This window comes from Paraburkholderia sp. AV2 (assembly GCF_054968425.1).
Genome location: NZ_JBANLK010000008.1, coordinates 1 through 57,328, shown reverse-complemented (window position 1 = coordinate 57,328; position 57,328 = coordinate 1). Strand labels below are relative to the sequence as shown.

The window sequence follows — 57,328 nt, the reverse complement described above, 5'->3', positions numbered from 1 at the left end:
CGAAGAACGGCGCGATCGCGAAGAGGCGCGCCACGCCCTGGCCGTAGAACTTGCGGTCGAACAGCACAGCCATCAGCACGCCGCCCACCACCGTGATCACCAGCACCGCGACGATCAATTCGAGCGTATGAGCGATGGACGGCAGGAACGACGGATCGGTCGCGAGAAACTTGTAGTTGTCGAGGCCCGCGAAGCCCTTGAGATCGGGATTGAGCAGGTTGTAACGCGTGAACGAGTACCAGATGGTCATCGCGAGCGGAATCGTCATCCAGAGCAGCAGCACGGCAATGGAGGGCGATACGAGCCAGCGCGAGGCAGACTTGCGCGACTCGGTCTGCTGGGGCTGGGGACTACGGGCTCGATGGAGGACTGGCATGGGGAGATGGAGATGACGCATGATCGTGACCACCCTTTCTGCTTTGCGCGCCGCGCGGGGAGCGCGGCGCCGCTTCTTGACGCGGGCCGCGCCGCCCGGGTGAGCGGGGCGGGCGGCGCGGCATGCGCGTCGGGATTACATGACTTCAGCTTACGTCTGCTTGTTTCCGCTTATTTCTGATACCCGGCCTGCATGACGGCGCGGTCGGCCGCCGCGTTGCCGGCTGCGAGCGCCTGATCGACGCTCATCTGTCCCGCAAGCGCGCCGGAAATGCTCTGGCCCACCACGGTGCCGAACGACTGGAACTCAGGAATCCCGACGAACTGGACACCCGTGTACGGCACCGGCTTGGCCGTCGGATGGTTCGGGTCGGCCGTCGTGATCGCCTTCAGCACGAACTCGGAGAATGGCGCCGCCGCCTTGTACTCGGGACGCTGATAGGTCGAGGTCCGCGTGCCCGACGGCACCGAGGCCCAGCCTTCGTCCTTCGCGACCATGTCGATGTACTCCTTCGAGGTCGCCCATTCGATGAACTTCTTCGCGGAGTCCTGCGACTTCGACGACTTCGGCACCGCGAGCGCCCACGACCACAGCCAGTGCGAGCCGTTCGGCGTGACTTCGGTCGGCGCGGCCGCGAAGCCGATCTTGTCGGCCACCTGCGACTGCGACTTGTTATAGAGGATGCCCGCGGCCACCGTGGCGTCGATCCACATCGCGCACTTGCCCGAGGACATCAGCGTCAGGTTCTCGTTGAAGCCGTTCGAGCTCGCTCCCGGAGGGCCGTCGTTCTTCAGCAGGTCCACATAGAAGCTCACGGCCTTCTTCCATTCGGGCGTGGTGAGCTGCGCATGCCACTTCTCGTCGAACCAGCGGCCGCCGAACGTATTGACCACCGTGGTCACATACGCCATGTTCTCGCCCCAGCCCGCCTTGCCGCGCAGGCAGATGCCGTAGGTGCCGCTCGCCTTGTCGGTGAGCTTGTCGGCAAACTGCTTGATCTGGTCGTAGGTCGGTTGCTCGGGCATCGTGAGGCCCTTCGCCGCGAACAGGTCCTTGCGGTAATACGTCATCGAGCTTTCGACGTAGAACGGCAGCGCATAAAGCGTGCCGTTGTACGAGAGGCCGTCGCGCGCGGTCTTCACGACGTCGTCGAGATCGTAGCTCGCCGGCAGGTTCGTCATCGGCACGATCCAGCCGCGCTTACCCCACTGCGGCGCCTCGTAGGTGCCGATCATCATCACGTCGAACTGGCCGCTATTGGTCGTGATGTCCGTGGTGGCGCGCTGGCGCAGCACGTTCTCTTCCAGGATCACCCAGTTCAGCTTGATGCCCGGATTGGCCTTTTCGAAGGCCGGCGAGAGCTTCTTCAGCTCGATCATGTCCGGGTTGTTCAACATCGCGATCGTCACGGTCTGCGCGTGGACGGCGCTTGCGCCCGCGGCGGCGATAGCGCCCGCGCCGAACATGCGCAACGCGGTCCTGAAGGCTGGTTTCATGGCTTGTCTCCTGTTCGTTACGTTCTTGGTCAAGTTATAGAGTGCTGCAGCGGAAAATGCGGCCAGGGTGTTCAACTCATCCAGTTGCCGCCGTCGACGTTGAGCGTCTGCGCCGTGATGTAGTCGGCATCCGCCGACGCGAGAAAGAGCGCCGCGCCGGTGAGATCGTCCGGCAATCCCATGCGGCCGAGCGGCACGGCTTCGCCCACGAGGCGCTTCTTCTCGCCAAGCGGACGGTTTTCATAACGCGCGAAAAGTGCATCGACCTGTTCCCACATCGGCGTATCCACGACGCCCGGCGCGATGCCGTTCACGTTGATGCGATGCGGCGCGAGCGCGAGTGCCGCCGACTGCGTATAGCTCAGCACGGCCGCCTTGGTCGCGCAGTAGTGCGAAACGAGCGCCTCGCCGCGGCGACCCGCCTGCGACGACATGTTGATGATCTTGCCGCCGTGCCCCTGCTCCACCATACGGCGGGCGACGGCCTGCATCAGGAAGAACATGCCCTTTACGTTGACGGCGAAGAGACGGTCGTAGACATCCCAGGATTCGTCGAGCAGCGGGCGCATGTCGAAGAGCGCCGCGTTGTTGAAAAGAATGTCGATGCGGCTGAAACGCGTCACCGCCTCGGACACGACGCGCTCGATGTCTTCGCGGCGCGTGATATCGGCGCTGAGCGCGTGCACGCGCTCCGGGTGTTCGGCGGCAAGCCGCGGCGCGATGGCATCGGCGGGCTTCACGTCGACGAGCACGCAGCGCGCGCCCTCCTCCAGATAGCGGCGCGCGACGGCTTCGCCTATGCCGCTCGCCGCGCCGGTCAGCACGGCCACCTTGTCCTGCAAACGTCCTGCCGCCGGATTCGCGGTGTGTGCCACAGGGTTGTCTCCCATATCGTTCCTGGCGGTGCTGTCCTGCCACCGCTCGGGCGCCGCCATGTGAGCGAACGCCCAACGTGTGAGCATTTGCTCGGTTGGTGATCGAATGATCGGACACGCGGGGAGGCATGTCAAGGCGGGCAAACGCGATTTAACGAGATTTCGATGGTGCAGCGCGCAAGCCAGGGCGCGGCATGGGCTCAGCCCGGGCATAACCGGCAGCGGCCTCACTCGCCAGTATTTTCGATACGTTATATCATTGCGCCTTCGTAGTTCGACCACGCCGGGGCCGCCCTGGCGCCACTGCTGTGTATCCGCCGTTCCTGACTCCACCAAGGACAGAACCATGATCTCGCTGAACCCGGCGCGCGCGCTTGCCGCCCGCCGTCTCGCACCAACGTCCATGCGCACCGTCGCCCGCCTTGCCGCCACGCTGACTGCGGCGCTGGGCTTCGCCCAAGCCGCGCACGCTGCCGAAAGCGCCATTCCCGTGGTCGCCGCCGAGAACTTCTACGGCGACGTGATCAAGCAGATCGGCGGCTCGCATGTGGACGTCACGAGCATCATGAGCAACCCGGACCAGGACCCGCACCTCTTCGAGGCGAGCCCGAAGACGGCGCGCGCGCTCCAGCACGCGCGCATCGTGGTCTACAACGGCGCCGACTACGACCCGTGGATGACGAAGCTGCTCGGCGCCACGCAAGGCGGCCAGCGCGTGACGATCGTCGCGGCGGATCTCGTCGGCAAGAAGGCCGGCGACAACCCGCACCTCTGGTACGACCCGCAGACCATGCCGGCCGTGGCGCGCGCCGTGAGCGCGGCGCTCGACACCGCAGACCCCGCGAACAAGAGCGTGTACGATGCGAACCTGGCCACGTTCCTCGACTCGCTCAAGCCGCTGGACGCGAAGGTCGCCGCGCTGCGCGCGCGCTACCAGGGCCAGCCGGTAACGGCAACGGAACCCGTGTTCGGTTATATGTCGGATGCGATCGGACTCGCGATGCGCAACATGAGCTTCCAGATGGCGACGATGAACGATACGGAAGCGAGCGCCTCCGATATCGCCGCCTTCGAAAGCGACCTGCGCGAGCGGCGCGTGCGCGTGCTGATCTATAACAGCCAGGCGACCGAAGCGCTGACGCGCCGCATGCTGGCGCTGGCGAAGCAGTCGAAGGTACCGTCGATGAGCGTCACCGAAACGGAACCGCCGGGCATGACGTTCCAGAAGTGGATGCTCACGCAGCTCGACGCGCTCGACCATGCGCTCGCGGCTTCGGCGCACTCCTGAATCAGGCAAGGAAGAAGGTAGCAAGGAATGACCCGATGACGATGGCAGGCCCCTCGCCCCATACGCCCCATAATGCTGCGGCGCCGCACGGCGCCCCAGGTTTGCGGCGCCCGCACGAGATGCCGGTGCTCACGCTCGCGGGCGTGACGCTCGAGCTTGGCGGGCGCACGATCCTGCGCGACGCCAACTTCGCCATCAACCAGGGCGAGTTCATCGGCGTGCTCGGGCCGAACGGCGCGGGCAAGACCACGCTCATGCGCGCGATCCTCGGCCTCGTGCCGGCCGCGGGCGGCGCGATCCGCGTGCTCGGCGAGACGGTGGCGCGCGGCAACGCGTCGATCGGCTATATGCCGCAGACGCGCAGCGCGCTCGCGAGCCGCCGCGTGCGCGGGCGCGATTTCGTCGCGATGGCCGCCGACGGCCACCGCTGGGGCCTGCCGCGTACCGATGCGGCCACGCGCGCCGACGTCGCGCGCGTGCTCGAACTGGTCGGCGCGACCCAGCTCGCCAATCGCCCGCTCTCCGAACTCTCGGGGGGCGAGCGTCAGCGCCTGCTGCTCGCGCAGTGCCTGCTCGGCGACCCGAAGCTGCTGCTGCTCGACGAGCCGCTCATCAGCCTCGATCCCAACCATCAGCGCGGCGTGGTCGAACTCGTGCGCAGCGTGCAACGCGAACTCGGCATCGCGGTGCTGTTCTCCGCACACGAGCTCAATCCGCTCCTCAACGCGCTCGACCGCGTGCTGTATCTCGGCAATGGCGTCGCGGCGCTCGGCAGCGTGGACGAGGTCATCACCGGGCCCGTGCTCTCGCGGCTCTATGGTTCGCCCATCGAAGTCATGCGCATGAAGGGGCGCATCTTCGTGATGTCGGGCGACGTCGAGGTCGAAAAGCACGATCACGAGCACGAACACGACGACAGCCACGGCCACGCGCACGCAGAAGACCCTAACCACGGCAGCAACGCACACGGCCACACGCACGATGCTTGAATACGATTTCATGGTGAACGCCTTCGCGGCGTCGGGCATCGTCGCGGTGCTCGCGGGCGTGGTGGGCTATTTCCTCGTGCTGCGCGGACAGACCTTCGCGGGCCACGCGCTCTCGCACGTCGGCTTCACGGGCGCGACGGGCGCCGTGCTGCTCGGCGTCTCGCCGATGTGGGGCATGGTGGGCTTTACACTTGCAGCCGGCATTTCGATGGGGGCGCTCGGCGAAAAGCTCGCGGGCCGCGATGTCGCCATCGGCGTGATCCTGTCGCTCGCGCTGGGCTTCGGGTTGCTCTTTCTGCACTTCTTCACGGCGTACGCCACCCAGGTCACGTCGCTGCTGTTCGGCAACGTGCTCGGCGTGAACCGCGATACGCTCGGCGTGCTGGCGTTGCTCGCTGCTGCGAGCCTCGTCGCACTCGGGGCGATCATGCGGCCGCTGCTGTTCGCTTCGCTGCAGCCCGAGCTAGCAGAGGCCAAGGGCGTGTCGCTGCGGCTCGTCTCGGTGCTGTTCCTCGCGATTGCGGCGCTGGCCGTGGCCGCGTGCACGCAGATCGTCGGCGTGCTGCTCGTCTTCACCCTGATGGTCGGACCGGCCGCCGCCGCGCAGAACCTCACGACACGCCTCTCCAGCGGCCTCGTGCTCGCCGCCGCGCTCGCGCTCGCGCAGGCGTGGCTAGGCGTGACGCTCGCGTTCTACACCGACTGGCCCACGAGTTTCTGGATCACGGCGCTCGCGGCGCTCATCTACGGCTTGAGCCTGATCGGGCGGCGCTGAGACCCCGCCCTGTTGCGATAAAAAGCGGCGTTGCACTGCAAGGTGCAACGCCGCTTTGCTTTCGGCCCGATAGCGGGCGCTGCGAAACAAACTGTTACTTTTCATCCGAAAAGGGGCGCGACCAGACTGCAACGCAGCCTACGTTCAAACAAGAAATAGTTGCGCAGCCCATCGCGTCTGATTGCGGCGTCTGACTGCGTTCATTGCGCGTCACTCGATCGTCCAGGTCTTTTGCAATGGCAAAGAAAATATTACGGATTCCTTATTTTATTGAGGATGATGCGAGCCCCGCTCCGAATCCCTTAATCCAGGATTGAATGCCATGAATACCTTGCTCAAAGCCCTGTGTCTGACTGGCGCGGTGTGCTGCTCAAGCGCCCACGCCCAGGTGATCGTGGCGCCCGCCGTGCCGGTTGCGCCTCCGGTCGTCGTCGCCCCGCCCCCGGCCGTGGTGGTGCCTCCCGGCGTGGCCTATGTTGCGCCGGTGGGCGTCGCGCCCGCGGTCGGCTACGTGTGGCGCTACAACGTGGGCGTGGGCTGGGGATGGTGGCATCCGGGCATCGGCTGGTGGCATGCCGGATGGGGTTGGCACAGGGGATGGGGATGGCACCCAGGCTGGCACGGTCGCGCCTACGGATACCGGAGATGGTGAAGCCGTGCCTGTCTTCTGTCGCGCACGTTTGCAGAACTGGAATGGGAGAGATATATGAAACGCAGTTTGAAAGTCCTGGCTCTATGCATCGCGCTGAGCATTGTCCTTCCGGGGTGCGTGGTCGCGCCGGCGCCGGGACCGGGGGCGGTATGGGTTCCGGGGCACTACGGGCCTTATGGCGGCTGGGTTCCCGGCCATTGGCGATGAGCCGGGCGTGACAAAAATGAGAACACCCTATGTCGTTTTCTTTTTGCTACTGGCAGTCTGCCTGCTTGCGAGCGCCCTCAAGCTTGTGAGCTGCACGGACGAAGGCTATGAACCGGGCACCGTTCACTGCGCTACCGGAAACCATGACCGCGTGCGGCCATAGAGATCGATAAAACGCGCATAACGCTGCGCAAGCGCCGCATCTCCGCCCGGCGACGCCACGCGTGTTGCCGTAGGCGCGAGTGCAGCGAGGTCCGTCTCGCGCCAGTGTCCGCAGGCGAGGCCGCCCAGCATCGCGGCGCCGCGCGCGGCGGCGTTCGGGCAATCGATGGCGTCGAGTTCGACGTCGAGCGCATCGGCAAGCAGTTGCCGCCAGCGCGCATCGACCGAGCCGCCGCCCGCAAGCTTCAGCTTCACGATGGGCGTGCCGCTCTCGCGTATCGCGTCGAGCCCCGCACGTAGGGCGAACGCCACCCCTTCGAACGCGGCGCGCATGAGCGTGCCGCGCGTGTCGCCCAGCCCGGCACCTAGCCAGCCGCCGCGCGCCGCCGGATCGAGCCATGGCGAGCGCTCGCCGCTCAGGTAAGGCAGAAAGGCGAGTGCCGGGGAAGGCGCTGCGCCGAACGCTTCCTCATACGCGTGAGCCCAGTCATAAGCCAGCCAGCCGCGCACAGCTTCGAGCGCCACACCCACGTTCTGCATCGCCGCCATCGTGTACCAGCCGCCATCCGCCGAACGGTAGCGATGCAGGCCGCGCCGCGCGGCCGGCTCGCGGCGCGCGGTGACGAGAATCTGGCCGCCCGTGCCGGTGGTGAGCAGCGCGTCGCCCTCGGGAGCAAGGCCGCTGCCAAGCGCGGCGCACGGCGTGTCGCCCGCGCCTGCCGCGAGCGCGATGCCCGCGGTGAGACCCAGCGCCTGCGCGGCATCGGCAGAGAGCGCGCCGCTCGCCTCGCCCGATGCCGCGAGCGGCGCGAACCAACGCGCGGGCAAGCCGAGGCGTTCGATCAGCGCGGCATCCCATGTGCCGTCTGGCGTGGCGAGCGCAGTCGCACACGCATCGGACGGATCGGCAATCGGTGCGCCGCCGAGCGCCACACGCAGCCAATCCTTCGGCTGCAAGGCCCAGCGCGCGCCGTGCGCGATACCTGCCTCGTGCAGCATTACCCAGCGCAGCAGCGGACCTGCCATGCCGGGCGCAACCGGATTGTCCTGCGGCTCCGGCCAGGCATCGAGTAGCGCATGCGCGCGCGTATCGGGCCACAGCATCGCGGGACGCAGGGCGCGGCCCGTTTCGTCGGTCAGCACGACGCCGTGCATCTGCCCGGAAAAGCCGATGGCTCGCACCGCCGCGCGCTCGTCGGCGGGCAGGCGGGCGCAGGCCGCGCATAACGCGTCCCACCAGCGTGAAACGGGAATTTCGGCCCAGCCGGGCTGCGGCGTATCGAGTGCGTAAGCAGCGCTCGCCGCCGCGCGTTCGATACCGGCTTCATCGACTATCGCAACCTTCAGCGAACCGGTGCCGAGATCGATGCCGAGGAAGCGCGCGTGCGTGTGACTCATGGAGAAAAGGTGTGTCGAAGAGACCGGAAAGCGACCATGATAGCGGGGTCATGCGCTGCATCGCGCGACGCCCCGGAACGACACGAAAATCGACGCCAAAATCGGCCGTTCGCGGGTTAACCCGATGGGTCGCGCCGCACCGCAAAATCGCCTCCATGCGGAAAGTGAAATAGGGTTCATAGCGCTGTGGCCATATTCCATACCGGCCGGACCGCGCGCCACCCAATCTTCGCACCGGGACTTTTTCGGCAACGATCCGTGTGCCGGGATGGTGTCGATACCCCTGCCGGCCCGGCCTGGCGCCCGAAACAACGGATTTTGCGCGCTTGCGTGCGTCGCGGCGTCCGGCGCCCCGCCCACCCGCGGAACAATCCATGCGTCCCGCGCGCACCGGCATCAGGGCTATCCCGCATATTGGACGCGCCACAGGCATATCACCCCCGGAAAGCAGGAAATAGTCTCCAGTGGTCTTGTTGGGGCTTGTCGTTCCGCATACCTTGGAGGCCATATTCCAAACCAGAGTAACGGAGAGAGACACATGCACCCCAAGGGTAACGAAAGGGCCCAGGTCCACCCGGTCGACGAGCGGCTGCCCACCGGCCAGCTTCTCACCCTCGGCATCCAGCACGTCCTCGTGATGTACGCGGGTGCGGTTGCGGTGCCGCTCATCATCGGCAGCGCACTGTGGCTGCCCAAAGACCAGATCGCCTTCCTCATCAGTGCCGACCTGTTCGCCTGCGGCATCGCCACGCTGATCCAGACGCTCGGCCTCTGGATCTTCGGTATCCGCCTGCCTGTCATCATGGGCTGCACGTTCGCCTCGGTCGGCCCGATGATCGCGATCGGCACCGATCCTTCGCTCGGCATCCTCGACATCTTCGGCTCCACGATCGCGGCGGGCGCGATCGGCATCCTCATCGCGCCGCTGATCGGCAAGCTGCTGCGGTTCTTCCCGACCGTCGTGGTGGGCACCGTGATCACGGTGATCGGCCTGTCGCTCATGGAGGTGGGCATCAACTGGGCCGCTGGTGGTGTCGGCAACCCCGACTACGGTAACCCCGTCTACCTCGGCCTCTCGCTGCTCGTGCTGATGCTGATCCTGCTCATCAACAAATTCGGGCGCGGCTTCATCTCGAACATTTCGGTGCTGCTCGGCATCGTCGCGGGTTTCGCCATCGCGCTCGTGCTCGGCCGCGTCAACCTCGACGGCGTGGCGAACGCGCACTGGGTCGGCTTTCCGATGCCATTCCACTTCGGCCTGCCGGTCTTCCACGTGCTGCCCATCGCGACGATGGTGATCGTGATGTTCGTCACCTTCATCGAATCCACCGGCATGTTTCTCGCCGTGGGCGACATGGTCGATCGTCCCGTCGATCAGCAGACGCTCGTGCGCGGCCTGCGCGTGGACGGCCTCGGCACGATGATCGGCGGCATCTTCAACTCGTTCCCGCACACCTCGTTCTCGCAGAACGTCGGCTTGATCGGCATTACGGGGGTGAAGAGCCGCTTCGTGTGCGCGACCGGCGGCCTGATCCTCGTGCTGCTCGGTCTCTTCCCGAAGATGGCGCAGATGGTTGCCTCGGTGCCGGCCTTCGTGCTGGGCGGCGCGGGCATCGTGATGTTCGGCATGGTGGCGGCGAACGGCATCAAGGCGCTCGGCCGCGTGGACTTCGTGAAGAACCAGCACAACCTCTTCATCGTCGCCGTGAGCGTGGGTTTCGGCCTCGTGCCGGTGGTGTCGCCGCATTTCTTCGCGAAGCTGCCGCCCGCCCTCGCCCCGATTCTCCATAGCGGCATTCTGCTGGCCTCGGTTTCGGCCGTGGTCCTCAACCTGATCTTCAACGGCGTGAGGAGCGAAAAGGGTGCCGAGCGCGATATCCGCCGCGCGGGCCACGATCTCGAAAGCCCGAGCGCGCAAGACGACGCGCAAAGCCAGACGCCGGGCCACGAAATGCCGCGTTCGGCAGCACATTGAGTTGACGCGAGAGGTGTCACGGCCCACCGGCCGTGACCTTTTGCTGGTTCGGCGCCACGGGAGACCGTGGCGCTTTTTTTATTCCCGCTTTTTCATTCCCGCTTTTTCATCCCTTCAGGCTCGCGGCCTATGCGAAAAAAAACGCCACGGTTTCCCGTGGCGTTCTCTGCAGAAGCATCGCTAGACGATGCCGGGCACGATCACCCTGCCGTTGCGGCCGAAGCGGCCGCCGGCGCGCTCGCCGCACCGTAATCGGCCGGCGCGTCGGCCTCACGCGGCGTCTCGCCGGCATGCTCGATCCAGCCGCCGCCGAGCGCACGGTACAGATCGACCAGATTGGTCTGCCGGGCAAGCTGCGTCTGGATCAGCGTCTGCTGCGCGGCGTACAGGTTGGTCTGGGCCGTCAACACCGAAAGATAGCTGTCCACACCATTCTTGTAACGCAGATCCGAAAGATCCAGGCTCCGCTGGTTGGCGAACGTGTCGCGCTCGAGCGCCGCGATCTGCTGATCGTAGGTGCCGCGCGCGGCAAGCCCGTCCGCGACCTCGCGGAACGCCGACTGGATCGCCTTCTCGTAGTTCGCGATCTCGATGCGCTTCTGGATGTTCGCGTAGTCCAGGTTCGCCAGATTCTGGCCGCCCGTGAAGATCGGCATCGTGATCTGCGGTACGAAGGTCCACGCCGCCGTGCCCGCCTTGAAGAGATCGCCAAGAGACAGGCTTTCCGTGCCGAAGGAGCCCGTCAGCGAGATCTGCGGGAAGAACGCCGCGCGCGCCGCGCCGATGTTCGCGTTCGCGGCAAGCAGGGTCTCCTCGGCCTCCATGATGTCCGGACGCCGCGTAAGCAGGTCGGATGGAAGCCCGGCGGGAATGTCGGTCAGCAGATTCTGCGAATTGAGCGGCAGCCCCGGCGGCAGGTCGGCCGGCAGCGGTTCGCCGATCAGCAGCACGAGCGCGTTCTCGGCCTGCGCGCGAGCGCGCAGTTGCGCCTGCAGGTTGGCCTGCGCGGTCTCGACCACGGTCTGCGCCTGGCGCAGATCGAGTTCGGTGCCCGTCCCGTTGTCGAACTGGGCCTTCGTGATGGTGTACTGATCCTGCGCCGTCTTCAGCGTGTTCTGCGTGACCTTCAGCAACTCGTCATCCGCCAGCATCGTCAGATACTGGTCCGCGACCTGCGAAACGAGCGAGATTTCCGCCGCCTTGCGCGCCTGCGCCGTCGAAAGGTACTGCGCCAGCGCCTGGTCCTTCAGGCTGCGGATACGCCCCCAGAAATCGATTTCCCAGGACGCCTGCAGGCCCACGTTGTACGTGCTGTACGGATTTTGCGGGATGAACTGGAAGTCCTTGGGAACGCGTTGGCGATTGTCCGACCCGACGGCATCGAGAGTCGGCAGAAGCTGCGCACGCGTGATCCGGTACTGCGCGCGCGCCGCCTCGACATTCAGCACCGAAACGCGCAGGTCGCGGTTGTTCTTCAGCGCGAGATCGACGAGCTCCTGCAAACGCGGATCGGTAAAGAAGTCGCGCCAGCCGATGTCGGTGGCAGCCGAGCCGTTGGCGCTGCGGCCGTTCTGCACGCCGCCAGGCTGCCCCGGCTGCGTCGCGTAGACGCCGCCTTCGGGGAAAGTCTGCGTGACCGGTGCTTCGGGCCGGTGATACCACGGCTCCATCGTGCAGCCCGCGAGGACGGTGGTGGCCACTGCGGCGGCCACTGCAATTGCGGATAGTTTTTGCATCTCAGTGTCCTTCCTTGCCCGGGCCGTTGTCACCACCGCTGCGCCCACCATTGCCGCCGGCGTTTCCACCCTGGCCACCACCGTTCGCATCGTCGTGGTCGTGCGCATGGTGCTCTTCATAGTGCTCGAGCGCCGCGGCCGGATCTTCCTTCTCACCCGCGAACTTCGCGCGAATCACGACGAAGAACATCGGGATCATGAAGATCGCGAGGAACGTAGCCGTGATCATGCCGCCGATCACGCCCGTACCGATGGCGTGCTGGCTCGCCGAGCCCGCGCCGTTGCTGATCGCGAGCGGCAACACGCCCAGAATGAACGCCATCGACGTCATCAGGATCGGACGCAGCCGCAGACGCGAAGCTTCGAGCGCCGCCTCGATCGGCCCCATCTTGCCGTCGGCCTGCAGGTCGCGCGCGAACTCCACGATCAGAATCGCGTTCTTCGCCGAAAGACCCACCGTGGTCAGCAGACCCACCTGGAAGAACACGTCGTTTTCCAGTCCGCGCAGCGTCACCGCGAGCAGCGCGCCGAGCACGCCCAGCGGCACCACCATGATGACCGCGAACGGGATCGACCAGCTCTCATACAGCGCCGCCAGACACAGGAACACGACGAGGATCGAGATGCCGTAGAGGATCGGCGCCTGCGAGCCCGACTGGATTTCCTGGAACGACAGGCCGGTCCATTCGTAGCCGACGCCCGCGGGCAGCTTCGCCGCGATCTGCTCCATGGCCGTCATCGCCTGGCCCGTCGACTTGCCCGCGCCCGCCTGCCCCTGGATTTCGATCGACGAAATACCGTTGTAGCGTTCGAGCTTCGGCGAGCCGTAAGTCCATTGGCCGGTGGCGAACGAGCTGAACGGCACCATCCCGCCCGCACCGTTGCGCACGTACCAGATGTTCAGGTCCGACGGGTTCATGCGGAACGGCGCGTCGGCCATCACGTACACCTTCTTGATCCGGCCGTCGGTGTCGAGGAAGTTGTTCACGTACGACGACGCCCACGCGATCGAGAACGTCTGGTCGATGGCCGCCGCCGTCACGCCGAGCGCATTCGCCTTCTCGCGGTCGATATCCACCTTGTACTGCGGCGTATCGTTCAGGCCGTTCGGGCGCACGAGCGCGAGCGTCGGGTTCTGCGCCGCCATGCCGAGCAGCATGTTGCGCGCTTCCATCAGCTTCTCGTGACCGACACCGCCGCGGTCTTCCAGCTCGAAGTCGAAGCCCGATGCCGTGCCCAGCTCGGGAATCGACGGCGGATTCACCGGAATCACCAGCGCGTCCTTGTAGCCCGCGTAGCGGCCGAACATGCGGCGCACCAGTGCCTGAACCTTCTGGTCCGCGTGCTGGCGCTCCTTGTAGTCCTTCATCCTCACGAACACGAGACCCGCGTTCTGGCCGCGGCCCGCGAAACTGAAGCCGTTCACCGTGAACACCGATTCGACGATGCTCTTCTCGTCGGTGAGCAGGTAGTTCTCGATGTTGTCGAGCGTGCGCTCCGTGGTTTCCTGCGTCGAGCCGGAAGGCGTCTGCACGAGCACGAACATCGTGCCCTGGTCCTCATCGGGCAGGAACGACTTCGGCAGACGCACGAACAGCATGCCCACCGCGACGATCACCGCCAGATAGATGATGAGCCAGCGCCCCGAGCGCTTGATCACGTGGTACACGCCGCTGTGGTACTTGTCGCGGCTCGTTTCGAAGGTCCGGTTGAACCAGCCGAAGAAGCCCTTCTTCTCTTCGTGGTGACCCTGCGGAATCGGCTTGAGGATCGTCGCGCAGAGTGCCGGCGTGAGAATCAGCGCGACCATCACGGACAGCACCATCGCGGCCACGATCGTCAGCGAGAACTGCCGGTAGATGGCGCCCACCGAGCCGCCCGAGAACGCCACCGGCACGAACACCGCGGAGAGCACGAGCGCCACGCCGACGAGTGCGCCGGTGATCTGGCCCATCGCCTTCTTCGTGGCCTCCTTCGGTGACAGCCCCTCCTCCACCATCACCCGCTCGACGTTCTCCACGACCACGATCGCGTCGTCCACGAGCAGGCCGATCGCCAGCACGAGACCGAACATCGAGAGCGTGTTGATCGAGAAGCCCACCGCCGCCATGATCGCGAAGGTGCCGAGCAGCACCACCGGCACCGCGATGGTCGGAATCAGCGTCGCGCGCAGGTTCTGCAGGAACAGATACATCACGAGGAACACGAGCACGATGCCTTCCAGCAGCGTCTTGATCACTTCCTCGATCGACAGGCGCACGAACGGCGTCGTGTCGTACGGATACTTCACGACGAGACCATGCGGGAAGTACTTCGAGAGCTGGTCGACCTTTTCGCGCACGAGCTTCGCCGTTTGCAGCGCATTCGCCCCCGTCGCGAGCTGAATGCCGAGACCGGCGGTCGGCGAACCGTTGTACTTCGTGTCGAAGTTGTAGTTTTCGCCGCCGAGCGAGATGCGGGCCACGTCCTTCAGCAGCACGCGCGAACCGTCCTGGTTCACCTTCAGCAGGATGTTGCCGAACTCCTCGGGCGTGTGCAGCAGCGTCGATTCGGTGATGGTCGCCTGGAACGACTGCCCCGCCACCGAAGGCGTGCCGCCGAGCTGGCCGCCCGCGATCTGCACGTTCTGCGCGGCGATCGCATTGCTGACGTCGACGGGCGTCAAGCCGTAGTTGTTCAGCCGGTTCGGGTCGAGCCAGATCCGCATCGCGTACTGCGAGCCGAACAGCGTGACGATACCCACGCCGTCGATCCGGCTGACCGGATCTTCGACGTTCGACGCCACATAGTTCGCGAGGTCGTACTTCGACATGCTGTGGTCTTCGGACACGAACGCGAGCACGAGCAGGAAGCTGCTGCTCGACTTCGTGACCTTGATGCCGAGCTCCTGCACCACCTGCGGCAGGATCGGCGTGGCGAGCTGCAGCTTGTTCTGCACCTGCACCTGCGCAATGTCCGGGTTGGTGCCCGCAGCGAAGGTCAGCGTGATCGTGGCCGTGCCCGAGTCGTCACTGGTGGACGAGAGATACAGCAGGTGATCGAGACCGCTCATCTGCTGCTCGATGACCTGCGTGACCGTGTCTTCCACCGTCTTCGCGGACGCGCCCGGGTAGGTCGCGGTGATCTGGATGGCCGGCGGCGCAATGGTCGGATACTGCGCCACCGGCAGCGTGAACACCGAGGCCACGCCCGCCAGCATCAGGATGATGGCGATCACCCACGCAAAAATCGGGCGATCGATAAAAAACTTTGCCATGAAGCAGGCTCCCTGTTATTGCGCGGCGGAGGCGGCAGGCGCGGCGGACGCCGCCGCTTGTGCGTGCCCTGCCTGCGCACCCGAGGCGGCGCCACCCGCAGTGCTCGCGGCGGACGTCGTCATGTCCGCCGAAGGCGCGCCCGGCGGGGGCGGCGGCGGCAATTGCGCGTCGACGGCCTTCACGGTCGCGCCCGGGCGCACTTTCTCGGTACCCTGCACGATCACGCGGTCACCCGGATTCAGGCCGCTGTCGACGATCCAGTCCTGGCCCTGCGTGCCCGAAGTCTGGATGACGTGCGATTCGACCTTGTTGGCACTGTCGACGACCAACACCGACGCCTGGCCCTTCTGGTCGTGCTGCACGCCGATCTGCGGCACGAGGTACGCGCTGTCGTTCACGCCTTCCTCGATACGCGCGCGCACGAACATGCCCGGCAGCAGCACGCGGTCGGGATTCGGGAACAGCGCGCGGACCGTCACCGAGCCCGTGGTCTGGTCGACCGTCACGTCGGTGAACTGCAGCTTGCCCTGCTCCTTGTAGCTGCGGCCGTCTTCCAGCACGAGCGTGACCTTGGCGGCATTCGGGCCGCTCGTCTTCAGGCGCCCTTCCTGGACGTCGCGGCGCAGTTTGAGGCCGTCGAGACTCGACTGCGTGAGGTCGACGTACATGGGATCGAGCTGCTGCACGGTGGACATCAGCGTGGCCTGGCTCGCCTGCACGTAGGCGCCCGGCGTGACCTGCGAAATCCCGACCTGGCCCGTGACGGGCGAGATGACATCCGTATAGCCGAGGTTGATCTGCGCGGTATCGACGGAGGCCTTACCGGCGTCGACGTCCGCCTGCGCCTGGCCCTGGGCCGCGACGGCGTTGTCGTAGTCCTGCTTCGACACGGCGTTCGCGGCAACGAGCACCTTGTAGCGCGCCACGAGCGCGTTCTGCGTGACGAGATTGGCCTGCGCCTTGGCGAGCGTGGCCTTCGCGCTGTTCAGCGCGGCGATGTAGGGCGCCGGGTCGATCTTGTAGAGCCGCTGACCGGCCTTGACGATGGCGCCTTCGGTGAATTCGCGGCGCAGCACGATCCCGTCGACCCGCGCGCGCACCTGCGCGACGAGGAAGGCGTTGGTGCGGCCCGGCAGTTCGGTGACGACCGGCACGGCGGTCGGCTGGACCGTCACGACGCCCACTTCGGGCGTTTGCTGCTGCGGCGCCGACTGCTGTTGCCCGCACGCTGCGAGCACGACGGCAGCCGTCGCGATACTGATCAGGTGGAATGGAACCCGTTCGACGCGCATGGAGCGACCTCTGTCTATAGCTGACAAAAAAAGAGCATGCGGCGCCCCACTGAGGGCGGGACGGCAACGCACGCCAGCATCTGGCAATACCTGACGGATAACCTTGACTTCTTCGAGGCGCAGTTCCGGCCAGCGCATCCGTCCTGGCTGTTTTGCGGCGCCGCCTTGACGACGGCATCGCGCATTGGGGTTTCTACGGCCACGCGGGCCAGTGACGGATAGTAACCGGACATTCACCAATCAGATACCAGGTGGTGGGGTGCTATTATAGATACATTCGCGAACGAATGTTTAAGAACGAAACGTCATTCCTGACGGCTATCTCCAGGGCAATCTGCGCGTCCCAGATTCCAGGCGCAGCAGATATTTCGGTAGTCGCTTACAAAAACCCCACACCCTCGTTATTCATACAACACGCAGAACCATGGCCCGACGCACGAAAGAGGAAGCGCAGGAGACGCGCAACCGGATCCTCGACGCCGCCGAGCACGTCTTCTTCGAGAAGGGCGTCTCGCGCACATCCCTCGCCGATATCGCCCAGGCCGCCGGCGTTACGCGCGGCGCGATCTACTGGCACTTCGAGAACAAGGGAGACGTGTTCACGGCCATGTTCGACCGCGTATTGCTGCCGCTCGACGAACTCAAAGCCGCCACGGTCGATCCCTCCGAACCGGATCCGCTCGGGCGCATTCGCGACCTGTGCGTGACGTGCCTGCGCGACACGGCGACGGACGCCCGGCGCCGCCGCGTGTTCGAAATCCTGTTTATGAAGTGCGAGTTCGTGGAGGAGATGGGACCGGTGATGGCGCGTCACCAGTCCAACATGCGCGAAGGGCTCGCGCGGATCGACGAGGGTCTGCGCAACGCGATGTCCAAAGGCCAGTTGCCGGCGGATCTCGATGCGGCGCGCGGCGCGCGCCTGCTGCACTCGTTCATCACGGGCATGCTGCACGACATGGCGATCCTGCCCGACGTGTTCGACGTCGCCACCTACGCGCAGCGGCATGTGGAGGGGATGCTCGACATGCTGCGCTATAGCCCGGCGCTGCGCATGGGCGCGGGAGCGCCCGGCGCAGCGGACTGAGCGGCCGAACGGGTTGCTTCGGGGCGGTGCTTCGGCGTGCGTCAGCTTTCGGCGAAGCGCCGCGCCGCATATAGCAGCAGCGCGACGAAGAAGATCAGCGCGGCCCACGCCCAGTTGGGCATGGCGTGGGGCGTGGGTTCGGGGTGCAATGTGCTGGCGGCGCGCCCGCTCAGCGTGCCCCCGGTGTGCTGCGGCAACAGATGCGCGCGGCGCGCGACACCCGCCAGATTGATCGGCCGCAGGAACACGTGGCTGCGGCGCGGCTCCTTGCCCGCGGCGCGATTCGGCGCCTTGCCGTGCTTCGCTTCGATGACGGCGCAGAATTCGGTGAAGAAATCGTCGGCGACTTCGCGCAGCGCATTTTCGAGCTGGCGCGACGGCAATCCGGCGAGCGGCCCCGTGAGCGTCGCCCAGAGCGAGTAGTCGATGCGCGTGTTCGCGCCCTTCAGGAGACCGGCCGGCCCGCCCGGATGATCGTCGGCGCGCAGCGCGATGTCGATCTGCCCGCGCAGCGACCCGATGCCGTCGGCGCGCGCGCGAAAGCTCAGCACGCGGCGCGGCGTAGTCGGTACCTGCGAGGCATCGCCGGCGATGTGAGCGCGCACTTCGTAGCGCGCGCGCAACGGCCCGAGCGGCACGGTCAGCGTCAGCGCAAACTCGCCCGGCGCGAGGCGCCGGAACGACTCGCAGTACTCCATGCTCGCGCGCACGAGCGCGCTGTCTTGCAGCGCCTCCCAGACGACGGACGGCGCAAGCGGAATGCGTAATGCGTCGTTCAGTTCCATGGCGGCTCCCCCGAATGCGCGTTCGTACCGGTCAGGATGTCTGATCGATCCGGTCCACGCGCGAAGCGTAAAACGCCAGATAGCCCTTGATGCCGTTTGCGCCCTCGATCGGCGCTTCGTAGCTCCACGCAACGTCCTCGACGCGACCGTCTTCGGTGCGCAGATGGAAATACGACGCCTCGCCCTTGTACGGGCAGCGCGACGTGCGAGAGGAGCGCTCGAGCCGCGCCATGTTCACGTCGGCGCGGGGAATATAGAACACGTCGGGATAGCCGGTTTCCGATAGCGTGAGGGCCGCAAGCGTGTCGGCAATCGTGATCCCGCCATGGATCACGCGCACGCGATGGCGATTCGCGCCGATGTCGATGCGATGACCGGCGTCCTTTTCATTGGCGGTGTTCGCCATGTCCGGCTCCCTGTCTGATCGCGGCGGCGCCTCGCGGGGCGTCCCGTCTGGCCGGCGAGTCTGCGCCCGCCGGGCCGATGCCATGCGCACGGCGCATGAGCGTCGCGCACCGTTTCCGGCTGGCGCGCCTGCAGCGCGCGGCCAGCCCTGCCTTCATTATCGGCGAAAGTCCGCTCGATTGCTCAACCCGATCGCGCAAACTCCGGCGGCGGCACGCCGCCCAGCCGGGGGCGCCGTCTTACCAGTTGAACGCCGCGCGAGCGCCGCCGTTCGCGCCCACCGTCACGGCGCTCGTCTTGTCGACGCCCGCGTGTCTCGCATGCACCGTATAGCGGCCCGGCGGCAGCTTCACGAGCATGTACGGACCGCGCGACGTCGTGTCGAGGAGGTTTGCGCCGTGCGCGTCGGCGATCTGCACGCGCACGTCGGCAAGAAACTCGCCGCCGGGCCCCGTGAAGCGCAGCGCGAGCGGCCACCGGTGCTCGGCGTGTTGCAGCGCCTTCGATTCGTCCTGGCCGACACCGCCCGACACGAACGACACGTCGCCCTGCTGCTGGATCTGCGGCATACCTGTGCCGTTGACGTTGCCGGCGCTCGTATTGTCGGCGCTCGAGCCGCCGACCGTGCCGCCGGCGTTGTTTTGCTGCGCCGCGGCAGTCCCCATGAAACCGAGCGCGAGCGCCGCAGAGAGCAGGACCGAAGCGATGGGACGTGTGGAGATGGACGTTTTCATTGTGACCGCTCCTTTACAGGTTGCCTGGGAGATGAGGACGCGCAAAGAGCATGCCCGCATCGTCCAGCCGAAGAACCAATAGATATAGGTGATTTCTGTGTCAAATGTTGCGGATCGCGGCACGGCGGGCGAACGGACCGGCCTCCGAAAACGACACTGCCACCGTGGCATGAGGCCAACAGCGGCAGCGATTAACACAAAGGGCACGATCAGCCCGGGATCAGCCGACAATCAGCCGAGATCGACCGGCACGAAGATCTGCGCGTTGTCGCGCTGGATCAGAAGCGCAATGCTGTTGCCGGCTTGCGCGATCATCTGCTTGAGCTGGTCGGCGGTCGACACCGGACGGCCGTTCACCGCGAGGATGACGTCGCCGGGCTGGATGCCGGCATTCTCCGCCGCGCCGTCCGCCTGCTCGACCATCAGGCCGTGATCGACCGAGTCGTTGCTCTTTTCGTCCGGCGTGAGCTGACGCACCGCCACGCCGAGCCGGCTCTGCATCTGCGCGCCTTGCCCGTCGCTCGACGCCACCTTCGCGTCGGAGAGCGCGCCGATGGTCGCGCTGAAGTCCTTCGTCGACTTGTCGCGCCACACCTGGATATCGGCCTTGGTGCCCGGCTTCATGCCCGCGATCATCGACGGCAGGTCGGACGAGTCGTCCACCGCCTGGCCGTTGACGGCGACAATGACGTCGCCAGGCTTGAGCCCCGCCTTCGCGGCCGGACCGCCCGCGTCGACGGAACTTACGAGCGCGCCGTGCGGCTTGTCCATGCCGAACGAGTTGGCAAGCGTCTGGTTCATCGACTGCACCGCCACGCCGAGGCGGCCGCGGCTCACGTGGCCGGTCTTGACGAGCTCGTCCTTGACCTTCATCGCCTCGTCGATCGGAATGGCGAACGAAAGGCCCTGGAAGCCGCCCGTCTGCGAGTAGATCATCGAGTTGATGCCGATCACTTCGCCGTTCAGGTTGAAGAGCGGGCCGCCCGAGTTGCCGGGGTTGACCGGCACGTCGGTCTGGATGAAAGGCGTGTAGTTCTCGTCCGGCAGCGAGCGCGACTTGGCGCTGATGATGCCCGAGGTCACGGTGTTGTCGAAGCCGTAGGGCGAACCGATTGCGACCACCCACTGGCCCACCTTGCTCTGGTGCGGGTCGCCGATCTTCACGGTCGGCAGGTTCTTCGCGTCGATCTTCAGCACGGCGACGTCGGACTGCTTGTCCGCGCCGACCACTTTCGCCTTGAATTCACGCTTGTCGGTGAGCTTCACGGTCACGACGTTCGCGCCGTCCACGACGTGCGCATTCGTCAGAATATAGCCGTCCGGGCTGATGATGAACCCGGAGCCGAGGCTCGTGCTAGGCGCATCGGACTGGCCGCCGTCGTCGCCGCCACCGCCGGGGACGCCGCCGTAGAAGTGCTTGAAGAACTGGTAGAACGGATCGCTCGGATCGATGGGCAGCTGTTGCGGACCGCCGCCCTTCATCGCCGTCTGCTTGACCACGTGCTTCGCGCTGATGTTGACGACCGCCGGCCCATAGGTTTCGACGAGTCCGGAGAAGTCGGGAATGCCGGTCTTGGCGGCCGCTTCCGCCGGCATCATCGCGGCCTGCGCCGGCGTGATGACCTGCGGGGCCGGAACGTCGCGGCGACCCGCCACGTAGCCCGCCGACAACGCGACGGCAACGGCGATCGCCACGGCACTGCGGGTGAAGACTTTGGTGTTCATTGCGGACTCCTTGAAGCGGCGTACTGTCACGACGATACGAAGACTAAGGGGTGTCACTTAAAAGAGCCTTAAGCACGCTGCGCCCCATGCGGAAAAGTTCCCCGCGGCTGATCGTAGCGGCAGGTGGCGGCGCGTGGCATGCCGTTGGCATCAGAAACGCACCTCGACCAGCAGACCGCCCGCAGCCGAATCGCCAAGCGAGATTCTGGCATCGTGCTGGTCGGCAATGCGGCGCACGATGGCGAGACCGAGCCCCGTGCCCGAAATGTCGGTGCGGGCGCGCGCCGCCCCGGGGCCGACGCGGTAGAAGCGGTCGAACACACGGCTGCGCTCCTCCACGGGAATTCCCGGACCGCTGTCCGCGATACGCACGACGGGATGCCCGTCCTCCACGCGCAGGCAGACATCCGCGCGGCCGCCCGGCGGCGTGTATTTCGTTGCGTTGTCCAGCAGGTTGTTGAGCATCACGCGCAGCGCATCGGCATCGCCATGCACCGACGCCGCCGCGCTCTCCTCGATGCCGAGATCGACACCGCGCTGCTGCGCGACGGGCGCATAGGCCGCGACGCAATCGTCGAGCAGCGCGTGCAGGTCGACGCTGCACTCGCGCGCATGCCCATCGGGCTCGGAGCGCGCGAGCGCGAGCAACTGCTCGGCGAGACGCGTGGCGCGCGTGACGCCCGCCTGCAGATCGCCGAGCGCCTCGCGGCGCGTCTCGTCGTCCTTTGCGCGCGCAACCAGTTGCGCCTGGATCTGCACGGCCGCGAGCGGCGTGCGCAGTTCGTGCGCCGCGTCGGCGACAAAGGCCTTTTGCGTGTCGATCGCCTGCGCAAGCCGATCGAGCAGCGCATTGAGGGCGTGCACGAGCGGCATGACTTCGCGCGGCAATCGTTGCTCGGGCAACGGGTCGAGCGCCTCGGGATGGCGCGTATCGAGCGCGCGCGCCACGCGCGCGAGCGGCGCGAGCCCGCGGCCCACGACGAGCCAGACCGCCAGCCCGAGAAAGGGCAACAGGACGATCAGCGGCCACAGCGTGCGCAGCGCGACGTTCGCGGCAAGCCGGTTGCGCACCGACACGGGCTGGGCAAGCTGCACGACGTTGTCGCCGACGATCGCGCCATACACGCGCCAGTCGCCGCGGTCGGTGCGCTCGGTCGAAAAGCCCAGCTCGGCGCGCGGCGCAAGCGGCGCGCGCGGGTGCGAGTAATACATCAGGACTCCGTTGCGATTCCAGATCTGCAGGACGATGCCTTCATTGCCGGTATCGCGCGAACTCAGAATTTCGTTGAACGGCTCCGAGGGCAGCGCCTCGGCGATCTCCTGCAACTGGTAGTCGAACAGCTCGTTGGCCTCGGCCAGCGCCTGGCGATAGATCAGCCAGCCCGCGAGCCCGACGCCCGCCACGACGAGCGCGAGCAGCCAGAACAGCAGTTGTCGTCGGATGGAACTCATCGGCGCGTGGATCTCCTGTCGATGGAACCCGGCGCTTCAGCGCCTCGTCCCATCCCATGCAAAGCGGGTCGTGTCACGCGTCTTTCGCGATCATGTAACCGAGCCCGCGCACGTTGCGGATCAGGTCGGCGCCCAGCTTCTTGCGCAGGGCGTGGATATACACCTCGACGGTATTGCTGCCGATCTCCTCGCCCCAGCCGTACATCTTCTCTTCGAGCTGGCTCTTCGAAAGCACGGCGCCCGGCCGCGCGATCAGCGCTTCGAGCAGCGCGAATTCGCGCGCCGACAATGCGATCGGCACGCCGTCCTGGGTCACCTGATGCGACGCCGGATCGAGCGTGATCGAACCGTGCCGGATCATCGACTCGCTGCGGCCCGACTGGCGCCGGATCAGCGCGCGCATGCGCGCGCCGAGCTCGTCGAGATCGAAAGGCTTGATCAGGTAGTCGTCGGCGCCGGCGTCGAGCCCCTTCACGCGGTCGGCGATCGCGTCGCGCGCCGTGAGGATCAGCACCGGCACCGAAAGGCCGCGCGCGCGCAGCGTGCGCAGCACGTCGAGCCCGTCGCGCTTGGGCAGGCCCAGATCAAGCAGCATCAGATCGTAAGGTTCGCCGGTGACGGCCGAAAGCGCCGAGTCGCCGTCTTCGACCCAGTCCACCGCAAAACCTTCGCCGCGCAGCGCCTTGCGCACGCCCTCGGCGATCATGCGGTCATCTTCGACTAGCAGTATTCGCATCGTAATCAAACGGCAAGGCGGCGCAGCCGCCTTGCACAGGGTTCGGACAGTTGCATTCTAGCGCCCCGGATGCACCGTGGCGCCAGCGGACCGCGCACGGCAAATCGCAGGCTTTTTGTGGTGAGTTTGCGCGCGGGCCACGCGAGGTCTTTACAATGTGCGCTTTTGCGGCGCACGCCGCCCCTGCACTGCCCGCTTTCGTCCGACGCTCTCATGCTTGCCACGCTGCTGCCCGCTTCGATGCCCCCCGCGCTGTCCCGCGTTTGCTCCGTATTTCGCACTACATTTCGCTCTATGGCACGCCGTCCCGCGCCGCGCACCGCCGCGCGCACGCTGCCGGCGATCCGCCTCGCCTGCGCCTTTCTCGCGGCGGGCTGCGCCGCTGTGCCCGCGGCCTACGCCCAGCCCGAGGGCGCGCGCCTGCCCACGGTCAACGTGAGCACCACGCTGCCGCCCTCGGTAATGGCCGGACTCGAACATGCGCATGTGCCGCTTTCGGCAATCAGCGTCGTGATCGAAAAGGTCGGCGACCGCCAGCCCAGCGTCGCGGTCAATGCCGGCCAGCCGATGATGCCCGCCTCCACGATGAAGCTCGTCACGACCTACAGCGGCCTTGCGCTGCTCGGCCCCGACTATCGCTGGAAAACGACTGCCTACACCGATGGCGAGGTCGACGCCGCGGGCACGCTGCACGGCAATCTCTACATCAAGGGCACGGGCGACCCGAAACTCGTGCCCGAGGAACTGATCGACCTCGTGCAGAAGATCCGCGCGGCGGGCATTGCGCGCATCGAGGGCGCGCTCGTGCTCGACAAGAGCGAGTTCGACGTGTCGACACGCGATCTGCCCTCGTTCGACGGCGACGAAAATGCGCCCTACAACGTGGGCCCCGATCCGTTGATGTACGCGTTCAAGTCGCTCTCGTTCACCTTCGCGCCCTCGCGCGACGGCGTGACGATCGACGTCGTGCCGCCCGTCGCGCAGTGGCAGATCGACAACCGGGTCCGCGAGCGTGCGGGCGCCTGCCGGGGCCTCCTCCCCTCGCCGCAGATCGTCCCCGGCCAGAACGGCCTCGTCACCGCGAGCTTCGACGGCAGCTATGCGCTTCGCTGCGGCGAGCGCACGATCAACATGGCCGCGCCCGTCGACCACAGCACTTTCTTCGCCGACGGCTTCCTCGCGCTATGGCAACAAGCGGGCGGCACCTTCGGCGGCACCGTGCAGAACGGCGTCGTGCCGCCGCAGGCGCGCGTTGTCGCGGTTCACGAAAGTCCGCCGCTTGCCGACGTCGTGCACGACATCAACAAGTTCAGCAATAACGTGATGGCGCGCAATCTGTTCCTCACGCTCGGCGCCGTGGAGGGCAAGCCGCCCGCCACCACCGCGAAGGCCGCGGCCGCCGTTGGCGCGTTCCTGCGCAAGAGCGGCATTAACATGCCCGAACTCGTCCTCGACAACGGCTGCGGCCTCTCGCGCGAGGAGCACATCAGCGCCCTCTCGCTCGCGAACCTGCTGCAGGCCGCGAACGCCAGCCCCGTGGCCCAGCCGTTCATCGACTCGCTGCCGGTGCCCGGCGTGGACGGCACGATGCGCAACCGCCTCACCCATGCCGCGGTGGAGGGCAACGCCCATATCAAGACCGGCACGCTGCGCGACGTGCGCGCAATCGCAGGTTACGTCGCGGCGCAAACGGGCGAGACGTGGATCGTCGTGAGCATCATCAACGATCCGCACGCGGAAGGCGCGCGCGAAGCGCACGACGCCCTGCTCGAATGGGTCTACAACGGCATGCCGGAAGAGGCGCCGATGTACGTGCAGGCGCATCCGAAGCGCGCGCCCAAGCCGGTCCGTAAAAACCCGCAACGCCGCCACGCGTACTGAGCACACATCGGCCGCGCCGCCCGTCCCGGGGGCGGTGGACCGAAGCATTCCTCTAGCAAAGCCGCGTGAGGCGCGCGCGTTAGACGTGTACCCTGACGGGCATCGTCCGGCGGCGCGCAAGCAACGCGCGCCGGCGCGACAGGACAACGAACGGACAACAATGCCGCGCTGCACCGCAGCGCCGCCACCGGGACGGAGGAGGAGGACGCTCATGCAGTTCGATGCGCAATGGCTGCTGCTCGCGCTCGCGCCCGTCTTTCTCGCCGGCATCGGCTGGGAGGCCTGGCACTTCGCCCGCACGCGGCCCGGCACTACCCTCTATAGCTGGCCCGACACGCTTTGCAACGCCGCGCTCGCGCTGATGCACCAGGGCGCCGACAAGCTCGCCTGGCTCGTCGCGATCCCCGTCTACGCTTACGTCTACCGGCATTTCCGCATCGTTTCGTGGCAGCCCGGATGGCTCGCGTGGATCGTGCTGTTCGTCGCCCAGGATCTCCTCTACTACGGGTTTCATCGCGCGAGCCACCGCGTGCGCTGGCTCTGGGCTGCACATGTGGTCCACCATTCGTCGGGCCGGCTCAATCTCTCGACGGCGTTTCGCCAGAGCCTCATGTACCCGGTCGCGGGCATGTGGATGTTCTGGATTCCGCTTGCCTTGATCGGCTTCACGCCCATGCAGATCGTCGGCATCGTGCTCGTCAATCTCGCGTTCCAGTTCTTCGTCCATACCCAGGCCATCGGCAAGCTCGGCTGGCTCGAGTACGTGCTCAATACGCCTTCGATGCATCGCGTTCATCACGCCCGCAACGACCGCTATATCGACCGCAACTACGCCGGCGTGCTCGCGATCTGGGACCGGCTGTTCGGCAGCTACGTCGAGGAAGACGCGGGCGATCCGCCGGTGTACGGCATCGTCGAGCCGCTCGATACGTATAACCCGCTCAAGGCGACCTTCCACGAGTGGATTTCGATGGCGCGCGACTTCACGCGGATGCGCGGCTGGCGCGAGCGCTGCGCTGCGCTGTTCGCGCCGCCCGAATGGGCCGTGCGACATCATGCGCAACGCATCGCCCTGACCGGTGGAGAAGCCTGGGTGCCGCAACAAAACAACACCAGGGGCGCGCAGGGATCGCGCGAAGCCTGAAAGATTCGGTAGTCTGTCGGCCTCGCCCCAAGGGGAAACCGCGAAACAAGGCAAGGCCGGCGTTACATGGCATCAAAGGCCACAACAGAGGAGATGAAGTGAATATGAAGCATCGAGCACCGGGACACCGTACGCTGCTGCGCACGACGCAGATCGCCATGGCGAGCGCGGCCTTCGCGCTGCTGGCCGCTTGCGGCGGCGGTGGCGGGGGAAGCAGCAGCTCCAGTTCGACGCCGCCGGGCGGCGTCAATCTGCAGGTCGTGACGTTCGGCGACAGTCTCTCCGACGCCGGCACCTATTCGCCGAACATCCTGCCGGGCTTCGGCGGCGGCCGCTTCACGACGAACCCGGGCCAGGTGTGGACGCAGAACGTCGCCCAATACTATGGCAACACACTTACACCGGCCTTCGAAGGCGGCTTCGGCGTGACGCCCTATGCCACGGGCGGCCTCGGCTACGCGCAGGGCGGCGCGGACGTGGTCCTGGCCGAAGGCGAAGGCTGGGCGCCGGACAACGCCGCGGCCACGACGATGCCGGTCGTGACGCAGGTGCAGAACTACCTCAGCACCTACAAGGCGTTCAATTCGAACCAGCTCATCCTGGTCGACGGCGGCGCTAACGACATCTTCCAGTGGGCGACGACCGCAAACCTGACCGCGCTCGGCACGGCGCTGCAGACCGAATACCCGGTGGAAGTGCAGAACGGCGCACTGCCGGCCACGCAGGCCGGCCAGGTGGAATTCATCGCCGGCTACCTGCAGCAAACCAATGCCCAGATCGCCACGGCCGCCGCGGCGATGGCGCAGCAGATCCAGACCATCGTCAGTTCGGGCGCGAAGCACGTGGTGTTCATGACCGTACCCGATATCGGCCAGACGCCGCTCGGCGTGGCAGCGAACGCCCAGCAGGCTGGCGCCGCGGCGCTGCTGACCGGCATCAGCGCCGCGTACAACGGCATGGTCGAGCAGCTCATCGCGCCGCAGATCCAGTCCGGCGCCGTGATCATCGCCGATGCGTTCACGTGGTTCGATACGGTCCTGCTGCCGGATTACCAGTCGCTGGGCTTCACCGTGTCGAACACCGGCACCGCCTGCAATCTCGCGGCGATGGAAGCCAACGCAACGGCCTACGCGCAGAAGAACCCGTCGGTGCTCGCGGGTACCGGCCTGACCGCGGCGGAGTACGGCACGCAGTTCGGCTCGTCGCTGTTCTGCTCGCCGTCCACCTACACGGTCGCGGGCGCGGACCAGAGCTATGTCTTCGCGGACACGGTCCACCCGACCACCCATACGCATGCGCTCTTCGCCCAGTTCGTCGAGCAGACGATTGCAAAGACGGGGCTTGGGAAGTAAGCGTTCTGCCGCCCGCTCTTTTTTGGAGCGCCTTCGATGTAAAAAACCCGGCTCGCCTTCCAGCAAGCCGGGTTTTTGTTTTCGACCGATGGATTGCGCGGCGCGCAACGCGCCCTACTCCCCCTGCGCCTCGAACGCCGCCGCAGCCCGCCCAAGTCGGTCGTTCACGGCGATCCACTCGATCGTCTCCGGCAACTTTTCGATAAGAATGCGCGCGACATTCGCCCGATCGAGCGCGCGCAGCAGGCTGTAGAGTTCGCGCGCGTAGGCCTGGGGGTCTTCCGGCGCGGCGACGAAATGCACGTGAGGCGCACTCGCCCACGCGAGCGCGCGCGAAGCGCGCGCCACCAGCGCCACCGCTTCGCCCTGTGCGGCCGCCGTTGCCAGCAGCGGCTCCAGCGCCTCGAACGGCAGCAGCGCGAGCGGCGTGCGCGGCGCATAGTGCGCCTTCAGCGTGCCGGAGGCGCGCGGCGCCGTGGCGTCCGAGCCATCCGGCAGACGCGGCGCCTCGCCGAGCACCCGTGCGATATCGTCCGGCGTGATGTGCCCGGGGCGCAGCAGCGCGGGAAAACCGCGCGACAAATCGAGAATCGTCGATTCGATACCGACGTCGCACGCGCCGCCGTCGAGCACATGCACGGCCTTGCCGAACTCGTCGCGCACGTGTTGCGCCGTAGTCGGGCTCACATGGCCGAAGCGGTTCGCCGAAGGCGCGGCGATACCGCCGTGGCCGCCGCGACGCTTCGAGAATGCCGCCAGCAGCTTTTGCGCGACCGGATGCGACGGGCAACGCAGCCCGACCGAGTCCTGGCCGCCGCTCACCGCATCGGGAATGCGCGCATGGCGCTTGACGATCAGGGTGAGCGGACCGGGCCAGAACGCGGCAACGAGTTTCTGCGCCGTCTCGGGCCACTCGGCCGCCCAGTAACCGGGATCGCCGCCTGGCGGCAGATGCACGATCACCGGGTGATTCGCCGGCCGTCCCTTGGCCGCATAGATACGCGCGACAGCGTCAGGACTCGCGGCGTCGCCGCCGAGGCCGTAGACGGTCTCGGTCGGGAACGCCACCAGTTCGCCCGCGTCGAGCAACGCGGCAGCCTCGTCGATATCGGCGTCGGTCGGAGGCGGCACGGCGCCGGATTGCAGATCGGTCATGGCGTCGGGCTTGTCAGCTCGTGACGATGTGCAAAAGGCGCGCACAGTCTCGCGCGGCCGTGCGCGCTTCTTCGAGCGTGGCCGCCGTGAAATTCACGTGGCCCATCTTGCGGCCCGGGCGCGCATCTTCCTTGCCGTACAGATGCAGGCGTGCAGCCGGCATCGCGGCCACCTGGTCCCACGGCGGCGTGATGGGCGCAGACCCCGAACGGGGACCCTGCGGGGCCTTGGCCTCGCCGGCACCGGCCGGGAACCACACGTCGCCGAGGATATTGAGCATCACGGCCGGCGAGTGCTGACGCGTATCGCCGAGCGGCATGCCCGTCATCGCGCGCACCTGCTGCTCGAACTGGCTCGTGGCGCATGCGTCGGTCGTGTAGTGGCCCGAGTTGTGCGGGCGCGGGGCCATTTCGTTGGCGACGAGCGAGCCGTCCTCCAGCACGAAAAATTCCACGCAGAGCACGCCTACGTAGCCGAGCTTCGCCGCGATCTGCAGCGCCGCCTGCTGGGCCTGCTGCACGAGCGCCGGGCCCGCGTCGGGCGCCGGAACGATCGTGTGCGAAAGCACGCCGTTACGGTGCGTGTTCTGCGCGAGCGGGTAGACCACGCTCGCGCCGGTGCTGCCGCGCGCGATCAGCGCGCTCACCTCGAACTTCAGCGGCAGGCGCTTTTCCAGCACGCACGGCACGCCGCCGAGCGCGGCATGCGCCTCGCGCACTTCGTCGGCATTGCCCACGCGCACCTGCCCCTTGCCGTCGTAGCCCAGGCGCGCGGTCTTGAGAATGCCCGGCAGCACGGCGGCGAGGGTGGCATTGTCGATGGCGGCAAGCGCCTCGGACGACTCGATCACCACGTGCGGCGCCACCGGCACGCCCGCCGATGCGATAAAGCGCTTTTCCGCGATGCGGTCCTGCGCCACGGCCACGCAGCGCCCGGCGGGGGCCACGAACGTGGACTTCGCGAGTGCGTCGAGGCTCGCGGACGGCACGTTCTCGAATTCGGTCGAGATGGCGGCGCACAGGCGCGAAAGCTCGGTGAGCGCGGCTTCGTCGTCGTAGGCCGCGCACAGATGGCGGTCCGCGACGGCGCCCGCCGGGCTTCCCGCATCGGGGTCGAGCACGGCGACGCGATAGCCCATCGCCTGGGCCGCAAAGCAGAACATGCGGCCGAGCTGGCCGCCACCCACCATGCCAAGCCAGGCGCCGGGCAGGATCGGTGAAACCGGAGTGTTGTCAGGGTTCATTTCAATGGTCGGTCGCGGCTGGCCGCGACGCGCGGACAGACCGGGGGTTTAACGTCGAGGCAGGAAGCCCCGCCCCGACGGTGGCACTCACAGCGCTGGCAACGCCATCGCGTGCGCGGCTTCGTTCTGGCGCACGCGGAAAGCCGCGAGCTTGTTCGCGTATTCGACGTCGGTGACGCTCAGGATCGAGACGGCAAAGAGCGCCGCGTTGGCCGCGCCCGCTTCGCCGATGGCAAAGGTCGCAACCGGCACGCCCTTGGGCATCTGCACGATCGAATGCAGCGAATCCACGCCCTTCAGATACTGGCTCGCCACCGGTACGCCGAGCACGGGCACGGTAGTCTTGGCCGCCAGCATGCCCGGCAGATGCGCCGCGCCGCCCGCGCCCGCGATGATCGCACGCAGGCCGCGCTCGCGGGCCTTTTCGGCGTACTCGAACATCTCGTCGGGCATGCGGTGCGCCGAGACCACCTTCGCCTCGTACGCGACGCCGAATTCCTGCAGGATCGCGACCGCGTGCTTCATGGTTTCCCAGTCGGAGCTGGAGCCCATCAGCACGCCGACGAGCGGCGCCGCATGCTGGTGAGCCGTCTGGACTTCACTCATTGCCTTCTCTTCCCCGCTTCTTCACAGTTTTACGCCAGCTTCTGGCCGGTCAGGCGCTCAAGCGCTTCCTGATACTTCGCCGAGGTCTTCTCGACCACTTCGTCGGGCAACTTCGGCGCCGGCGGCTCCTTCTTCCAGTCCTGGGTTTCGAGCCAGTCGCGCACGAACTGCTTGTCGAACGACGGCGGGTTCGAGCCCACCTGGTACTGATCGGCCGGCCAGAAGCGCGACGAGTCGGCGGTAAGCGCCTCGTCCATCAAATAGAGCTGGCCGTGGTTGTCGAGACCGAATTCGAACTTCGTGTCGGCGATGATGATGCCGCGCGTCGCGGCGTAGTCGGCCGCTTCCTGGTACAGCCTGATCGAAATTGCTTTGATGGTGCGCGACAGCTCGGTGCCGATGCGGCGCTCCATCTCTTCGTAGGTGATGTTCTCGTCGTGGTGGCCCATTTCGGCCTTCGCCGCGGGCGTGAAGATCGGCTCGGGCAGCTTCTGTGCGTTCTGCAGACCCGGCGGCAGCTCCACGCCACACACGGCGCCCGTCGCCTGGTAGTCCTTCCAGCCGCTGCCGGCCAGGTAGCCGCGCACCACGGCCTCGACGAGGATCGGCTCCAGGCGCTTCACGACGACCGCGCGGCCCTTCACCTGCTCCGCTTCGTCCGCCGCCACGACCGTCTCGGGCGCGATGTCCGTGAGGTGGTTCGGCACGACGTGCTTCAGCTTCTCGAACCAGAAATCGGCCATCTGGTTGAGCACCTGGCCCTTCTTCGGAATCGGCTCGCCCATGATCACGTCGAATGCCGAAAGGCGGTCGGTGGTGACGATCAGCAGCTTGTCGTTGCCCACGGCATAGTTGTCGCGGACCTTGCCGCGGCCGAGAAGCGGCAGCGAGCGGAGCGTGGATTCGTAAAGGGTAGACATCGTCGTGTTTCGCTATGAGAACGTGGCGGGACCGGTGGGAAAACCGGACCAATAGGGTAAATCAAAAAGCTTGTCGCCGTTTCCCCAACCTGCGGAAACGGCGACGATCCTGCAATGCTTCGGCAAGGGGCCCGCCGTGCCGGCCAGGCCTCTTTCCAGGCAAACCCGCGCTCGTTAGCGAACGATCTGCGCAAGCTCGCCCGACTTGTACTTCTCGGCGATCTTGTCCAGCGACACGGGCTTGATCTTGCCCGCCTGGCCTTCGCAGCCGAACGCCAGGAAGCGGTCCAGGCACACCTTCTTCGCCGCTTCGCGGGCCGGCTTCAGGTAGTCGCGCGGATCGAACTTCGACGGATTCTGGTACATGTAGCGACGGATCGCACCGGTAATCGCGAGGCGCAGGTCCGTGTCGATGTTGATCTTGCGCACGCCGTGACGGATGCCTTCCTGGATCTCCTCCACCGGCACGCCGTAGGTTTCCTTCATGTCGCCGCCGAACTCGCGGATCTCGGCCAGCAGTTCCTGCGGCACCGACGACGACCCGTGCATCACGAGGTGCGTGTTCGGAATGCGCGCATGGATTTCCTTGATGCGCTGGATCGACAGGATATCGCCCGTGGGCTTTTTCGAAAACTTGTAGGCGCCATGCGAGGTGCCGATCGCAATCGCGAGCGCGTCGCATTGCGTCAGCTTCACGAAGTCGGCGGCCTGCTCCGGATCGGTCAGGAGCTGCTCGCGCGTCATCGTGCCTTCGGCGCCGTGACCGTCTTCCTTGTCGCCCTTCATCGTTTCCAGCGAACCGAGCACGCCCAGTTCCGCTTCCACCGTCACGCCGATCGAGTGCGCCATTTCCACGACTTTGCGCGACACTTCGACGTTGTAATCGTAAGATGCCACCGTCTTGCCGTCGGCTTCGAGCGAGCCGTCCATCATGACGCTGGTGAAACCGCTGCGGATCGCCGCCGTGCAGACCGCCGGCGACTGGCCGTGGTCCTGGTGCATCACGACGGGAATATGCGGATACGACTCGACGGCGGCTTCGATCAGGTGGCGCAGAAACGGTTCGCCCGCATATTTGCGCGCGCCCGCCGACGCCTGCATGATCACCGGCGAACCCACCTGGTCGGCCGCGGCCATGATGGCCTGGACTTGTTCCAGATTGTTCACGTTGAACGCCGGCAGACCGTAGCCGTGTTCAGCCGCGTGGTCGAGCAGTTGACGCATTGAAACGAGAGGCATTGTGCTACTCCTTTGATATGAAACGAAATCCTGCGTTTCGCCGGCCATCTGACGCGGCCGGTCAAAGGCGACCCAAAGGCCGCCGCCCGCGTGCTCGTCGAGGGCTCAATTTTGGGATTTTATCGCGAAGCGGCACCGCGCCCGGCGCCAGACACGTAATTGGCACGAAAATGGCGTGTCTCTACGTCAGAAACGGAAAGAATGTGCAAAAGAGATTGACAGCCCGCGCGCGGCATCGCTGCTCGCGGGCCGCATTTGCGGCGAAAAGGCGCTCAAATAGCGCCTAAATGGCGGCGAAGTAGCACCCATCTGGCGCCAGTGTGATACCAGTATGGCACCAGATAAGTGCCAGGGCGGCGCTGCCCTCACCTGTCTCGAAATCCAGGCGAAAGCAGGCGCCGGCAGCTTACAGTGCGTCGCCCACGCGCACGATCTTCAGCGTGTTGGTGCCGCCCGCCTGGCCCATCGGCTCGCCGCAGGTCAGCACGATCATGTCGCCGCGCGCCGCGTAACCCTTGCTCACCACGGCCTCGACCGCCTGCTGGAGCGCCGTGTCCTGGTCGTTGCTCGTGTCCAGATGCAGCGGCGTGACATTGCGGTAGAGCGACATCGCCCGTTCGCTGCCCGCGCGCGGCGTGAGCGCGAAGATCGGCACGTGCGTCCAGTGGCGCGACATCCACAGTGCCGTCGAGCCCGACTCCGTGAGCGCCACGATCGCCTTGGCACCGAGGTGGTAGGCCGTGAAGAGCGCGCCCATGGCGATCGACTGGTCGATGCGCGTGAAGGTGCGGTCGAGGAAGTCCTTGTCGAGCTCGGACTGCTCCGACTTTTCGGCTTCGAGGCAGATGGCCGACATCGCCTCGATGGTCTGCACCGGGTACTTGCCCGCAGCCGATTCGGCCGAAAGCATCACGGCGTCGGTGCCGTCGAGCACGGCGTTGGCGACGTCCGACACTTCCGCGCGCGTAGGCACCGGGGCGTGGATCATCGACTCCATCATCTGCGTGGCCGTGATGACGAGCTTGTTCGACTCGCGCGCCATGCGGATCATGCGCTTTTGCAGCGCGGGCACCGCGGCGTTGCCGACTTCGACCGCGAGGTCGCCGCGGGCGACCATGATGCCGTCCGACGAATCGAGAATCTCCTGCAGCACCGGAATCGCCTCGGCGCGCTCGATCTTCGCGATCATCTTCGGCTTGATGCCGTACGGCGCGCCCGCGATGTTCGCGAGCTGGCGCGCCATTTCCATGTCGGTGGCGTTCTTCGGGAACGACACGGCGACGAAATCCGCGCCGAGCGACATGGCCGTGCGGATGTCCTCCATATCCTTCGCCGTCAGCGCCGGCGCCGTGAGGCCCCCGCCCTGACGGTTGATGCCCTTGTTGTTCGAGAGCTCGCCGCCCACACGCACCGTCGTGTGGATCTCGCTGCCGATCACGCGCACGACGTCGAGCACGAGCAGGCCGTCGTTGAGCAGCAACACGTCGTTCGGTTTCAGGTCGCGCGGCAGATCCTTGTAATCGAGGCCCACGCGCTCGTCGTTGCCGAGCTCGCACTCGGCGTCGAGGATGAAGGGCTGGCCCGGCTCGAGCAGCGTCTTGCCGTTCTCGAACTTGCCGACGCGAATTTTCGGGCCCTGCAGATCGGCCATGATCGCGACTTCGCGACCGGCCCTGCGGGCACACTCCCGCACGGTTTCGGCGCGCTGGCGATGGTCGTCAGCCGTGCCGTGCGAGAAGTTGAGACGCACCACGTCCAGTCCCGCATGAATCATTTTCTGCAGGACGTCCGGCGAGCTGGAGGCCGGACCGATGGTGGCGACTATCTTGGTGGCGCGATGCATGAATCTCCTCGTCTGGAAAGAATCGCTGGAAGAAGCGTTGCTGCGAGAAGGGCTGCTGGCCGGCTCGGCCGCACGTGCGGCCTGGCCGGAACGCGCGCCGGTGAGACCCGGCGTCGCTTTGTGCGACGGCGCCACGCGCGCGGCGGACGTTCCCGCCTCGCGCGCCGGCTCCGTCGGGGCGGCATGCGCACGGGCCGCCAGCGCGCCATCGCGCGCCGCGCCCGCGGCGGCCGCCGGGGATTCTGCGTCCGCCAGCGCCGCCACCGGCGCTTCGGACGATGCTACCGGGCGCGCGTCGCGCCCCGTTGAGGCTGCCGTGCGCGACTTCGCGCGCGCACGGGCCGGTTTTGCGGCTGCCTTTGCCGCCGGGGCGCGGGGCGCCACTTAACCGGCCGCCCGCGTTTCGAGCACTTCCACGGCCGGCAGCTTCTTGCCCTCGAGGAATTCGAGGAAAGCGCCGCCGCCCGTCGAGATATAGCTGACCTTGTCGTGAATGCCGTACTTCGCGATGGCCGCGAGCGTGTCGCCGCCGCCCGCGATCGAGAACGCACCGGAACTGGCGATCGAGTCCGCGAGCGTCTTCGTGCCGTTGCCGAACTGGTCGAACTCGAACACGCCCACCGGGCCGTTCCACACGATCGTGCCGGCCTGCTGCAGCTGCGAGGCGAGCGCCTTCGCGGTTTGCGGGCCGATGTCGAGGATCATGTCGTCGTCGGCAACGTCGGCCACGGCCTTGATCTCGGCCTTGGCGGTCGGCGAGAACTCCTTCGCGGTCACCACGTCGCTCGGGATCGGCACAGAGGCGCCGCGCGCGCGCGCCGCGTCGATGATCGCTTTCGCCTGGTCGACGAGGTCGGCTTCCGCGAGCGACTTGCCGATCTTGAGACCGGCCGCGAGCATGAACGTATTGGCGATGCCGCCGCCGACGATCAGCTGGTCCACCTTCTCGGCGAGCGATTCGAGGATCGTGAGCTTGGTCGAGACCTTCGAACCCGCGACGATCGCCACGAGCGGGCGCTTCGGCGCGCCGAGCGCCTTGCCGAGCGCATCGAGCTCGGCGGCGAGCAGCGGGCCCGCGCAGGCGATGGGCGCGTACTTCGCGATGCCGTAAGTCGTGGCTTCGGCGCGGTGCGCCGTGCCGAACGCGTCGTTCACGTAGATGTCGCAGAGCTTCGCCATCTTCTGGGCAAGCTCGTCCGAATTCTTCTTCTCGCCCTTGTTGACGCGGCAGTTCTCGAGCAGCACGACGTTGCCCGGCGCGACGTTCACGCCGTTCTCGACCCAGTTCGCAACGAGCGGCACTTCGCGGCCGAGCAGCTCCGAAAGGCGCTTCGCGACGGGCGCGAGCGAGTCTTCGGGCTTGAACTCGCCTTCGGTCGGACGGCCGAGGTGCGACGTGACCATGACGGCGGCGCCGGCGTCGAGCGCGGCCTTGATGGCCGGCACGGAGGCGCGGACGCGGGTGTCTTCGGTGATGTTGCCCTGATCGTCCTGCGGCACGTTCAGGTCGGCGCGGATGAACACCCGCTTGCCGTTGAGTTTGCCTTCGGAGATCAGATCGGAGAGACGCAGAACCTTGTTCATGGACTTGACTGTGCGTGATGGTGGGAAGGCGGTGGCAACACGATGCGAGGCGGCCTGCTCAGGTGGTACTCGGCTGGCACTACGGTGGCACTCTCAGTCTGCACGGCGCGGGATCCGGTCTGACGCTGTCTCGGGTCGCTGCTCGTTACCTGACAGACGCCGGCATCGAATTGCGAGATCGGTATTTTAGCCGATAGCCAGGACGATCAGAGACGTGCTCGCGCGAATGTCCCGTATTTGGGCGGTTGCTGCAGGACTCCGGCATTTTTTCGCAGGATTGTGCATCGCAACAAAAACGCCCGCGCGCCCGTGCTGACGCCAAATGACGCTAAAATACGCGTTTTGCCGGCCGCGGGTTTCACGACGTTCGCGGTGTCATGGCTTAACAAAGCGCATTACGAGAATTGTCCTCATGAGCGAAATCAAGGAAATGCCGCTGGTCGAACTCTCGGCCAAGGATCTGCCGGCGTATTGCCCGAATCCGTCGATGCCGCGCTGGAGCAACCATCCGCGCGTCTTTATCGACGTGACGCACGGCGAAGCGCGCTGCCCGTACTGCAGCACGCGCTACAAGCTGCGCGAGGGCGAGGTCGTGCACGGCCATTGAGCGCGATCGAGCGCGCGGCCGGCGCCGGCAGGCCTCGCGCCGGCCGACGCGCCGCACGCGAACGGCAACGCCCTTGTTTCGCCGGCCCCCGCCCGCACAACCGCGGGCGGCTTGCCGCCAACGCCTGCGCGCCCCACGGCGCGTTTCCCCGCTAACCGTGTTCCTGCTCGCCAAAGCGCGCGCGGAACCTTTGTCATTTCCGGACTCCGACACACGATGCGCCGCGCGCTGGTAATCGCACCGAACTGGATCGGTGACGCACTGATGGCGCAGCCGCTCCTTTCGCGGCTCGTAAAACTGCATCCGCGCATTGCGATCGATGCAGTCGCGCCCACGTGGGTTGCGCCCGTGCTCGAACGCATGCCCGAGATCCGCGACGTCTACGCCACGGACCTCGCCCACGGCAAGCTGCAACTGTTGCGCCGCTGGCAGCTGGCGGCCGACTTGCGCGACGTGCGCTATGACGCCGTCTACGTGCTGCCGAACTCCCTCAAGTCCGCGCTGATTCCGTGGCTCGCGAACATTCCGCTGCGCATCGGCTACACGGGCGAGAACCGCTACGGCTTCCTGAACGTGCGCCACGCGAATCCGCCGAAGGACGAGCGGCCGCCCATGGTCAAGCACTACGCCGCGCTCGCATGGGCGCCCGGCGCGACCGTGCCCGACGACCTGCCGATGCCGCGCCTCGAATCGGATCCGAACGAGGCCTCGCGCGTCTCGGCGCGCTTTCACCTCGACACGCGCGTGCCGCTGCTGGTGTTCTGCCCCGGCGCAGAGTACGGCCCCGCGAAGCGCTGGCCGCCCGAGCACTTCGCGGCGCTCGCGCAGATGGTGGGGCAGTCGTTCCCGTACGCGCAGATCATCGCGCTCGGTTCTCCGAAGGATGCGCCGCTCGCGCAGGCCATCGCCGACCGGGCTGCGAACGTGCGCAACCTGTGCGGCCAGACCGCGCTTGGCGAAGCCTGCGCGTTGATCTCGCGGGCGAGCGCCGTGGTCACGAACGATTCGGGCCTCATGCACGTCGCCGCCGCGCTCCGCCGCCCGCTCGTCGCGCTCTACGGTTCGACGGATCCGCGCCACACACCGCCCTTGTCGGAACTCGCAAAGGTACAATGGCTGCATCTCGATTGCAGCCCGTGTTTCCAGCGCGAATGCCCGCTCGGGCATCTGAACTGTCTGCGCGAACTGAGCCCGGAACAGGTGTTCGGCGATCTGCGCGGCATGCTGCTCGGCCAGCGCTAGGCGCGCGTCACAGGAGTGTCTCGCGATATCGGCATGCTCGCGGCAGCGAAATCCCGTGTCGATTCGCGAGTGTCGATTCGCCAACCCGCGCTCCGGCGCAACAGACCAACGAGCCATGCCACGTTTCGCCCACATCTTCGAAGCCGCCGCGGACACCCTCAACGCGTACTACCAGGCCGTCGCGGAGGTCAATATCGACAGCTTGATGGGCTTGTGGATCGACGAGGAATTCGTGAGCTGCATCTGCGCGGACGGCTCGCATCTGCATGGTCTGCCGAACATTCGCGCGGGGCTCGCCACGCAGCTCGAAGCGGCGCCGGTCTCGATCGAGCCGCTCGATATCCGCGTCTACGACAGCCTCGGCACGGTGGTCTACGCGATCGTCGAAGCGCATCGCCCGGTCGATCCGAAAGCCATACCCGCAATGGTCTTTACGACCTACGTGATGGTTCATGAGCGCGGCGAATGGCGCATCGCCCATATCCACGCGAGCCGCATGCCCGACGATGCGGCGACCCAGTTCTCCGCCAAGCTGCGCCACGGTCAGGGCGCGCTGCACTGATACGCCCGGAAGCACCGCCATGAGTACGACCGAGGACAGGCCCGCCGATACCCGCGCGCCGGTGGCCGCGGCGGCGCGCGCCGTCGGGGCATCGCGAGCCGGCGCCTATTGCGCCCCCTTCTGGCTGCCTGGCGCTCATGCGCAAACCATCGTCCCCGCTCTCTTCTCGCGGCTGCCGCTGCCGGCTTATCGCCGCGAACGCTGGGACACGCCCGACGGCGACTTCATCGAACTCGACTGGGTCGAGCCCGCGCGAAGCACGCGCCTTGCCCCCGAGGCCCCGCTCTTCGTGCTCTTTCACGGCCTGGAGGGCGGCTCGGGCTCGCACTACGCGCGCTCGCTGGCGGCGGCCGCCGCCGCGCTCGGCTGGCATGCCGTGATTCCGCATTTTCGCAGTTGCAGCGGCCCGCTGAACCTGCTGCCGCGTTTCTACCACCTCGCGGACGCCAACGAACTGGACTGGATGCTGCGCCGCCTCGCCGCGCGCCATGGCGGACCGCTCGTCGCGGCGGGCGTCTCGCTGGGCGGCAACGTCCTGCTGCACTGGCTCGCGCAGCAGCGCGAGGATGCCGCCATCGTGGCCGCTGCCGCCGCGATCTCGGCGCCGCTCGACGTCCACGCGGGCGGCAGGATGCTCTCGCAAGGCTTCGGCAGGGTCTACACGCAGAGCTTCCTCAAAACGCTCAAGGTGAAGGCGCTCCAGAAGCTCGGGCAGTATCCCGGTCTCTTCGACAAAGAGGCCATGCTCGCGAGCCGCACGATGGGCGAATTCGACAATGTCGTCACGGCGCCGCTGCACGGCTTTCGCGACGTGCACGACTACTGGACCCAGGCGACGGTCAAGCCGCGCCTCACTGAAATCGTCGTGCCGACGCTCGTGCTCAACGCGCGCAACGATCCGTTCCTGCCTGGCCACGCGCTGCCCGGCCGCCACGCGGTAAGCACTGCCGTCGAACTGGAGCAGCCCGAACATGGCGGGCATGTCGGCTTCATGACCGGGCCGTTTCCGGGCCGCTCCGGCTGGCTCTCGCAACGCGTGACCAGTTGGCTTGCGGGCTTTGTCACCCATGGATGAGATCGTCAAACAGGCGCTCGCGCGCTGGCCCAACGTGCCGCACTGCACCGGCTGGCTGCGCCTCGATGCGCGCGGCCACTGGCGCCTGCGCGACGAGGCCGATCAGGCCGCCGGGGCGCCTGGCACGGCGATCCGCCACGAAGCGCTGATCGGATTCATCAACCGCAATTACGAGTGCGACGCGCGCGGGCAGTGGTATTTCCAGAACGGACCGCAGCGCGTGTACGTCGAGCTGGAATACACGCCGTTCGTCGTGCGGCTCGCAACGGATGCGAACGGTGCGCTCGCGCTCACGGACCAGACCGGCCAGCCGCTCTCACCCGCCGGCGTCTGGGTGGATGAATCAGGCAGCGTGCTGCTCGTCGAGGCAGCTTGCGGCGCGGCGAGCGGATCGGGCCACGTGGCCCTGCTCCACGACCACGATCTCGATCTGTTCACCGACCACGCCACGCTCGCCGACGACGGCCAAAGCGGGCACTTCATGTGGCGTACCGACGCCGACGCCCTGCCGATCATGCCCATCCGGCGTGCGGACGTGCCCGCGCGTTTCGGCTTCATCGCGAGTCCCGCGCGAGAAGCCGCGGCCGCTTGATCCGGACCGGACGGCAAGACGCCAGGCGCCGGTCAAGCCGGGCGACGCTGCCAGGATATGCGCCTTCAATAAACAGAGAGCCAACCATGCCTGAACTCACTCATTTCGATGCCACCGGCGACGCGCATATGGTCGATGTCGGCGACAAAGCCGAGACGAAGCGCATTGCCGTCGCGCGCGGAACCATTCGCATGCTGCCCGCGACGTTCGCGCTGATCCGCGACGGCGCGGCGAAAAAAGGCGACGTGATCGGCGTCGCGCGCATCGCTGCCATCCAGGGCGCGAAACGCACGTCGGACCTGATTCCGCTTTGCCATCCGCTCGCGATCACGCGCGTGAAGGTGGACTTCGCGCTCGACGAGACGCTGCCCGGTGTGCATTGCACGGCGCAGGTGGAAACGTTCGGCCGGACCGGCGTGGAGATGGAAGCGCTGACCGCCGTGCAGGTCGGACTGCTAACCGTCTACGACATGTGCAAGGCCGTGGATCGCGGCATGACCATCACCGACGTCAAGGTGATGGAGAAGCATGGCGGGAAGTCGGGAGATTGGGTGGCGCAGAACTGAGCCGCCGGGTTACACGTCCAGGATGGGGCTATGACGATCGAAGAACTGCTCAAGCAGGTGCTGGCATTTCGCGACGAGCGCGACTGGGAGCAATTCCATACGCTGCGCAACCTGATTGTCTCCACCAGCATCGAGGCTGGGGAACTGCTGGAGACGATACAGTGGAAAACCGATTCGGAGATCGAAGCCCTGCTTCGCGACCCGAAGCAGCTCGACCACATCAGGCATGAATGCGCCGATGTGTTCATCTACCTGCTGCTGGTCGCGCATCGGGCAGGAATCAATCTCCTCGATGCGGCTTCCGAGAAGCTGAAGCTCAATGCCGAGCGCTATCCGGTGGACAAGGCCAGAGGAAACGCCACGAAATATTCCGCACTTTGATTCGGGCCGGCGGGCCGGCAGCCGGCCCGCCAACGGCCTCACCCGCCCCGTCTCACCAGCCTGTCAATCGTCGGAATCGTCGTCGTCATCCTCGTCGATCTGCTTCGGCGGATTGCCGTACTGCTTCACGAGCTGCGCCTTGAAGTCTTTCAGCGCAGGCTGCTCGTCGCACAAACCGTAAAGCGCGGCTTGCTGCGTCGGCCAGTCGTGCAACTCGGCCGCGAAAATCTTCAGACGCGCAACCGTGTCGAATGCGCCGGCCGTATCGCCGTTCAGCGCCTGCAGGACCGCATAGCGGCGCAGCACGGTCTCGCCCGGCAGCAGCGCAATCGCGCGCTGATGCGCCGCGAGCTTCGCCGGGAGATTCGCCGCATCCATCGGCATCAACGTGGCCATGCCGTAGTCTCCCCACGCGCTAAACAGGAACGACGGGGCTTCGCTGTATTGCTGGGCCGGACGTTCGCCGTAATACAGCACCTCAGCACGGTGATAGTCCTGCACGACCGGGTAAAGCGCGGCGAGACCGCCGAACACCACCACCGCGAACGCGCCGAACGACAGGCGGGACGGTACGAAGCGCAGCGGACGCGTTTCGAGCACGCCGAACACGAACATCGCGGGCAGCAGGAAGAACATGTACTGCTGCGGATATTCGACGAGCGCATGCATGGCCAGCACGCCGATCAGCATGAAGCCGAACACGCGCTCGGGCGTATGGGGCACGCGCAGCGCGCGCACGAACCACGCAACGAGACCCAGCAGGACGATGCCGCAGCCGATCACGCCGGTCTTGGCGAGCAGGTCGATAAAAACGTCGTGCGAGTTGTTCGCGATCTCCACGCCGCCGAGCGAGCGCGCAAGTTCGAACTGGTGGATCGGGAAATCGCCCCAGCCGACGCCGAGAACCGGATGCGTCTTGAACATCGTCAGCCCATAGCGCCAGAGGGCGATGCGCGGCGCGATCTGGCCGGCGTCCTTGAAGCGGTCGGCGGCGGACTGGTCGAGCTGCAGCCCGTAGCGGACGTTGGCCCAGCGCACGAACGCATTGACGCCGATGAAGATCAGCAGCAGCACGACCGGCAAGAGCCAGTTGCGCGGGCCGCGCCGCCCGCCCGCCTGCGCGCCGTCATGGCGCGTGAGCGCGAGCGCAATCCAGAAGCCGGCGACGACGATGACGGCAATCTGCAGCCAGGGGCCGCGCGAAACCGTGAGCGCGAGGCCGCCCGCGTAGACCGCGGAGAGCACGGCCCAGATCACGAGCGGCAAGCGGCGCGTCTGCACGAGAAAGAGGCCGGCTGCCATCGCGAACGCGATATAGGTAGCAAGGTGGTTGGCCTGCGCCATATTGCCGAACGGCCGGCGATCGAACGTCACGTTGTAGGCAACGACGAGCGGCGTGACCTTCGTTTCGAGATGAAAGAGCTGGATGACCTGGCAGAACACCGCGAACGCGCCGCCGACCATGAGCGCCGCGGCGGCCCAGACCATCGCGGTCTCGGTCAGGCGCGCGCGCGCGATGCCGTAGCCCGCATACGTGACCATCAGGGCCGCGAGCAGATAGCCAGCGCCGAGCCAGTTCATGGACGGCTGCGCGACCGGCAGCATGATGGTCTGCGCAACCAGCAGCAGACCAAAGGCGAGCGGCACGAGCCCGACCGTGGGCGTGGCGAATTCGGCCGTAGACCGCGCCGGGAACGCGAGCAGCACCACGGACGCGCCGACCAGCAGCCAGAGCGCCAGCGCTACGTATTCGGCGTAGAACGTCGGGATAGGATACGTGTGAGCGACGACCGCATAGGGAAGCGTCAACGCAACGGCCAGCAAGAAGAACGTAAGATAGCGCGCAAAAGTGGAAGGCATGGGTAAGCGGGGGCATCAGCAACCGGCGCACTATACAAGACTTTTCGCGCGATTTGCGGACCGGGAAGGTTACTGCGTCTTGCGCATGCCGATTTGAGGCCGCTTGCGCGTGCCCCGCCTCCGGCCAGCAGGTTGCCGGGACGCGCCGTCGCCTTGCATGACGACGGCGCGAAGCGCGGAAAGCGGATCTCGCGAGAAAGCGCGACCCTGCTCTCGTTACCTGGGCGAATGCCTTCGCACATCAAGTCTCATCAAGCGCGGCACTCCGGCGGCGCGAGATTCGACGGCAGCGTTGCCGCTTCGGCCGGTGCCGGTCCGGAGCCCGGCGCGCCCAGCGACGAAGCCGTCTTGCCGGCCGCGAAGCACTCCCACGTAACCGTGCCCGACTGGACGCTGCCTTGCGAGAGCGCGACGCGGGCGGTGGGAGCTTCCGCGTTGTCGGGTACCGAGGGCACGAGTACGAGCGTATTGCTTCCGGCGGGTGCGACGCGCGTCGTGAAGGCAACCGTGATCTGCCCCGTGGCGTCGTCGACCTGCACCGATTCGACGTTGCGCGTAGCCGGCGGCGTGGAGAAACCGGCCGAGAACGCGGTGCCGCTCGCCGCGTTTTCCGCAACCGCGAGCCGTGCCGACGACGCGAGCGAGAGTCCCTCGCCGACGCGGCTGCGCGCAAGATAATCCTGATAGGCAGGTATGGCATAGGCGGCGATGACGCCGACGATGGCAAGCACGATCATCAGTTCGATCAGCGTGAAGCCTTGAACCACGACGCGCCGCGCGAACCGGGCGAACCTGGCCGAAGCCAGCGTGGCGGCGCGCGAAGACGCATGGAACAAAAACCAGCGCGCGAGGGCGGCAAGGGCTGCGGGTGGGCTCGCAGCGAGTACGGATACGATCATCATCAGGGCTCCTGAAACAAGAAACGCCTGCTCACGGTCGTGAACAGGCGTTTTGATCGTATCGGCGGGTCAGGCCGCCGGGCAGTCGGCCGAATGGCCTGAGCGTCGCGAAGGCTGCGCCCAGGCCATGAAAATCCGCGCGTCAGGATGAACTGGCGGACTGCGCGCGCCGCGCATTGCGGCGCTTCAACGCGAGTCCCACCGCCACGACGAACACGGCGCCGGCCACACACATGCCGTATTCGGCGAGCGGCGTATCGAGCAGCGGCCAGCGGTCGCCGGCCGGATCGTTGACGATCAACCCGCCGGCGATCCAGCCGAGCAGCGCGGCGCCCAGCGTGACGATGACGGGAAAGCGGTCCAGCAGCCGCAGCACCAGTTGGCTGCCCCACACGATGAGCGGAATGCTCACCATCAGCCCGAAGATCACGAGGCCGATCCGATGCGCGGGATCGGCGGCCTCGGCGGCGCCCGCAATCGCCACGACGTTGTCGACGCTCATCACCGCATCGGCGACGATGATCGTCTTGATCGCGCCGATCAGCTTCTCCGCGGGCTTCACGTTGTCGTGTTCGAGATGCGCGGGCGCGAGCAACCGCACGCCGATCCACAGCAGCAGCAAGCCGCCCGTGAACTTCAGCAAGGGCACGTTGAGCAGCACGACAGCGAACGCGATCAGCACGACCCGCAGCGCGATTGCGCCCGCCGTGCCCCAGATGATGCCGCGCAGGCGCTGCTGCGCCGGCAGGTCGCGGCATGCGAGCGCGATCACGACGGCGTTGTCGCCGCCGAGCAGGATGTCGATGACGATGATCTGGAGCACAGCGCCCCAATGGAGCGACGCGAAGAACTCGGGCATGAAGGCGACGGCGGGACCGTGAGAAAGTGGCCGCTAGCAGGCGCAGCCAATAAAAAAGCGAGGGGCCATGACTGGCTCCCTCGCTTTTGTCCGGAAACCTCGTGAAAGGATTCCGCAAGCATATCAAAAAACGCCGGCCACCCGCGCCTGGGTGCTGCGCGAGCGCCGCCGATTCTCGAAAATTACAGGATCGACTTCAGCAGACGGCCCATTTCCGACGGGTTGCGCGTCACCTTGATGCCGCAGCCGTCCATGATTTCCAGCTTCGCGTCGGCCGTATCCGCACCGCCCGAGATCAGCGCGCCGGCGTGGCCCATGCGCTTGCCCGGAGGCGCCGTGACGCCCGCGATGAAGCCGACGACCGGCTTCTTCATGTTGTCCTTGATCCAGTAAGCGGCGTTCGCTTCGTCCGGACCGCCGATCTCGCCGATCATGATCACGGCGTCCGTATCCGGATCGTCGTTGAACATCTTCATGACGTCGATGTGCTTCAGACCGTTGATCGGGTCGCCGCCGATACCGACAGCCGACGACTGGCCGAGGCCGAGTGCCGAGAGCTGGCCCACGGCTTCATACGTCAGCGTGCCCGAACGCGACACGACGCCGATGCGGCCCTTCTTGTGGATGTGACCCGGCATGATGCCGATCTTCAGCTCGTCCGGCGTGATGGTGCCGGGGCAGTTCGGTCCGAGGAGCAGCGTCTTGCGGTTTTCGCGGCGCATACGGTCGCGCACTTCCAGCATGTCGCGAACCGGAATGCCTTCCGTGATGCAGATCGCGAGATCGAGATCGGCCTCGACGGCTTCCCAGATCGCGGCGGCTGCGCCTGCGGGCGGCACATAGATGACCGACACGGTCGCGCCGGTCGCTTCCTTCGCTTCACGCACGTTCGCGTAGATGGGAATCCCTTCGAAGTCCTCGCCGGCCTTCTTCGGGTTCACGCCGGCGACAAACGCTTCGCGGCCGTTGGCGTACTCACGGCAGGCGCGCGTGTGGAACTGACCGGTCTTGCCGGTGATGCCCTGCGTGATGACCTTGGTGTCTTTGTTGATCAGAATCGACATGTATTGACCTCTGTTTGCCTGGCGCCGCGCGTCGCATCGACCGTGCTTTCACACTGCCGTTCGCGCCGCCGCCGCGCCATACGTACCGGTGAGAATTACTTGCCTTCGGCAGCCGCGACGACCTTCTGCGCGGCTTCTTCCATGCTGTCCGCCGAGATGATCGGCAGGCCCGATTCGGCCAGCATCTTCTTGCCGAGGTCTTCGTTCGTGCCCTTCATGCGCACGACGAGCGGCACGTTCAGGTTCACGGCCTTCGAACCGGCGATCACGCCTTCTGCGATCACGTCGCAGCGCATGATGCCGCCGAAGATGTTCACGAGAATCGCCTTCAGGCCCGGGTTCTTCAGCATCAGCTTGAAAGCTTCCGTGACCTTCTCGGTCGTGGCGCCGCCGCCGACGTCGAGGAAGTTCGCCGGCTCGCCGCCGAACAGCTTGATGGTGTCCATCGTCGCCATGGCGAGGCCTGCGCCGTTCACGAGACAGCCGATGTTGCCGTCGAGCGAGATGTAGGCGAGGTCGAACTTCGAGGCTTCGACTTCGGCCGGATCTTCTTCGTCCAGATCTCGGTACGCGACGATTTCCGGGTGGCGGAACAGCGCGTTCGCGTCGAAGTTGAACTTCGCGTCGAGCGCGATGACCTTGCCGTCGCCGGTGATGATCAGCGGGTTGATTTCGGCCAGCGAGGCGTCCGTTTCCCACGTCGCCTTGTACAGGCCTTGCAGGATCGCGCGCGCTTGCGGGATCGAGCCTTCCGGCACGCCGATCTTGCGGGCGAGGTCGTCCGCTTCGGCGTCCTTCAGCCCGGTGACCGGGTCGACGGCGACCTTGTGGATCGCTTCCGGCGTCTTTTCGGCGACTTCTTCGATGTCCATGCCGCCTTCGCTCGACGCCATCACGACGATCTTCTGCGAGACGCGATCGAGCACGAGGCCGACATACAGTTCCTTCTTGATGTCAGCGCCTTCTTCGATCAGCAGACGGTTGACCTTCTGGCCTTCCGGACCGGTCTGGTGCGTGACGAGCTGCATGCCGAGGATCTGGTTCGCGTACTCGCGGACCTGGTCCAGCGACTTCGCGACCTTCACGCCGCCGCCCTTGCCTCGGCCGCCAGCGTGGATCTGCGCCTTGACGACCCACACCGGGCCACCCAGCTCTTCAGCGGCCTTGACCGCGTCATCCACCGAAAACACCGGTTTGCCGCGCGGTACCGCGACGCCGAATTTCCGCAGGATTTCCTTACCCTGGTACTCGTGAATCTTCATGCGTGATTCCCTTCAGTCTGAGAGTTGGATTGAACTTCGTTTCCGCTGTTGTTATTCATGCGTGACGGCGTCGGCCCTGCCCTCGCGGCCCGGGCCTTCGTCGCGCACGCCGGCGGCGTCCGCCCCGCGCTCGATGGAGCGCGGCACGTGGCCATACCAGCGCGGATAAAACTGCTTCACCGCCTCGCCGTCGAACCGCAGCGCATGGCAGCGGCCTAGCTGGAAAGGCGGCTTCTCGCCGGCGGCGTCGCCGTCGGCCGTCTTGCCGATTTCCGGTCCCGCGTCTTCGCGCTTCCCTTCGCCCTTCGAATCGTCTCCGGCACGCCAGACCTCCCCGACGAACGCCTGCACGGCGGCGGTCGGCAGCACGCCCAGCATCTCGGTGAGATGCGTGCAGCCAGCCGTTCCGGCGAGTCGCCGGCCCGCTTCGCGGCGGAAATTCTGGAGGAGATTGAGCCCGATGAGGGCACGATAGGCGGGATTGGCGTTCTGGCACTGACCGTCGTAGGGCACCCAGTCGGACGACGCTTCGGCGTCGACGACGTTGAGCTTGCGATCGATCGTGATGCGGAGCCAGAGTTCATGGATCGGCAGACCTTCGGGCCGGACACCGGCGGCGAGCGGCACGTCGCGTGGCTTGTGATCGGTCAGACACGCGTCGATGTCCCACAAGCCGTCTTCGCGCTCATAGGCGACCGCCCGGATTGCACGCTGGTGGCGCAGTTGGCGGGGCGCGGGCGGGGAAAGCGGCATGCTAAGGCTAAGACCGGATGGGAAAACCTTTGGATTTTAGCATACCGGGTATTTGACACTGCCCCGAACATACAGCCCGCTCAGGGACTTACGGGATCCTTGCAGTCTCAATTTTCGAACCCGTCGTCCTCGATGCCTTTCAGGATCTTGCCGATGATCGCCATCGAAAAACCGCGCGCAGCGAGAAAGCGAGCTTGTCGCGCGCGTTCGGCGGGCGTCTCGGGCAGCGTGCCGTACTTCTTTTGCCAGACAGCGCGGGCGCGGACAAGCTCGGTCTCGCGCAACTGCGCGCTCACCTCTTCGATAAGCGTGTCGCCGACGGCGTGGCGCTTGAGTTCGCCGACGATGCGCGTAGCGCCAAGACGGGCGGCGCGACGATGGATGATGCTTTCGGCAAAGCGCGCGTCGGAGAGCCAGGCCTCGCGGACGAGCGAATCGAGCAGGGCCTCGAGTTCGTCGGCGTTGTCCGTGTACGGCATCAGCTTGCGCGAGAGTTCCGCCCGGCTGTACTCGCGGCGTGAGAGGTAAGCGAGCGCGCGGCCCTTGAGAGAGGGGCCAGGGCGCTGGGATGCGGCAGGCGCGCGTTCCTTGCGGGATTCGGAGGTGCGTTCGAACCTGGTGCCAGGAGTAGCAGGGGCGGCAGGCTCGCCGCCCCTCGCGGCCGAACGAGCGGCGCGTGCGCTCGACGTGCGTTCGAAGCGGTCTGCCTGCGGCGCATCGTCGGCCGATTCGAAGGCCCCGAACGACGACTCGAACTCATCGAAAGCGGCGCCGAAAGGTCCGCCAAACTGGGCGTCGATCGGACCGCCGGGCGCGCCAACCTGCTCGAAAGGCTCGTGCGGACCGCCAGGCGCGCGCGGATCCCGCGGGCGACCCGCTTCGGTTGGCGCCGGTGGCGCCGATGCGGACCGGCCCTTGCGGATCACGACGGATTACTCTTCTTCGTCCGCGATTTCGACTTCGTCGGAATCGTTGACGCCGGCGGGCATCGCGCTCACGCCGAGCGACTCGCGGATGCGGTTTTCGATCTCGCGCGCGATGTCCGCATTTTCGCGCAGGAATTCGCGCGCGTTGTCCTTGCCCTGGCCGATGCGCTCGCCGTTATAGCTGTACCACGCACCTGCCTTGTCGACGATCTTGGCCTGCACGCCGAGGTCGATGATTTCGCCCTGACGCGAGATGCCTTCGCCGTAGAGGATGTCGAACACGGCCTCGCGGAACGGCGGCGAAACCTTGTTCTTCACGACCTTCACGCGCGTTTCGCTGCCGATCACTTCGTCGTTCTTCTTGATCGAGCCAATGCGGCGAATGTCCAGACGCACCGACGCGTAGAACTTGAGCGCGTTGCCGCCCGTGGTGGTTTCCGGGTTGCCGAACATCACGCCGATCTTCATGCGAATCTGGTTGATGAAGATCACCATGCAGTTCGTCTTCTTGATCGTGCCGGTAAGCTTGCGCAGCGCCTGCGACATCAGGCGGGCCTGCAGACCCGGCAGCGAGTCGCCCATTTCGCCTTCGATTTCGGCCTTCGGCACGAGCGCCGCGACCGAGTCGATCACGATCATGTCGATCGAGCCCGAGCGCACGAGCGCGTCGGCAATTTCGAGCGCCTGCTCGCCCGTGTCAGGCTGCGAAATGAGCAGCTCCGGCACGTTCACGCCGAGCTTCGAGGCGTACTGCACGTCGAGCGCGTGTTCCGCGTCGATGAACGCCGCCGTGCCGCCGATCTTCTGCAGTTCGGCGATCACCTGGAGCGTGAGCGTGGTTTTACCCGACGATTCCGGACCGTAGATCTCGACCACGCGGCCGCGCGGCAGGCCACCCACGCCGAGCGCGATGTCGAGGCCGAGCGAACCGGTGGAGACCACCTGGATGTTCTCGACTGCCTCACCATCGCCGAGTCGCATGATCGACCCCTTGCCGAACTGCTTTTCGATCTGCGCGAGCGCGGCGGCCAGCGCCTTGCTCTTTTCAGCAGTCAGCCCAGCCGAGCCTTTCTTGCTATCTTCCATGAATCGTCCTTTGCTATGATGAACGGCGTCTCGTGACGATGCGCGAGCCCCCTGGTTGGCTTACGCGCACGAACGCAGACACTGTATAAAAAAACAGTGGTTTTAGCAAGCCCCAAGCTTGCCAAAACCGCGAAATTTCGGGAGACCGCCACGCGCCGCGCAAGCCCGGCGCGGGCCTGGAGACCTGGCGAAGGCGCCGGCGCACCATGCGAATTCTCATTGCCGAAGACGACAGCATACTCGCGGATGGTCTCGTTCGATCACTCCGCCAATCGGGCTATGCCGTTGATCACGTGAAGAGCGGCGCGGACGCCGACACCGCGCTCTCCATGCAAACCTTCGACCTGCTGATCCTCGATCTCGGCCTGCCGAAAATGCCGGGCCTCGAAGTGCTGCGCCGCCTGCGCGCGCGCAACTCGAACCTTCCGGTACTGATCCTCACCGCCGCCGACAGCGTGGACGAGCGCGTCAAGGGCCTCGACCTCGGCGCCGACGACTATATGGCCAAGCCTTTCGCGCTCAATGAGCTGGAGGCGCGCGTGCGTGCGCTCACGCGGCGCGGCGCGGGCGGCGGCCCGACGGTCGTGCGCCACGGCGCGCTCTCCTTCGACCAGGTCGGCCGCGTGGCGCGCATCAACGACCAGGTGATCGATCTTTCGGCGCGCGAACTGGGTCTCCTCGAAGTGCTGCTGCAGCGGCCAGGGCGGCTGGTCTCCAAGGAACAGCTCGTCGATCATCTCTGCGAATGGGGGGAGGAGGTCAGCAACAACGCCATCGAGGTCTATGTGCACAGGCTGCGCAAGAAGGTCGAAGCGGGCGGCGTGCGCATCGTGACCGTGCGCGGGCTGGGCTATTGCCTCGAGAAGGAACAGGGCACGCCGAACGGCACCGCGGCCACCCCGGCCGCCGGGACGAACGCGCCGCCGGCCATGCCGGCCAGCCACTACTTCAAATAGCCGGGCGGGAAGATGGCTGAGCCCGCCCACGCCACGCGCTCCGCGCCGCCAGCCGACACCCTCGACGACAGCGCGCGCGACGCCCGCTACGCGAACCCGTTCGCCCCGCCCGACGAAACCGAGGCCGCCGCCCAGACGCGGCCTCGCTCGCTCTTCGGCGAGATCCTCGACTGGATGCTCGCGCCGCTCCTGCTGCTCTGGCCGATGAGCATCGCCGTGACCTATCTGGTCGCGAAGTCGATCGCGAACGGGCCCTTCGACCGCGCGCTCGAAACCGACGCCTATGTACTCGCGCGCCATATCCAGCCCGTCAACGGCGTGGCCGAACTGTCGCTACCCGCCGCGGCGAGCGAGCTAATCGGCGCCGACAACATCGACCGCACGTTCTATCAGGTGCTGGGCGGCCGCGGCGAACTCGTCGCCGGGGACCGCGACATGCCGTTGCCGCACGAGGACGACCGGCCGCCGCCGGGTCTCGTCGAATTCCGCGACGACACGCTGCACGGCATCGACATTCGCGTCGCCTACACGACGGTGGCGCTGCCGCAGTCGGGCAGAGCGCAACCGGTGCTCGTCCAGGTGGCGGAGACACTCGACAAACGCCGCCAGCTCGCCAACGACATCATCAAGGGCGTGATCCTGCCGCAGTTCGTGATCCTGCCGCTCGCGATCGTGCTCGTGTGGTTCGGGCTCTCGCGAGGGCTCGCACCGCTGCACGCGCTGCAGTCGAATATCCGCATGCGCCGGCCCGACGACCTCTCGCCGCTGGAGGCGCGCCGCGCGCCGCCCGAGATCGAGCCGCTCGTCACGTCGTTCAACGATCTGCTGACGCGCCTCGAACAGAACATGGAACTGCAGAAGCGCTTTATCGCCGATGCGGCCCATCAGATGAAGACCCCGCTCGCGGGCCTGCGAACCCAGGCCGAACTGGCGCTGCGCCAGGACGTCTCGCCCGAGGTCCATCGCTCGCTCGAGCAGATCGCGACCAGTTCCGAACATGCCGCACGGCTCGTCACGCAACTGCTGGTGCTTGCGCGCGCGGAGAACCGCATCTCGGGACAGATCTTCACGCCCGTCGACGCGGCCGAAGTCGCGCGTCACGCCGTGCGCGACTGGGTCCAGCCGGCCCTCGCGAAGCGGATGGATCTTGGCTACGAAGGACCGCGCGGCGGCGGCGACGAAGAGGACAGCGCGGCGCTGGAAGTCGACGGCAACCCGGTGATGCTGCGCGAAATGCTTTCGAACCTCATCGACAACGCCATCCGCTACACGCCGCCGGGCGGACGGATCACCGTGCGCGTGCGCCCGGAGCCGGATGCGCGTCTCGTGCACCTGGAAGTCGAGGATACGGGCCTCGGCATTCCGGCCGCCGAACGCGAACGCGTAATCGAACGCTTCTACCGGATCCTCGGCCGCGAGGGCGACGGCAGCGGGCTCGGCCTCGCCATCGTCCGCGAAATCGCGACGATGCACGGCGGCACCCTCGCCATCGACGACAACGTCTACCAGCAGTCGCCGCGGCTTGCGGGAACGCTCGTGCGCGTGACGCTGCGGCTTCGCGACGCCGGATAAGCCCGCGGCGTCAGGAAATTCAGGATGGGACTTACCCTTATCCATCTTGAATCGACACCTGCCGAATTATGATGTTGGCCGACGATAGCGATAAATATTGATCAAATATCCGTATATTGCGCGATCTTTGGTGATTGAGCCCCATTCACCCCACGCTTACCCGTAGCCTGAACGTACGTCAGAACCCAGTAAGTTTCCATTCCAATAATGCTTCGCAGGACTGCCGGGACCGCATGCCCCTCGCCCGACGGACCCCACGCATATCAAAACTGGAGACATACATGGCAACCGTAGGCGGACAGCTATCGCACGCGCCGATGACAAACGACGAAAAACGCGTGATCTTCGCGTCGTCGCTCGGCACCGTGTTCGAGTGGTATGACTTCTATCTGGCCGGCTCGCTCGCGGCCTTCATCAGCAAGAGCTTCTTTTCCGGCGTCAATCCCACCGCGGGCTTCATCTTCACCCTGCTCGGCTTCGCGGCCGGCTTCGCGGTACGCCCGTTCGGCGCCATCGTGTTCGGGCGGCTCGGCGACCTCGTCGGCCGCAAGCACACGTTCCTCGTGACCATCGTGATCATGGGTCTCTCCACCTTCGTGGTCGGCTTCCTGCCCGGCTATGCCGCGATCGGCATCGCCTCGCCCGTGATCTTCATCGCCATGCGCCTCCTGCAGGGCCTCGCGCTCGGCGGCGAATACGGCGGCGCCGCGACCTACGTGGCCGAGCACGCGCCGCCCGGACGCCGCGGCTTCTACACCTCGTGGATCCAGACCACCGCGACGCTCGGCCTGTTCCTCTCGCTGCTCGTGATCCTGGGCGTGCGCCAGTCCGTGGGCGAAGAACAGTTCGCCGCATGGGCATGGCGCATTCCGTTCGTCGCGTCGATCCTGCTGCTCGCCGTCTCCGTCTGGATCCGCCTGCAACTCGACGAATCGCCGGCGTTCAAGCGCATCAAGGCCGAGGGCAAGGTGTCGAAGGCGCCGCTCACCGAAGCATTCGGCCAGTGGAAAAACCTGAAGATCGTGATTCTCGCCCTGATCGGCCTGACCGCCGGCCAGGCCGTGGTCTGGTACACGGGCCAGTTCTACACGCTCTTCTTCCTCACGCAGACGCTCAAGGTGGACGGCGCAAGCGCCAACATCCTGATCGCGCTGGCACTCCTGATCGGCACGCCGTTCTTCCTGTTCTTCGGCTCGCTCTCGGACAAGATCGGCCGCAAGCCCATCATCATGGCCGGCTGCCTGATCGCCGCGCTCGCCTACTTCCCGCTCTTCAAGGCGCTCACGCACTTCGCGAACCCCGCACTCGAAGCCGCGACGCAGCGCGCGCCGATCGTCGTGATCGCGAACCCGGACGAGTGCTCGTTCCAGTTCAATCCGGTGGGCACGTCGAAGTTCACGTCCTCGTGCGACATCGCCAAGAGCGCGCTGTCGAAAGCGGGCCTGAACTACTCGAACGTGGCGGCGCCGGCGGGCACGATGGCGCAGATCAAGGTGGGCGACACCGTGATCGACACCTATAACGGCAAGGCGGAAGACGCCAAGGAAAAAGGCGCGGCGTTCGAGAAGACGCTTTCGGGCACGTTGAAGGCGGCAGGCTATCCGGCCAAGGCGGACCCGTCGCAGTTGAACTGGCCGATGACCGTGGTGATCCTGGCGATCCTCGTGATCTTCGTGACGATGGTGTACGGGCCGATCGCGGCGATGCTGGTGGAGATGTTTCCCACGCGGATTCGCTACACCTCGATGTCGTTGCCGTATCACATTGGCAATGGGTGGTTTGGCGGGTTCCTGCCCGCTACCGCGTTCGCGATCGTGGCGGCCAAGGGCGATATTTACTCCGGGCTGTGGTATCCGATCATCATCGCACTGGGAACCTTCGTGATCGGGATGCTGTTCCTCAAGGAAACCAAGGACTCGAATATTTACGCGGAGGATTGAGGCGCGCGAGGCGATTCGGGCTGGCTGGCCGGATCGCCTTCGCGAAAAAGTTATTGGGCAGGGGTTGACAGTGCCCGGAGGGCTCTGCATAATTATCTTCTTCGGCGAATTAGCTCAGTCGGTTAGAGCGACGGAATCATAATCCGCAGGTCCGGGGTTCGAATCCCTGATTCGCCACCAAATACGAAAAGGCCTTGCTTTGCAAGGCCTTTTCTCATTCTGGCGTGTGGCAAAACATCTCGGGGTGCGTCTCCATCGAGAGTTCGCCACCATGCTGACGCCCTTCCTGCCGTCGCATCTGCGCCGTACCGCCTACGGCGTCTTCCACTTCCGCATCGTCCTGCCCCCGCACCTCGCCGCCGTTGCCGGCAAGAAAGAGGTCTGGCGGTCCCTGCGCACCCGCGATCCCGAGCGCGCTAAACTGCTGGCCTACCTGCTCAACGCCCGCTTTGCGATGCTCAAGAAACCCGCCCTGGCCGATCTGCTGGCCCTCTCACCCGACGACATCCAACAACTGACGATCCACGGGCTGCAAGTCACGCAAGGGCAGTTCCGGGCGGAACGGATCGAACTGGACGACACGACGCCGGAGACCTTGCAGCGCGATCAGGCCGTCTTGAAAGACCTGATTGCCCCGTTCACCCTCCCGCCCGCCGAACCCACGGACAAGGAACTAGCGGACCTGGACGAGTTGGCCGCCATGCGCGCGGCCACCAAGACCAAGCGCCTGTCCGAATGCGTGCGGCTGTACCTCGACAGCAAGCAGGGGGAGATCTCGCCCGCGAGCATGAAGGACTACACGAACGGACTGGCAACGTTCCTCCGTTGGGCCGGCGACGAGACCCCGATCGGCATGTGCACCTGGGACTTCATGCGGGGCTACTTCGAGTTCCTGCAATGGCTGCCGAAGAACTACGAGAAGCGCCGGGACAGGGATTTTCAAGGCCAGGAAGCCCGTCATTTCGTCGCCAAGGCCCAGGCCCGGAACGAGCGTCCGTCAGACGTCATCAGCGACCAAACCCGGCGGCAACAGCGGCTGATCCTGAGCGGGTTTTTCACCTGGGCGATTGAGGCCCGGCAGTTCAAGGGCGAGAACCCCACGGTCGGCCAGGTCAAGATGTCGAAAACCCAACGCCTCAAAAGCAACGCCGGGCGAGGCTACCTGCCGTTCCCGCCGGATGCGCTTCGGCAAATCTTCGAGCCCGCCCGGTTCCTCGCCTTCGCCCAGAACCCGGAGGACTTCTTCCTGCCGCTGCTGGGCCTCTACACCGGGGCACGCATGAACGAACTGGCCCAGGCCCGCGTGCAGGACATCCGCCAGGGCGATGCCGGGCGCTGGTTCCTCGACATCCAGCCGGACCACACCGGGGACGACGAGACGGAAACGCGGGTGAAGACGATCAGCAGCATCCGGTCCGCCCCGATCCATCCCGATCTGATCCGGTTGGGCCTGATCGCCTACGCCCTGGAACTGGGCGACCGTGGCGCGGTACGGCTCTTCCCGCACCTGCCGCGCGATGCCAAAGGCAAACACACCAAGAACCCGTCGCGGCGCTTTGGGGACTACCTGACGACGTTGGGGATCAAGGACAGCCGACGGCACGCCTTCCCGTCGTTCCGAACCACGTTGATCCGGCGCTTGAAGGGAGCTGGCGTTGCCAAGGATGCCCGCATGGAACTGGTCGGCCATGCCCCGCGCGATGTTCATGACCGCGACTACGCCGGTCAGTTCGGGGACGAGTTCCTGGCGAAGCAGACGCTTGACCTGTTGCAGTTCGACGAGGTGAATCCCGAAGCCTTGTCCGCCGATCTGTCGGAACGGCTCTCCAAGTTTCTGACGATTGCGCTGCAGACCACGCGGAAACCGCGTCCCGCACGCGGTTGAGCGGCACGCGCCCGTTTTTCATAAGCCCCTAAAACAAACGCCCTCCAAGGAGGGCGTTCGGTACAATGGGGTCGGGTGCTTCCTGCGAAGCATCCGCCCAGCGGGGTAAGCACCCGTTGAGGTGGAGGGTCCAGCCAATGGCTCCGACCAAGAAGCTGTCCCAGTGCGTCCGCGTCCTCGTGATGATCATCACCGTGATCGCCATGTTGGCGTGGTCGCCACCGGTCTTCTGACCGGTGAACGGCCCGCCTGTGACAGCAGGTGGGCCGTTCCACCTCACTTTCTACACCGCTTCGGCATCGATTGCAATATCACATGAGGCCGTCGAACGTGGCCGGATAACCGACCGCGCGCCCGTTTTTCCGTTCTGGGTTCTGCCGCGCGCTGTCGCGCGCCTGCGGGGAGTGCTTCGGGGGGGACGTGCCTTGGCATGGTGGCCGCGTGCCCCTTCGGGGAGCCTTCGGCCTGTAACCCTTCGGGTTGCATTCGCCTGTGCCCTCTGATGGTGGCCCATGCGAGGGATTGGTACGGTTTTGCCTTGCTTCGCTCCCCTGGTCCCGGCAAAGCCCGGGGCTGCGCCCCGGCCTAAGCCGGGAAAGCCTCTCCCCTGCGCGCCGCAAGATATGCGACATGCATGGAAGGGCTTACCCGCTTAGGCCGTCCCGTTCGATGCTGCTGAACGGTGCCATTTACCGGGGCTGGGATAGATGCGCTCCCCAACTACGGACAGTTCACGATTCGATCATCGCCGGTGCCAGGTCTGTCCACCACCGCGAAGGTGGCGCCTCTCTGTTGGCGTTGTGCACCGTGGCCCGGCCGTCGCCGGGCACTTCCCCGCTCATCACGCCTTACCCGTTGCAACGCCGAGCCGTCAG

The 57,328-nt window shown here is 66.1% G+C and carries 49 protein-coding genes and 1 tRNA gene (1 of these 50 cut by a window edge); 22 read left to right on the top strand and 28 right to left on the bottom strand.

Annotated elements, in window-relative coordinates; all coding sequences use genetic code 11:
• From V8683_RS08445 to V8683_RS08435, 3 genes are all read right to left on the bottom strand, one after another.
• Positions 1-397, bottom strand: the 5' end (the start) of a protein-coding gene (locus V8683_RS08445; RefSeq protein ID WP_411188588.1) for a carbohydrate ABC transporter permease. The gene continues 545 nt to the left of window position 1, outside the view; the window shows 397 of its 942 coding nt (coding positions 1-397); its start codon is at positions 395-397; the stop codon falls past the left edge of the window.
• A 149-nt stretch (positions 398-546) separates the two neighbouring features.
• Entirely contained in the window at positions 547-1,872 is a 1,326-nt protein-coding gene (locus V8683_RS08440) for an ABC transporter substrate-binding protein (protein ID WP_411188587.1), read from the bottom strand.
• 71 nt (positions 1,873-1,943) lie between these two features.
• A complete protein-coding gene (locus V8683_RS08435) occupies positions 1,944-2,747 on the bottom strand; it encodes an L-iditol 2-dehydrogenase (RefSeq protein ID WP_411188586.1) in 804 nt (267 codons plus the stop codon).
• A gap of 403 nt (positions 2,748-3,150) precedes the next feature.
• On the opposite strand from V8683_RS08435, the gene V8683_RS08430 reads away from it, so the two are divergent.
• From V8683_RS08430 to V8683_RS08415, 4 genes are all read left to right on the top strand, one after another.
• On the top strand, positions 3,151-4,035 hold the full coding sequence (locus V8683_RS08430) for a metal ABC transporter solute-binding protein (RefSeq protein ID WP_411190500.1): 885 nt from the start codon (positions 3,151-3,153) through the stop codon (positions 4,033-4,035).
• A 35-nt stretch (positions 4,036-4,070) separates the two neighbouring features.
• Positions 4,071-5,024, top strand: a complete 954-nt coding sequence (locus V8683_RS08425; protein ID WP_411188585.1) for an ABC transporter ATP-binding protein — start codon at positions 4,071-4,073, stop codon at positions 5,022-5,024.
• Positions 5,017-5,799, top strand: coding sequence for a metal ABC transporter permease (locus V8683_RS08420; protein ID WP_411188584.1), 783 nt, complete (start codon positions 5,017-5,019; stop codon positions 5,797-5,799). The genes V8683_RS08425 and V8683_RS08420 overlap by 8 nt, the downstream gene beginning before the upstream one ends.
• A 322-nt stretch (positions 5,800-6,121) precedes the next feature.
• A complete protein-coding gene (locus V8683_RS08415; RefSeq protein WP_411188583.1) occupies positions 6,122-6,451 on the top strand; it encodes a hypothetical protein in 330 nt (109 codons plus the stop codon).
• Between the two features lie 330 nt (positions 6,452-6,781).
• Here the strand turns inward: V8683_RS08415 and V8683_RS08410 are convergent, their stop codons facing one another.
• Positions 6,782-8,218 (bottom strand): xylulokinase, encoded by a 1,437-nt coding sequence (locus V8683_RS08410; RefSeq protein ID WP_411188582.1) that lies wholly within the window; start codon positions 8,216-8,218, stop codon positions 6,782-6,784.
• A gap of 538 nt (positions 8,219-8,756) precedes the next feature.
• Here V8683_RS08410 and V8683_RS08405 point away from each other — a divergent pair.
• Complete coding sequence (locus V8683_RS08405; protein WP_411188581.1) at positions 8,757-10,193, top strand: nucleobase:cation symporter-2 family protein; 1,437 nt, start codon at positions 8,757-8,759, stop codon at positions 10,191-10,193.
• 200 nt (positions 10,194-10,393) lie between these two features.
• Here the strand turns inward: V8683_RS08405 and V8683_RS08400 are convergent, their stop codons facing one another.
• Genes V8683_RS08400 through V8683_RS08390 form a run of 3 tightly spaced genes read right to left on the bottom strand, consistent with a single transcriptional unit; the run spans position 10,394 to position 16,478 of the window.
• A complete protein-coding gene (locus V8683_RS08400) occupies positions 10,394-11,929 on the bottom strand; it encodes an efflux transporter outer membrane subunit (protein ID WP_411188580.1) in 1,536 nt (511 codons plus the stop codon).
• 1 nt (position 11,930) lies between these two features.
• Positions 11,931-15,185 carry an efflux RND transporter permease subunit gene (locus V8683_RS08395; RefSeq protein WP_411188579.1) on the bottom strand — a complete coding sequence of 1,085 codons (3,255 nt, stop codon included), beginning with the start codon at positions 15,183-15,185 and terminating at the stop codon, positions 11,931-11,933.
• A 15-nt stretch (positions 15,186-15,200) separates the two neighbouring features.
• The gene (locus V8683_RS08390; protein ID WP_411188578.1) at positions 15,201-16,478 is read right to left on the bottom strand and encodes an efflux RND transporter periplasmic adaptor subunit; all 1,278 of its coding nucleotides are present in this window, start codon (positions 16,476-16,478) and stop codon (positions 15,201-15,203) included.
• A gap of 424 nt (positions 16,479-16,902) precedes the next feature.
• Here V8683_RS08390 and V8683_RS08385 point away from each other — a divergent pair, with 424 nt between their 5' ends.
• Positions 16,903-17,562: a TetR family transcriptional regulator gene (locus V8683_RS08385; RefSeq protein WP_411188577.1), complete on the top strand. Its 660-nt coding sequence runs from the start codon at positions 16,903-16,905 to the stop codon at positions 17,560-17,562.
• 41 nt (positions 17,563-17,603) lie between these two features.
• On the opposite strand, the gene V8683_RS08380 is transcribed toward V8683_RS08385, so the two are convergent.
• The 6 genes from V8683_RS08380 to V8683_RS08355 all read right to left on the bottom strand — a co-directional run bounded on the left by V8683_RS08380 (position 17,604) and on the right by V8683_RS08355 (position 23,399).
• The gene (locus V8683_RS08380) at positions 17,604-18,347 is read right to left on the bottom strand and encodes a CoxG family protein (protein WP_411188576.1); all 744 of its coding nucleotides are present in this window, start codon (positions 18,345-18,347) and stop codon (positions 17,604-17,606) included.
• A 31-nt stretch (positions 18,348-18,378) separates the two neighbouring features.
• Positions 18,379-18,753, bottom strand: coding sequence for a DUF427 domain-containing protein (locus tag V8683_RS08375; protein ID WP_411188575.1), 375 nt, complete (start codon positions 18,751-18,753; stop codon positions 18,379-18,381).
• A 238-nt stretch (positions 18,754-18,991) separates the two neighbouring features.
• Entirely contained in the window at positions 18,992-19,486 is a 495-nt protein-coding gene (locus tag V8683_RS08370) for a peptidase associated/transthyretin-like domain-containing protein (protein WP_411188574.1), read from the bottom strand.
• Positions 19,487-19,717: 231 nt separating this feature from the next.
• A complete protein-coding gene (locus V8683_RS08365; RefSeq protein ID WP_411188573.1) occupies positions 19,718-21,211 on the bottom strand; it encodes a DegQ family serine endoprotease in 1,494 nt (497 codons plus the stop codon).
• A gap of 150 nt (positions 21,212-21,361) precedes the next feature.
• Positions 21,362-22,663: an ATP-binding protein gene (locus tag V8683_RS08360; RefSeq protein ID WP_411188572.1), complete on the bottom strand. Its 1,302-nt coding sequence runs from the start codon at positions 22,661-22,663 to the stop codon at positions 21,362-21,364.
• A gap of 73 nt (positions 22,664-22,736) precedes the next feature.
• Positions 22,737-23,399, bottom strand: coding sequence for a response regulator (locus tag V8683_RS08355; protein ID WP_411188571.1), 663 nt, complete (start codon positions 23,397-23,399; stop codon positions 22,737-22,739).
• A 240-nt stretch (positions 23,400-23,639) separates the two neighbouring features.
• Between V8683_RS08355 and dacB the strand changes: the two genes are divergently transcribed.
• The 3 genes from dacB (at position 23,640) to V8683_RS08340 (ending at position 27,776) form a co-directional block, all read left to right on the top strand.
• Positions 23,640-25,280 carry a D-alanyl-D-alanine carboxypeptidase/D-alanyl-D-alanine endopeptidase gene (gene dacB, locus V8683_RS08350; RefSeq protein ID WP_462848045.1) on the top strand — a complete coding sequence of 547 codons (1,641 nt, stop codon included), beginning with the start codon at positions 23,640-23,642 and terminating at the stop codon, positions 25,278-25,280.
• A gap of 211 nt (positions 25,281-25,491) precedes the next feature.
• On the top strand, positions 25,492-26,424 hold the full coding sequence (locus V8683_RS08345; protein ID WP_411188569.1) for a sterol desaturase family protein: 933 nt from the start codon (positions 25,492-25,494) through the stop codon (positions 26,422-26,424).
• A 104-nt stretch (positions 26,425-26,528) separates the two neighbouring features.
• Complete coding sequence (locus V8683_RS08340; protein ID WP_411188568.1) at positions 26,529-27,776, top strand: SGNH/GDSL hydrolase family protein; 1,248 nt, start codon at positions 26,529-26,531, stop codon at positions 27,774-27,776.
• A 114-nt stretch (positions 27,777-27,890) separates the two neighbouring features.
• Here the strand turns inward: V8683_RS08340 and V8683_RS08335 are convergent, their stop codons facing one another.
• The 6 genes from V8683_RS08335 to pyk all read right to left on the bottom strand — a co-directional run bounded on the left by V8683_RS08335 (position 27,891) and on the right by pyk (position 34,782).
• Positions 27,891-28,931, bottom strand: coding sequence for an L-threonylcarbamoyladenylate synthase (locus V8683_RS08335; RefSeq protein WP_411188567.1), 1,041 nt, complete (start codon positions 28,929-28,931; stop codon positions 27,891-27,893).
• A gap of 13 nt (positions 28,932-28,944) precedes the next feature.
• Positions 28,945-30,174 (bottom strand): 5-(carboxyamino)imidazole ribonucleotide synthase, encoded by a 1,230-nt coding sequence (locus V8683_RS08330; protein ID WP_411188566.1) that lies wholly within the window; start codon positions 30,172-30,174, stop codon positions 28,945-28,947.
• A gap of 87 nt (positions 30,175-30,261) precedes the next feature.
• The gene (gene purE, locus V8683_RS08325; RefSeq protein WP_411188565.1) at positions 30,262-30,780 is read right to left on the bottom strand and encodes a 5-(carboxyamino)imidazole ribonucleotide mutase; all 519 of its coding nucleotides are present in this window, start codon (positions 30,778-30,780) and stop codon (positions 30,262-30,264) included.
• Between the two features lie 29 nt (positions 30,781-30,809).
• Entirely contained in the window at positions 30,810-31,700 is an 891-nt protein-coding gene (locus V8683_RS08320; RefSeq protein WP_411188564.1) for a phosphoribosylaminoimidazolesuccinocarboxamide synthase, read from the bottom strand.
• Between the two features lie 174 nt (positions 31,701-31,874).
• Complete coding sequence (gene fba, locus V8683_RS08315; RefSeq protein ID WP_411188563.1) at positions 31,875-32,939, bottom strand: class II fructose-bisphosphate aldolase; 1,065 nt, start codon at positions 32,937-32,939, stop codon at positions 31,875-31,877.
• A 406-nt stretch (positions 32,940-33,345) separates the two neighbouring features.
• Positions 33,346-34,782 carry a pyruvate kinase gene (gene pyk / locus V8683_RS08310; RefSeq protein ID WP_411188562.1) on the bottom strand — a complete coding sequence of 479 codons (1,437 nt, stop codon included), beginning with the start codon at positions 34,780-34,782 and terminating at the stop codon, positions 33,346-33,348.
• Between pyk and V8683_RS08305 the strand changes: the two genes are divergently transcribed.
• A complete protein-coding gene (locus V8683_RS08305; RefSeq protein ID WP_411188561.1) occupies positions 34,781-35,170 on the top strand; it encodes a hypothetical protein in 390 nt (129 codons plus the stop codon). The genes pyk and V8683_RS08305 overlap by 2 nt on opposite strands.
• On the opposite strand, the gene V8683_RS08300 is transcribed toward V8683_RS08305, so the two are convergent.
• Positions 35,167-36,366: a phosphoglycerate kinase gene (locus tag V8683_RS08300; protein ID WP_411188560.1), complete on the bottom strand. Its 1,200-nt coding sequence runs from the start codon at positions 36,364-36,366 to the stop codon at positions 35,167-35,169. The two genes, V8683_RS08305 and V8683_RS08300, sit on opposite strands and share 4 nt — an antisense overlap.
• Before the next feature lie 412 nt (positions 36,367-36,778).
• Between V8683_RS08300 and V8683_RS08295 the strand changes: the two genes are divergently transcribed.
• The 7 genes from V8683_RS08295 (at position 36,779) to V8683_RS08265 (ending at position 41,391) form a co-directional block, all read left to right on the top strand.
• The gene (locus V8683_RS08295; RefSeq protein WP_027794262.1) at positions 36,779-36,973 is read left to right on the top strand and encodes a zinc-finger domain-containing protein; all 195 of its coding nucleotides are present in this window, start codon (positions 36,779-36,781) and stop codon (positions 36,971-36,973) included.
• 216 nt (positions 36,974-37,189) lie between these two features.
• A complete protein-coding gene (gene waaF / locus V8683_RS08290) occupies positions 37,190-38,215 on the top strand; it encodes a lipopolysaccharide heptosyltransferase II (RefSeq protein ID WP_411188559.1) in 1,026 nt (341 codons plus the stop codon).
• Between the two features lie 115 nt (positions 38,216-38,330).
• The gene (locus V8683_RS08285; protein ID WP_411188558.1) at positions 38,331-38,777 is read left to right on the top strand and encodes a nuclear transport factor 2 family protein; all 447 of its coding nucleotides are present in this window, start codon (positions 38,331-38,333) and stop codon (positions 38,775-38,777) included.
• 19 nt (positions 38,778-38,796) lie between these two features.
• Positions 38,797-39,852 carry a hydrolase gene (locus V8683_RS08280; RefSeq protein ID WP_411188557.1) on the top strand — a complete coding sequence of 352 codons (1,056 nt, stop codon included), beginning with the start codon at positions 38,797-38,799 and terminating at the stop codon, positions 39,850-39,852.
• On the top strand, positions 39,845-40,444 hold the full coding sequence (locus V8683_RS08275) for a DUF2946 family protein (RefSeq protein WP_411188556.1): 600 nt from the start codon (positions 39,845-39,847) through the stop codon (positions 40,442-40,444). The genes V8683_RS08280 and V8683_RS08275 overlap by 8 nt, the downstream gene beginning before the upstream one ends.
• A gap of 86 nt (positions 40,445-40,530) precedes the next feature.
• Positions 40,531-41,010: a cyclic pyranopterin monophosphate synthase MoaC gene (gene moaC / locus V8683_RS08270; RefSeq protein WP_411188555.1), complete on the top strand. Its 480-nt coding sequence runs from the start codon at positions 40,531-40,533 to the stop codon at positions 41,008-41,010.
• Positions 41,011-41,040: 30 nt separating this feature from the next.
• Positions 41,041-41,391: a nucleotide pyrophosphohydrolase gene (locus V8683_RS08265; RefSeq protein WP_411188554.1), complete on the top strand. Its 351-nt coding sequence runs from the start codon at positions 41,041-41,043 to the stop codon at positions 41,389-41,391.
• Positions 41,392-41,454: 63 nt separating this feature from the next.
• On the opposite strand, the gene V8683_RS08260 is transcribed toward V8683_RS08265, so the two are convergent.
• The 8 genes from V8683_RS08260 to recA form a co-directional block, all read right to left on the bottom strand.
• The gene (locus V8683_RS08260) at positions 41,455-43,251 is read right to left on the bottom strand and encodes a PglL family O-oligosaccharyltransferase (RefSeq protein ID WP_411188553.1); all 1,797 of its coding nucleotides are present in this window, start codon (positions 43,249-43,251) and stop codon (positions 41,455-41,457) included.
• 251 nt (positions 43,252-43,502) lie between these two features.
• The gene (locus V8683_RS08255; RefSeq protein WP_411190499.1) at positions 43,503-44,087 is read right to left on the bottom strand and encodes a pilin; all 585 of its coding nucleotides are present in this window, start codon (positions 44,085-44,087) and stop codon (positions 43,503-43,505) included.
• A gap of 205 nt (positions 44,088-44,292) precedes the next feature.
• On the bottom strand, positions 44,293-45,009 hold the full coding sequence (locus V8683_RS08250) for a TerC family protein (RefSeq protein WP_411188552.1): 717 nt from the start codon (positions 45,007-45,009) through the stop codon (positions 44,293-44,295).
• 182 nt (positions 45,010-45,191) lie between these two features.
• On the bottom strand, positions 45,192-46,073 hold the full coding sequence (gene sucD / locus V8683_RS08245) for a succinate--CoA ligase subunit alpha (RefSeq protein WP_027794272.1): 882 nt from the start codon (positions 46,071-46,073) through the stop codon (positions 45,192-45,194).
• A 95-nt stretch (positions 46,074-46,168) separates the two neighbouring features.
• Positions 46,169-47,335, bottom strand: coding sequence for an ADP-forming succinate--CoA ligase subunit beta (sucC, locus tag V8683_RS08240; RefSeq protein WP_411188551.1), 1,167 nt, complete (start codon positions 47,333-47,335; stop codon positions 46,169-46,171).
• A gap of 51 nt (positions 47,336-47,386) precedes the next feature.
• A complete protein-coding gene (locus tag V8683_RS08235) occupies positions 47,387-48,088 on the bottom strand; it encodes a DUF2889 domain-containing protein (RefSeq protein WP_411188550.1) in 702 nt (233 codons plus the stop codon).
• Between the two features lie 107 nt (positions 48,089-48,195).
• A complete protein-coding gene (gene recX / locus V8683_RS08230) occupies positions 48,196-49,014 on the bottom strand; it encodes a recombination regulator RecX (protein ID WP_411188549.1) in 819 nt (272 codons plus the stop codon).
• 6 nt (positions 49,015-49,020) lie between these two features.
• Positions 49,021-50,100: a recombinase RecA gene (gene recA / locus V8683_RS08225; RefSeq protein ID WP_027794275.1), complete on the bottom strand. Its 1,080-nt coding sequence runs from the start codon at positions 50,098-50,100 to the stop codon at positions 49,021-49,023.
• Between the two features lie 206 nt (positions 50,101-50,306).
• Between recA and V8683_RS08220 the strand changes: the two genes are divergently transcribed.
• The 5 genes from V8683_RS08220 to V8683_RS08200 all read left to right on the top strand — a co-directional run bounded on the left by V8683_RS08220 (position 50,307) and on the right by V8683_RS08200 (position 56,453).
• Positions 50,307-51,056: a response regulator transcription factor gene (locus V8683_RS08220; protein WP_411188548.1), complete on the top strand. Its 750-nt coding sequence runs from the start codon at positions 50,307-50,309 to the stop codon at positions 51,054-51,056.
• A gap of 12 nt (positions 51,057-51,068) precedes the next feature.
• Entirely contained in the window at positions 51,069-52,628 is a 1,560-nt protein-coding gene (locus tag V8683_RS08215) for a sensor histidine kinase (protein WP_411188547.1), read from the top strand.
• Between the two features lie 281 nt (positions 52,629-52,909).
• On the top strand, positions 52,910-54,568 hold the full coding sequence (locus V8683_RS08210) for an MFS transporter (RefSeq protein WP_411188546.1): 1,659 nt from the start codon (positions 52,910-52,912) through the stop codon (positions 54,566-54,568).
• Positions 54,569-54,671: 103 nt separating this feature from the next.
• Positions 54,672-54,748: transfer RNA gene (locus V8683_RS08205), tRNA-Met, on the top strand.
• A gap of 91 nt (positions 54,749-54,839) precedes the next feature.
• Positions 54,840-56,453, top strand: coding sequence for a site-specific integrase (locus V8683_RS08200; protein ID WP_111442065.1), 1,614 nt, complete (start codon positions 54,840-54,842; stop codon positions 56,451-56,453).
• Positions 56,454-57,328 lie beyond the last annotated feature (875 nt).

What these genes read in the sequence shown, in the direction of transcription:
- V8683_RS08440 (WP_411188587.1), bottom strand. Translation starts at nt 1,872, where the DNA reads ATGAAACCAGCCTTCAGGACCGCGTTGCGCATGTTCGGCGCGGGCGCT.
- V8683_RS08430 (WP_411190500.1), top strand. Translation starts at nt 3,151, where the DNA reads ATGCGCACCGTCGCCCGCCTTGCCGCCACGCTGACTGCGGCGCTGGGC.
- V8683_RS08425 (WP_411188585.1), top strand. Translation starts at nt 4,071, where the DNA reads ATGACGATGGCAGGCCCCTCGCCCCATACGCCCCATAATGCTGCGGCG.
- V8683_RS08420 (WP_411188584.1), top strand. Translation starts at nt 5,017, where the DNA reads ATGCTTGAATACGATTTCATGGTGAACGCCTTCGCGGCGTCGGGCATC.
- V8683_RS08415 (WP_411188583.1), top strand. Translation starts at nt 6,122, where the DNA reads ATGAATACCTTGCTCAAAGCCCTGTGTCTGACTGGCGCGGTGTGCTGC.
- V8683_RS08410 (WP_411188582.1), bottom strand. Translation starts at nt 8,218, where the DNA reads ATGAGTCACACGCACGCGCGCTTCCTCGGCATCGATCTCGGCACCGGT.
- V8683_RS08405 (WP_411188581.1), top strand. Translation starts at nt 8,757, where the DNA reads ATGCACCCCAAGGGTAACGAAAGGGCCCAGGTCCACCCGGTCGACGAG.
- V8683_RS08400 (WP_411188580.1), bottom strand. Translation starts at nt 11,929, where the DNA reads ATGCAAAAACTATCCGCAATTGCAGTGGCCGCCGCAGTGGCCACCACC.
- V8683_RS08395 (WP_411188579.1), bottom strand. Translation starts at nt 15,185, where the DNA reads ATGGCAAAGTTTTTTATCGATCGCCCGATTTTTGCGTGGGTGATCGCC.
- V8683_RS08390 (WP_411188578.1), bottom strand. Translation starts at nt 16,478, where the DNA reads ATGCGCGTCGAACGGGTTCCATTCCACCTGATCAGTATCGCGACGGCT.
- V8683_RS08385 (WP_411188577.1), top strand. Translation starts at nt 16,903, where the DNA reads ATGGCCCGACGCACGAAAGAGGAAGCGCAGGAGACGCGCAACCGGATC.
- V8683_RS08380 (WP_411188576.1), bottom strand. Translation starts at nt 18,347, where the DNA reads ATGGAACTGAACGACGCATTACGCATTCCGCTTGCGCCGTCCGTCGTC.
- V8683_RS08375 (WP_411188575.1), bottom strand. Translation starts at nt 18,753, where the DNA reads ATGGCGAACACCGCCAATGAAAAGGACGCCGGTCATCGCATCGACATC.
- V8683_RS08370 (WP_411188574.1), bottom strand. Translation starts at nt 19,486, where the DNA reads ATGAAAACGTCCATCTCCACACGTCCCATCGCTTCGGTCCTGCTCTCT.
- V8683_RS08365 (WP_411188573.1), bottom strand. Translation starts at nt 21,211, where the DNA reads ATGAACACCAAAGTCTTCACCCGCAGTGCCGTGGCGATCGCCGTTGCC.
- V8683_RS08360 (WP_411188572.1), bottom strand. Translation starts at nt 22,663, where the DNA reads ATGAGTTCCATCCGACGACAACTGCTGTTCTGGCTGCTCGCGCTCGTC.
- V8683_RS08355 (WP_411188571.1), bottom strand. Translation starts at nt 23,399, where the DNA reads ATGCGAATACTGCTAGTCGAAGATGACCGCATGATCGCCGAGGGCGTG.
- dacB (WP_462848045.1), top strand. Translation starts at nt 23,640, where the DNA reads ATGCCCCCCGCGCTGTCCCGCGTTTGCTCCGTATTTCGCACTACATTT.
- V8683_RS08345 (WP_411188569.1), top strand. Translation starts at nt 25,492, where the DNA reads ATGCAGTTCGATGCGCAATGGCTGCTGCTCGCGCTCGCGCCCGTCTTT.
- V8683_RS08340 (WP_411188568.1), top strand. Translation starts at nt 26,529, where the DNA reads ATGAAGCATCGAGCACCGGGACACCGTACGCTGCTGCGCACGACGCAG.
- V8683_RS08335 (WP_411188567.1), bottom strand. Translation starts at nt 28,931, where the DNA reads ATGACCGATCTGCAATCCGGCGCCGTGCCGCCTCCGACCGACGCCGAT.
- V8683_RS08330 (WP_411188566.1), bottom strand. Translation starts at nt 30,174, where the DNA reads ATGAACCCTGACAACACTCCGGTTTCACCGATCCTGCCCGGCGCCTGG.
- purE (WP_411188565.1), bottom strand. Translation starts at nt 30,780, where the DNA reads ATGAGTGAAGTCCAGACGGCTCACCAGCATGCGGCGCCGCTCGTCGGC.
- V8683_RS08320 (WP_411188564.1), bottom strand. Translation starts at nt 31,700, where the DNA reads ATGTCTACCCTTTACGAATCCACGCTCCGCTCGCTGCCGCTTCTCGGC.
- fba (WP_411188563.1), bottom strand. Translation starts at nt 32,939, where the DNA reads ATGCCTCTCGTTTCAATGCGTCAACTGCTCGACCACGCGGCTGAACAC.
- V8683_RS08305 (WP_411188561.1), top strand. Translation starts at nt 34,781, where the DNA reads ATGAATCTCCTCGTCTGGAAAGAATCGCTGGAAGAAGCGTTGCTGCGA.
- pyk (WP_411188562.1), bottom strand. Translation starts at nt 34,782, where the DNA reads ATGCATCGCGCCACCAAGATAGTCGCCACCATCGGTCCGGCCTCCAGC.
- V8683_RS08300 (WP_411188560.1), bottom strand. Translation starts at nt 36,366, where the DNA reads ATGAACAAGGTTCTGCGTCTCTCCGATCTGATCTCCGAAGGCAAACTC.
- V8683_RS08295 (WP_027794262.1), top strand. Translation starts at nt 36,779, where the DNA reads ATGAGCGAAATCAAGGAAATGCCGCTGGTCGAACTCTCGGCCAAGGAT.
- waaF (WP_411188559.1), top strand. Translation starts at nt 37,190, where the DNA reads ATGCGCCGCGCGCTGGTAATCGCACCGAACTGGATCGGTGACGCACTG.
- V8683_RS08285 (WP_411188558.1), top strand. Translation starts at nt 38,331, where the DNA reads ATGCCACGTTTCGCCCACATCTTCGAAGCCGCCGCGGACACCCTCAAC.
- V8683_RS08280 (WP_411188557.1), top strand. Translation starts at nt 38,797, where the DNA reads ATGAGTACGACCGAGGACAGGCCCGCCGATACCCGCGCGCCGGTGGCC.
- V8683_RS08275 (WP_411188556.1), top strand. Translation starts at nt 39,845, where the DNA reads ATGGATGAGATCGTCAAACAGGCGCTCGCGCGCTGGCCCAACGTGCCG.
- moaC (WP_411188555.1), top strand. Translation starts at nt 40,531, where the DNA reads ATGCCTGAACTCACTCATTTCGATGCCACCGGCGACGCGCATATGGTC.
- V8683_RS08265 (WP_411188554.1), top strand. Translation starts at nt 41,041, where the DNA reads ATGACGATCGAAGAACTGCTCAAGCAGGTGCTGGCATTTCGCGACGAG.
- V8683_RS08260 (WP_411188553.1), bottom strand. Translation starts at nt 43,251, where the DNA reads ATGCCTTCCACTTTTGCGCGCTATCTTACGTTCTTCTTGCTGGCCGTT.
- V8683_RS08250 (WP_411188552.1), bottom strand. Translation starts at nt 45,009, where the DNA reads ATGCCCGAGTTCTTCGCGTCGCTCCATTGGGGCGCTGTGCTCCAGATC.
- sucD (WP_027794272.1), bottom strand. Translation starts at nt 46,073, where the DNA reads ATGTCGATTCTGATCAACAAAGACACCAAGGTCATCACGCAGGGCATC.
- sucC (WP_411188551.1), bottom strand. Translation starts at nt 47,335, where the DNA reads ATGAAGATTCACGAGTACCAGGGTAAGGAAATCCTGCGGAAATTCGGC.
- V8683_RS08235 (WP_411188550.1), bottom strand. Translation starts at nt 48,088, where the DNA reads ATGCCGCTTTCCCCGCCCGCGCCCCGCCAACTGCGCCACCAGCGTGCA.
- recA (WP_027794275.1), bottom strand. Translation starts at nt 50,100, where the DNA reads ATGGAAGATAGCAAGAAAGGCTCGGCTGGGCTGACTGCTGAAAAGAGC.
- V8683_RS08220 (WP_411188548.1), top strand. Translation starts at nt 50,307, where the DNA reads ATGCGAATTCTCATTGCCGAAGACGACAGCATACTCGCGGATGGTCTC.
- V8683_RS08215 (WP_411188547.1), top strand. Translation starts at nt 51,069, where the DNA reads ATGGCTGAGCCCGCCCACGCCACGCGCTCCGCGCCGCCAGCCGACACC.
- V8683_RS08210 (WP_411188546.1), top strand. Translation starts at nt 52,910, where the DNA reads ATGGCAACCGTAGGCGGACAGCTATCGCACGCGCCGATGACAAACGAC.
- V8683_RS08200 (WP_111442065.1), top strand. Translation starts at nt 54,840, where the DNA reads ATGCTGACGCCCTTCCTGCCGTCGCATCTGCGCCGTACCGCCTACGGC.